The 57671-nt window shown below is 71.9% G+C and carries 46 protein-coding genes and 1 pseudogene (2 of these 47 cut by a window edge); 10 read left to right on the top strand and 37 right to left on the bottom strand.

Features of this window, described 5'->3' with window-relative positions:
• The 7 genes from ACGFZS_RS19285 to ACGFZS_RS19255 form a co-directional block, all read right to left on the bottom strand.
• Positions 1-1093 carry the 5' end (the start) of an ATP-binding protein gene (locus ACGFZS_RS19285; protein ID WP_393796115.1) on the bottom strand. It extends 1562 nt beyond the left edge of the window, so the window shows 1093 of its 2655 coding nt (coding positions 1-1093); it begins with the start codon at positions 1091-1093; the stop codon falls past the left edge of the window.
• Between the two features lie 131 nt (positions 1094-1224).
• Positions 1225-2127 (bottom strand): universal stress protein, encoded by a 903-nt coding sequence (locus tag ACGFZS_RS19280; RefSeq protein ID WP_393796114.1) that lies wholly within the window; start codon positions 2125-2127, stop codon positions 1225-1227.
• 168 nt (positions 2128-2295) lie between these two features.
• The gene (locus ACGFZS_RS19275; protein WP_355723738.1) at positions 2296-2538 is read right to left on the bottom strand and encodes a DUF397 domain-containing protein; all 243 of its coding nucleotides are present in this window, start codon (positions 2536-2538) and stop codon (positions 2296-2298) included.
• Between the two features lie 83 nt (positions 2539-2621).
• The gene (locus ACGFZS_RS19270; RefSeq protein WP_359213430.1) at positions 2622-3788 is read right to left on the bottom strand and encodes a thiolase domain-containing protein; all 1167 of its coding nucleotides are present in this window, start codon (positions 3786-3788) and stop codon (positions 2622-2624) included.
• Complete coding sequence (locus ACGFZS_RS19265; RefSeq protein ID WP_365690702.1) at positions 3785-4831, bottom strand: thiolase domain-containing protein; 1047 nt, start codon at positions 4829-4831, stop codon at positions 3785-3787. Before ACGFZS_RS19265 ends, ACGFZS_RS19270 begins: the two co-directional genes overlap by 4 nt.
• Positions 4831-5772 (bottom strand): Zn-ribbon domain-containing OB-fold protein, encoded by a 942-nt coding sequence (locus ACGFZS_RS19260; RefSeq protein WP_393796113.1) that lies wholly within the window; start codon positions 5770-5772, stop codon positions 4831-4833. The genes ACGFZS_RS19265 and ACGFZS_RS19260 overlap by 1 nt, the downstream gene beginning before the upstream one ends.
• A 130-nt stretch (positions 5773-5902) precedes the next feature.
• Positions 5903-6703, bottom strand: coding sequence for a crotonase/enoyl-CoA hydratase family protein (locus ACGFZS_RS19255; protein ID WP_393796112.1), 801 nt, complete (start codon positions 6701-6703; stop codon positions 5903-5905).
• 186 nt (positions 6704-6889) lie between these two features.
• Here ACGFZS_RS19255 and ACGFZS_RS19250 point away from each other — a divergent pair, with 186 nt between their 5' ends.
• From ACGFZS_RS19250 to ACGFZS_RS19240, 3 genes are all read left to right on the top strand, one after another.
• A complete protein-coding gene (locus tag ACGFZS_RS19250; protein ID WP_393796111.1) occupies positions 6890-8500 on the top strand; it encodes an acyl-CoA synthetase in 1611 nt (536 codons plus the stop codon).
• 431 nt (positions 8501-8931) lie between these two features.
• Positions 8932-10563: a sulfatase gene (locus ACGFZS_RS19245; protein ID WP_393796566.1), complete on the top strand. Its 1632-nt coding sequence runs from the start codon at positions 8932-8934 to the stop codon at positions 10561-10563.
• Between the two features lie 123 nt (positions 10564-10686).
• Positions 10687-12438 (top strand): sulfatase, encoded by a 1752-nt coding sequence (locus ACGFZS_RS19240; RefSeq protein WP_393796110.1) that lies wholly within the window; start codon positions 10687-10689, stop codon positions 12436-12438.
• A 7-nt stretch (positions 12439-12445) separates the two neighbouring features.
• On the opposite strand, the gene ACGFZS_RS19235 is transcribed toward ACGFZS_RS19240, so the two are convergent.
• The 19 genes from ACGFZS_RS19235 to ACGFZS_RS19145 form a co-directional block, all read right to left on the bottom strand.
• Positions 12446-13282 (bottom strand): alpha/beta fold hydrolase, encoded by an 837-nt coding sequence (locus ACGFZS_RS19235; RefSeq protein WP_393796109.1) that lies wholly within the window; start codon positions 13280-13282, stop codon positions 12446-12448.
• Positions 13283-13629: 347 nt separating this feature from the next.
• The gene (locus ACGFZS_RS19230; RefSeq protein ID WP_393796108.1) at positions 13630-14349 is read right to left on the bottom strand and encodes a class I SAM-dependent methyltransferase; all 720 of its coding nucleotides are present in this window, start codon (positions 14347-14349) and stop codon (positions 13630-13632) included.
• A gap of 27 nt (positions 14350-14376) precedes the next feature.
• Positions 14377-15900, bottom strand: a complete 1524-nt coding sequence (locus ACGFZS_RS19225; protein ID WP_393796107.1) for a metallophosphoesterase — start codon at positions 15898-15900, stop codon at positions 14377-14379.
• Positions 15901-15982: 82 nt separating this feature from the next.
• Complete coding sequence (locus ACGFZS_RS19220) at positions 15983-17485, bottom strand: acyl-CoA synthetase (RefSeq protein ID WP_393796106.1); 1503 nt, start codon at positions 17483-17485, stop codon at positions 15983-15985.
• 321 nt (positions 17486-17806) lie between these two features.
• Complete coding sequence (locus ACGFZS_RS19215; protein ID WP_393796105.1) at positions 17807-19927, bottom strand: PQQ-dependent sugar dehydrogenase; 2121 nt, start codon at positions 19925-19927, stop codon at positions 17807-17809.
• A 131-nt stretch (positions 19928-20058) separates the two neighbouring features.
• Positions 20059-21222 carry a sugar phosphate isomerase/epimerase family protein gene (locus ACGFZS_RS19210; RefSeq protein WP_393796104.1) on the bottom strand — a complete coding sequence of 388 codons (1164 nt, stop codon included), beginning with the start codon at positions 21220-21222 and terminating at the stop codon, positions 20059-20061.
• 53 nt (positions 21223-21275) lie between these two features.
• Positions 21276-22658, bottom strand: a complete 1383-nt coding sequence (locus ACGFZS_RS19205; protein WP_393796103.1) for an alkaline phosphatase family protein — start codon at positions 22656-22658, stop codon at positions 21276-21278.
• On the bottom strand, positions 22655-23824 hold the full coding sequence (gene eboE, locus ACGFZS_RS19200) for a metabolite traffic protein EboE (RefSeq protein WP_393796102.1): 1170 nt from the start codon (positions 23822-23824) through the stop codon (positions 22655-22657). The genes ACGFZS_RS19205 and eboE overlap by 4 nt, the downstream gene beginning before the upstream one ends.
• A 3-nt stretch (positions 23825-23827) precedes the next feature.
• Positions 23828-24676 carry a TatD family hydrolase gene (locus tag ACGFZS_RS19195; RefSeq protein WP_362602897.1) on the bottom strand — a complete coding sequence of 283 codons (849 nt, stop codon included), beginning with the start codon at positions 24674-24676 and terminating at the stop codon, positions 23828-23830.
• The gene (locus ACGFZS_RS19190) at positions 24676-25314 is read right to left on the bottom strand and encodes an EboA domain-containing protein (protein ID WP_393796101.1); all 639 of its coding nucleotides are present in this window, start codon (positions 25312-25314) and stop codon (positions 24676-24678) included. The genes ACGFZS_RS19195 and ACGFZS_RS19190 overlap by 1 nt, the downstream gene beginning before the upstream one ends.
• Positions 25311-26189 carry a sugar phosphate isomerase/epimerase family protein gene (locus ACGFZS_RS19185; protein ID WP_393796100.1) on the bottom strand — a complete coding sequence of 293 codons (879 nt, stop codon included), beginning with the start codon at positions 26187-26189 and terminating at the stop codon, positions 25311-25313. Before ACGFZS_RS19185 ends, ACGFZS_RS19190 begins: the two co-directional genes overlap by 4 nt.
• Positions 26186-27190, bottom strand: a complete 1005-nt coding sequence (locus ACGFZS_RS19180) for an SCO3242 family prenyltransferase (RefSeq protein WP_393796099.1) — start codon at positions 27188-27190, stop codon at positions 26186-26188. Before ACGFZS_RS19180 ends, ACGFZS_RS19185 begins: the two co-directional genes overlap by 4 nt.
• A complete protein-coding gene (locus ACGFZS_RS19175) occupies positions 27187-28338 on the bottom strand; it encodes an inositol-3-phosphate synthase (RefSeq protein ID WP_393796098.1) in 1152 nt (383 codons plus the stop codon). Before ACGFZS_RS19175 ends, ACGFZS_RS19180 begins: the two co-directional genes overlap by 4 nt.
• 472 nt (positions 28339-28810) lie before the next feature.
• Positions 28811-29818 (bottom strand): sugar phosphate isomerase/epimerase family protein, encoded by a 1008-nt coding sequence (locus tag ACGFZS_RS19170; RefSeq protein ID WP_393796097.1) that lies wholly within the window; start codon positions 29816-29818, stop codon positions 28811-28813.
• Positions 29819-29855: 37 nt separating this feature from the next.
• Positions 29856-31070, bottom strand: a complete 1215-nt coding sequence (locus tag ACGFZS_RS19165; RefSeq protein ID WP_393796096.1) for a Gfo/Idh/MocA family protein — start codon at positions 31068-31070, stop codon at positions 29856-29858.
• 67 nt (positions 31071-31137) lie between these two features.
• Positions 31138-32184 carry a substrate-binding domain-containing protein gene (locus ACGFZS_RS19160; RefSeq protein WP_393796095.1) on the bottom strand — a complete coding sequence of 349 codons (1047 nt, stop codon included), beginning with the start codon at positions 32182-32184 and terminating at the stop codon, positions 31138-31140.
• A 142-nt stretch (positions 32185-32326) separates the two neighbouring features.
• On the bottom strand, positions 32327-33364 hold the full coding sequence (locus ACGFZS_RS19155) for an ABC transporter permease (RefSeq protein WP_393796094.1): 1038 nt from the start codon (positions 33362-33364) through the stop codon (positions 32327-32329).
• Positions 33361-34884, bottom strand: coding sequence for a sugar ABC transporter ATP-binding protein (locus ACGFZS_RS19150; protein WP_393796093.1), 1524 nt, complete (start codon positions 34882-34884; stop codon positions 33361-33363). Before ACGFZS_RS19150 ends, ACGFZS_RS19155 begins: the two co-directional genes overlap by 4 nt.
• 309 nt (positions 34885-35193) lie before the next feature.
• Positions 35194-36375 carry an ROK family protein gene (locus ACGFZS_RS19145; protein WP_393796565.1) on the bottom strand — a complete coding sequence of 394 codons (1182 nt, stop codon included), beginning with the start codon at positions 36373-36375 and terminating at the stop codon, positions 35194-35196.
• A gap of 503 nt (positions 36376-36878) precedes the next feature.
• Between ACGFZS_RS19145 and ACGFZS_RS19140 the strand changes: the two are divergent.
• From ACGFZS_RS19140 to ACGFZS_RS19125, 4 genes and pseudogenes are all read left to right on the top strand, one after another.
• A pseudogene (locus ACGFZS_RS19140) lies at positions 36879-37581 on the top strand (penicillin acylase family protein); the annotation flags it as partial.
• Positions 37554-39302, top strand: a complete 1749-nt coding sequence (locus ACGFZS_RS19135) for a cytochrome P450 (protein ID WP_393796092.1) — start codon at positions 37554-37556, stop codon at positions 39300-39302. The pseudogene ACGFZS_RS19140 and the gene ACGFZS_RS19135, both read left to right, overlap by 28 nt.
• Complete coding sequence (locus ACGFZS_RS19130; protein ID WP_393796091.1) at positions 39277-40317, top strand: (-)-alpha-amorphene synthase; 1041 nt, start codon at positions 39277-39279, stop codon at positions 40315-40317. The genes ACGFZS_RS19135 and ACGFZS_RS19130 overlap by 26 nt, the downstream gene beginning before the upstream one ends.
• Before the next feature lie 121 nt (positions 40318-40438).
• Positions 40439-43348 (top strand): ATP-binding protein, encoded by a 2910-nt coding sequence (locus ACGFZS_RS19125; RefSeq protein WP_393796090.1) that lies wholly within the window; start codon positions 40439-40441, stop codon positions 43346-43348.
• A 1-nt stretch (position 43349) separates the two neighbouring features.
• Here ACGFZS_RS19125 and ACGFZS_RS19120 read toward each other — a convergent pair whose 3' ends face one another.
• The 3 genes from ACGFZS_RS19120 to ACGFZS_RS19110 form a co-directional block, all read right to left on the bottom strand.
• Complete coding sequence (locus ACGFZS_RS19120; protein WP_393796089.1) at positions 43350-44903, bottom strand: acyl-CoA synthetase; 1554 nt, start codon at positions 44901-44903, stop codon at positions 43350-43352.
• Positions 44900-46009 carry a nitronate monooxygenase family protein gene (locus ACGFZS_RS19115; protein ID WP_355723695.1) on the bottom strand — a complete coding sequence of 370 codons (1110 nt, stop codon included), beginning with the start codon at positions 46007-46009 and terminating at the stop codon, positions 44900-44902. Before ACGFZS_RS19115 ends, ACGFZS_RS19120 begins: the two co-directional genes overlap by 4 nt.
• A 116-nt stretch (positions 46010-46125) precedes the next feature.
• Positions 46126-47697, bottom strand: a complete 1572-nt coding sequence (locus ACGFZS_RS19110; protein WP_393796088.1) for a phytoene desaturase family protein — start codon at positions 47695-47697, stop codon at positions 46126-46128.
• A gap of 118 nt (positions 47698-47815) precedes the next feature.
• Here ACGFZS_RS19110 and ACGFZS_RS19105 point away from each other — a divergent pair, with 118 nt between their 5' ends.
• Positions 47816-48958, top strand: a complete 1143-nt coding sequence (locus tag ACGFZS_RS19105) for a hypothetical protein (protein ID WP_393796087.1) — start codon at positions 47816-47818, stop codon at positions 48956-48958.
• Positions 48959-48968: 10 nt separating this feature from the next.
• Here the strand turns inward: ACGFZS_RS19105 and ACGFZS_RS19100 are convergent, their stop codons facing one another.
• From ACGFZS_RS19100 to ACGFZS_RS19080, 5 genes are all read right to left on the bottom strand, one after another.
• Positions 48969-51350, bottom strand: a complete 2382-nt coding sequence (locus ACGFZS_RS19100) for a tetratricopeptide repeat protein (protein ID WP_393796086.1) — start codon at positions 51348-51350, stop codon at positions 48969-48971.
• A 106-nt stretch (positions 51351-51456) separates the two neighbouring features.
• On the bottom strand, positions 51457-52302 hold the full coding sequence (locus ACGFZS_RS19095) for an oxygenase MpaB family protein (protein ID WP_393796085.1): 846 nt from the start codon (positions 52300-52302) through the stop codon (positions 51457-51459).
• 9 nt (positions 52303-52311) lie between these two features.
• Positions 52312-53490: an acyl-CoA dehydrogenase family protein gene (locus tag ACGFZS_RS19090; RefSeq protein ID WP_393796084.1), complete on the bottom strand. Its 1179-nt coding sequence runs from the start codon at positions 53488-53490 to the stop codon at positions 52312-52314.
• A gap of 88 nt (positions 53491-53578) precedes the next feature.
• The gene (locus ACGFZS_RS19085; RefSeq protein WP_393796083.1) at positions 53579-54361 is read right to left on the bottom strand and encodes an SDR family NAD(P)-dependent oxidoreductase; all 783 of its coding nucleotides are present in this window, start codon (positions 54359-54361) and stop codon (positions 53579-53581) included.
• A 40-nt stretch (positions 54362-54401) separates the two neighbouring features.
• On the bottom strand, positions 54402-54926 hold the full coding sequence (locus tag ACGFZS_RS19080; protein WP_393663519.1) for a cupin domain-containing protein: 525 nt from the start codon (positions 54924-54926) through the stop codon (positions 54402-54404).
• A gap of 207 nt (positions 54927-55133) precedes the next feature.
• Between ACGFZS_RS19080 and ACGFZS_RS19075 the strand changes: the two genes are divergently transcribed.
• Complete coding sequence (locus ACGFZS_RS19075; RefSeq protein ID WP_393796082.1) at positions 55134-55940, top strand: thioesterase family protein; 807 nt, start codon at positions 55134-55136, stop codon at positions 55938-55940.
• Positions 55941-55987: 47 nt separating this feature from the next.
• On the opposite strand, the gene ACGFZS_RS19070 is transcribed toward ACGFZS_RS19075, so the two are convergent.
• A complete protein-coding gene (locus ACGFZS_RS19070; RefSeq protein ID WP_393796081.1) occupies positions 55988-56359 on the bottom strand; it encodes a ferredoxin in 372 nt (123 codons plus the stop codon).
• 152 nt (positions 56360-56511) lie between these two features.
• Here ACGFZS_RS19070 and ACGFZS_RS19065 point away from each other — a divergent pair, with 152 nt between their 5' ends.
• Positions 56512-56877 (top strand): DUF6479 family protein, encoded by a 366-nt coding sequence (locus tag ACGFZS_RS19065; protein WP_393663564.1) that lies wholly within the window; start codon positions 56512-56514, stop codon positions 56875-56877.
• Positions 56878-56879: 2 nt separating this feature from the next.
• On the opposite strand, the gene ACGFZS_RS19060 is transcribed toward ACGFZS_RS19065, so the two are convergent.
• Both ACGFZS_RS19060 and ACGFZS_RS19055 read right to left on the bottom strand, forming a co-directional pair.
• Positions 56880-57335, bottom strand: coding sequence for an RpiB/LacA/LacB family sugar-phosphate isomerase (locus ACGFZS_RS19060; protein WP_393796080.1), 456 nt, complete (start codon positions 57333-57335; stop codon positions 56880-56882).
• Positions 57336-57341: 6 nt separating this feature from the next.
• Positions 57342-57671, bottom strand: the 3' end of a protein-coding gene (locus ACGFZS_RS19055) for an MDR family MFS transporter (protein ID WP_393796079.1). 1113 nt of this gene lie beyond the right edge of the window; only the last 330 of its 1443 coding nucleotides appear in the window; the start codon falls outside the window, past its right edge; it ends in the stop codon at positions 57342-57344.

Raw genomic sequence — 57671 nt, 5'->3', positions numbered from 1 at the left:
AGACGGCGGTGGCGATCAGCGGGTGGACGAACTCCAGGGTCTCGGCGCCGGTGAGGATACGGGCGCCGCGCAGGGCGTCGGCGGCGTCGGCGGCCTCCTCGTGGCCGAGGCCGGCGACGGCGGCGGCGAGCGCGGGATGGATCTCGGTGCCGAGGACGGCGCAGGCCCAGGCGAACCGGACGGCGGAGGGGCCGAGGCGTTCGAGCCGGGTGATCAGTCCGCTGCCCTTGACGGCGGCGGCGAGGTCGCGCAGCAGGGGTGCGCCCGCCTCGGTGGGGTCCAGGCCCCGGTCGTGGACCTTGGCGGTGAGTTCGACGATCTCGAAGGGGTTGCCGGAGGTGACGGCCCAGGACTCGTGGCAGAAGGCGTCGTCGGCGTGGTCGCCGAGGCTCTCGCGGACCAGTCCGGCGACGGCGTCGGCGCTGAGCGGTTCGAGGTCGTGCGGGCGGCCGCCCGCCCGGCCGGGCAGGCCGCGGAACGCGTCGGCGTGTTCGGGGAGTTCGTCGGGCCGGTACGCGACGACGACGAGCAGCGGGAGTTGCTCGGCGCGGGGTGCGAACGCGGCGAGCCAGCCCAGGGATTCGGGGTCGGCCCAGTGCGCGTCGTCGAGGACGAGGACCATCGGGGCGCGCCGCACGGCGAGGTGGGTGAGCACCCAGTCGAGGCCGTCGCGCAGGCCCTGCTGGTCGGGCGGGGCGCCCTCGGTGGGGGCGCACAGGCCGAGGGCGGGGCCGACGATGTCGTACCAACTGCCCAGTGAGGCGCGGAGTTCGGCCTCGGGTGCGCCGGCGAGGCGGGGTTGCAGGAGCTGGCGGGCGACGTGGAAGGCGACGCGCTGTTCCTGGTCGCCGCCGCGTGCGGAGAGCACGGTGCAGCCCTGGGCGGCGGCGCGCCGGCGGACCTCGGCGAGCAGGGTGGTCTTGCCGATTCCGGCGCGGCCGGCGAAGGCGAGCAGGGCGCCGCGCTGCCGGTCGGCCGGGGCCGCGCCGTCCGTGCCCAGCCCGGTGAGTTCGGCCAACGCCTCGTCGACGGCGACGAGTTCGCTCTCGCGCTCGTAGAGCGTGCGCCGGTTCCGCAGGACCCGCTGTCCCATGACCACCCCCCGCCACGGTGGTACGCGTGCGCGGGGAGCGGGCGCGCACCGTGGCTTGCAGGCAGCTCAGCGTACGCCTGACGAGAGTGATCCGCTCCCTACTGGGGGTAACTGACGCGGGGGCCTTGACATCACTCCTCGGCCGGCGTCGGCGGCACCACCGCGACGGGTGCGGCCGCGTGCAGCAGCACGGCCTGGGTGACGGAGCCCATCATGCGGGCCGGGGCGAGCGGGCGCCGGCGGTGGCGGCCGACGACGACCAGGTCGGCGTCCTTGGAGGCGGAGACCAGCAGGCCGGCGGCGTCGCCGGGCGGTGCGAGGATCTGGGTTCGCACGTCCGGGTGGTTCTTGAGGTGCGGGGCGAGGAAGCCCTCGGCGAGGGTACGGGTCTCGTGTTCGACCTCGTCCTGGTCGACGGCCGGCGGGACCATTCCTCCGGCCGCGGCCCAGCTCCGCACCGGCCAGGGGTAGGCGGCGATCACCTGGAGCAGGGCGTCGCGCCCCGCGGCCTCCGCGAAGGCGAACGCGAGGGTGGCGTCGTCGGGACTGTCCACGTCCAGGCCGACGACCACCCGGGGCCCGGGCGCCGCGGGCAGCTCCTCGTGAACCTCGCGCCCCGGCCGGGGTACGACGACCACCGGGCATCCGGCGTCGCGGGCGGCGGCCAGGCCGTTGGAACCGAGCAGCAGGCTGGCGAAGCCGCCGCGGCCCCGGGAGCCGAGCACCAGCAGCTGGGCGTCGGCGCCGAGTTGCGGCAGCAGAGCGGTGGGCGCGCCCTCCAGGGCGACGTACTCGGCGGCCGGTTCCCCGGTACCGGTGCGCAGCCGGTCGCGGACCTCGTCGAGCACCGGATCGCCGGGGCCGTCCGGCTCCCCGGCGACCAGGACGTCCGGCTGCCCCCAGGCGGCGTACTGCCGTACATGCACCACCCGCAGCGACGTGCCCCGCCGCCGGGCCGCGTCCACGGCCCAGTCCAGGGCGCGCAGACTGTCGTCCGAACCGTCCACCGCGGCGATGACCGGCGCTGTGCTCATCGTTCCTCACCTCCGGAATACGACCTTCCCTTTGTCCGGGGCCAGCCTGTCGCAGGCGGCGGCCCCGGAAGGGCGCTGCTGGTCACGTGTCCGGAAATCCTTGCGGAACACCCCCCGGTTCGGCGCTCGGCCACGGGACCGGGGGGAAGCACGCGGGCGCGCGGTCCGTCAGGTCAGGTCGAACTCGCCCTCCCGGGCCCCCGACACGAAGGCTCCCCACTCGGCGGGGGTGAAGATCAGGGAAGGGCTCTGCGGGCTGCCGCTGTTGCGCATCGCGATGAATCCCTCGACAAAGGCGATCTGGACATCCCCCAGGCCACGGCTGCTGGACTGCCACTCGGCCCCGCTGAGGTCCAGCTCCGGCTTGTCCCAGCCCCGTACCGGCTGCTGCTGGATGGTGCTCTCGGCCACGTCCGTGCTCCTCCCGAATTCGTCGTCCGCGGCCAGCCTAGCTTTCGGTTCCGGCACTCAACAGGCCACGTGAAGGGGTCCTTTCAGGAGTCGGGGGCCGCGGCGCCGACGAGCCACATGGAGAAGAACTGGGAGCCGCCGCCGTAGGCGTGCCCGAGCACCTTGCGGGCGCCGTCCACCTGGTGTTCTCCGGCCTGGCCGCGCACCTGGAGGGCGGCCTCGGCGAACCGGATCATCCCGGAGGCACCGATCGGATTGGTGGAGAGCACTCCGCCCGACATGTTGACGGGGAGGTCCCCGTCGAGCTCCGTGACACCCGATTCGGTGAGTTTCCAGCCCTCGCCCTCCTCGGCGAAGCCCAGGTTCTCCAGCCACATGGGCTCGTACCAGGAGAACGGCACGTACATCTCGACGGCGTCGATGTCCCGCCGCGGGTCGGCGATGCCGGCCTGCCGGTAGACGTCCGCCGCGCAGTCCTTCCCGGCCTGCGGCGAGACGGCGTCCTTGCCGGCGAACAGGGTGGGCTCGCTGCGCATGGCCCCGCCGAGCATCCAGGCCGGCGGCTTCGTCGAGCGGGCGGCGCCCGCCCGGTCGGTGAGGACCATGGCGCAGGCGCCGTCGGAGGAGGGGCAGGTCTCCGAGTAGCGGATGGGGTCCCACAACATGGGGGACGCCTGGACCTTCTCCAGGGTGATGTCGTGCTCGTGGAGGTGCGCGTAGGGGTTCTTCAGCGCGTTGCGGCGGTCCTTGTAGGCGACCAGCGAGCCGACCGTGTCGGGGGCGCCGCTGCGCCGCATGTAGGCCCGCACGTGGGGGGCGAAGAAGCCGCCCGCGCCCGCAAGGAGCGGCTGCTGGAAGGGGATCGGCAGGGACAGCCCCCACATGGCGTTGGACTCGGACTGCTTTTCGAAGGCGAGGGTCAGCACGGTGGAGTGGACCCGGGCGGCGACGAGGTTCGCCGCGACCAGTGCGGTCGAGCCGCCCACCGAGCCCGCCGTGTGGACCCGCAACATGGGTTTGCCCACCGCGCCCAGCGCGTCCGCCAGGTACAGCTCCGGCATCATCACGCCCTCGAAGAAGTCGGGCGCCTTGCCGATGACGACGGCGTCGATGTCGGCCCACGTCAACTCGGCGTCGTCCAGCGCCCGTCGCGCGGCCTCGCGCACGAGCCCCGCGATCGAGACGTCCCGCCGGGCCGCCACATGCTTGGTCTGGCCGATCCCTACGACGGCCACGGGCTCCTTGCTCATCGCGGATCCCCTTCGAGTACGGCGACCAGGTTCTGCTGCAGACAGGGCCCGGAGGTGGCGTGGGCGAGGGCGCGGTCGGACTCGCCCCGGTGGATACGGGCGGCGGCCTCACCGATGCGGATCAGCCCGGCGGCCATGATCGGGTTGGCGGCGAGGGCCCCGCCCGACGGGTTCACCCGCACGTCGTCGCCGAGCCGCAGCGCCTTGCGCAGCACGACCTCCTGCGCGCTGAACGGCGCGTGCAGCTCCGCGGTGTCGACGGGCCGTTCGAAAGCCCCGGCCTGCTCCGCCGCGAGCCGCGCGGACGGCGAGTCGGTCAGGTCACGCACCCCGAGGCTGTGTGCCTCGATGCGGTGGTCGATGCCCCGGATCCAGGCGGGCCTGGCACACAGTTCCCTGGCCCGCTCCCCCGCCGCGAGGATCACGGCGGCGGCGCCGTCACCGATGGGCGGGCAGTCGCCGGTCCGCAGCGGCCGTACGACGTACTCCCCCTGCGCCACCGGTCCCCTCAGCTGGGCGTGCGCGTTGGCGGTGGCGTCGGCCCGGCTTCTGGCGCCCACGGCGGCCAGCGCGGGCTCGTCGGTCTCCCCCGCATCGATGAGGGCCTGGGCCTGGAGGGCGGCCAGGGCGACGGAGTCCGGCCAGAGGGGGGCCACGTAGTAGGGGTCGAGCTGCCGGGTCAGCACGTCCCGCACCGAGCCGGGCGAGGACTTGCCGTAGGAGTAGACGAGCGCGGTGTCCGCGTCCCCGGTGAGCAGCTTGGTCCACGCCTCGTACAGCGCCCAGGCGCCGTCCATCTCGACGTGGGACTCGGAGATCGGCGGCCAGGCGCCGACGCCGTCCAGGGCCAGGGTGAAGGAGAAGGCGCGGCCGGCCAGGTAGTCGCTGGAGCCGGAGCAGGTGAAGCCGATGTCGGCGGTCTTCAGTCCGGTCTGGCCGAGGACGTCGTGCAGCACCGGCATGAGCATCTCCACCTCGGAGAGGTCCTCGCTGGTGCGGCGGTGGTCGGTCTGCGCGAAGGCGACCAGTGCTATGTCACGCATCACAGCAGCTCCTTGTACAGGTCGTAGTCCGCGTCGGGTTCCCCGGTGGGCCGGTAGTGGTCGGGATAACGGGCCCCCTCCGTCCACACCGGCTCCACCCGCAGCCCCATCCGCACCTGGTCGTAGGGGATGCCGCCGATCCGGCCGTGCAGGGCGAGCCCGGCGCCGTCGAGGGCGATGTGGGCATAGACGTACGGCACCTCGATGTCGAGGTTCTTCGCCTTGATGTTGACGATGCAGAAGGTGGTGACCGTGCCCGCGGGCCCCACCTCGACCTGTTCCGATGTGGCCACCCCACATGTGGGGCACGCACCCCTCGGCGGGACGTACACCTTCCGGCAGGAGGGACACCGCTCGCCGAACGTCCGCCGGGACGACAGGGCGTTGATGTACGCGGTCTGGGCGCGGCCCGGTGAGTAGGTGTAGTCGAGGCGGGCATGGGCGACGATGCCGTGCACGGCGTCCTCGAACTCCCCGTCGTGCCCGCCGGGTTCGACCGCCTCGCCGCCGTACGGCTCGAAGCAGACGATGTCGGTGACGGCACCGGAGCGCTCCTCGGCCCAGCGGACGCGGACCCGCATGCCGGTGCGCACGGCCTCCGGTCCGGGCGCGTCGAGGGCGTGCAGCAGGGCGGTGTCGGCACCGTCGAGCCGGACCAGCACCCAGGCGAAGGGGGTGCCGAGGGGCTGGCCGCGGCGGGGTTCGTGGTTCCAGGCCCAGGTGGTGACCGTGCCCGTGGGCGCGACCTCGACGAGGTCGCGGATCTCCTCGGCGGTCACGGGGTCGTACTCGACGGGTGGGACGAGCGTGCGGCCGTCGGTGGTTTTCACGCCGAGGACCACACGCTCACGCAGGCCCGTGAGGAAAGCGCTCTGGACGGGCCCGAGCGACCGGGTGAAGGGGAACTCGACGACGAGGGGAGCTTTGAGGACTTCGGGCATCGGGCTGCCTCCTTGAGAAGGTCAGTGAGTAGCGCCCCTTCAGGGGCGCGGGGCTGTGACATGTGCGGCTCCGCCGCGCGGGCGCGACCAGCCACAACCGGCCCGCAGCCTCAAACGCACCTCGAAACACTCACGCACGCTTGTAATCAGGCACCCGCTTCTCCGCGAACGCACGCGCCCCCTCCTTCGCGTCCGCCGTGTCGAAGATCGGCCACCCCCGCTTCAGCTCAGCGGCCAGCCCATCCGTCTCCGTCAGCTCCGCGGTCTCGTACACCGACGCCTTCACCGCCTCGACCGCCAGCGGCCCGCACGCGTTGATCTGCTCGGCGATCTCCAGCGCCTTGTCGAGCGCGCCACCATCAGGGACGACGTGCCCGACCAGCCCGATGTCGGCGGCCTCGCGCGCGCTGTACGGCCGGCCGGTCAGCAGCATCTCCAGCGCATGCGTGCGCGGAATCTGCCGCTGAAGCCGCACCGTCGAGCCGCCGATCGGGAAGAGCCCGCGCTTGACCTCGAAGAGCCCGAACGTCGCGGACTCGCCCGCGACCCGGATGTCGGTGCCCTGGAGGATCTCGGTACCGCCCGCCACGCAGTAGCCCTCGACGGCGGCGATCACCGGTTTGCGCGGGCGATGGTGGCGGAGCATCGCCTTCCAGTGCAGGTCCGGGTCGGCCTTGAGGCGGTCCCGGAGGTGTTCCCCCGCCATGCCCTGTCCGGCCAGTGCCTTGAGGTCCATTCCGGCGCAGAAGGCGCCGCCGGCCCCGGTGAGCACGATCGAGCGGATGCCGTCGTCCTCGTCGGCCTCGATCCAGCCGTCGTACAGCCCGACGAGCATGGAGATCGAGAGCGCGTTCTTCGCCTCGGGCCTGTTCAGCGTGAGCACGAGTGTGGCGCCCTCGCGCCGCACGGTGAGGTGTTCCGTCCCACCCATGACCGTCTCCCCTCTCAAAGAACGAGAACAGGTTGCAGTAGCCGGGGAGCCACTTCAAGGGTTTTCTGACAGTCAGTCAGATTTCTTCGCGCGAACCCTTCCCACTTGCCGCGCCCTTTGCTCTGATGACCGGCGAACCGACAGGTGCGCCTTTCTTCGTCACGGTTGCCGGGGTCAGGAGGAGCGGTGGAGTACAACCTTGCCGATCTGTTCGAGTCGGTCGTCGACGTGGCCGCGGACCGCGAGGCACTCGTCTACATCGACCACCCCGGCACCGGCGCGGAACGCCGGCTGACCTACGCGGAGCTGGACGCCGCCGCCAACCGCGTCGGCCACCATCTGATCGACAGCGGCATCCGCCCCGGCGAGCACCTCGGGCTGCACCTCTACAACGGGGTGGAGTACCTCCAGACGGTACTCGGCTGCCTCAAGGCGAGAGTGGTGCCGGTCAACGTCAACTACCGCTATGTCGAAGAGGAGTTGGTGTACCTCTACCGGGACGCGGACCTGGTCGCGCTGGTCTTCGACACGGAGTTCGACGACCGGGTGGCGGCGGCGCTGCCCCGGGCGCCGAAGCTGCGGCATCTGGTGCGCGTGGGCGGGCCGGGGTCGGGGGTCGACGCCGTGCCCTTCGAGGCGGCCGAGGCCGGCGGGTCGCCCGAGCGGGGCTTCCCGGCGCGTTCGGCGGACGACCAGTTCATCATCTACACCGGCGGCACCACCGGGATGCCCAAGGGTGTGATGTGGCGTCAGGAGGACCTGTTCTTCGCCGGGTTGGGCGGTGGGGCGCCGACCGGGGAGCCGGTGAAGCGGCCGGAGGAGCTGGCCGAGCGGGTCGCGGCGGGCGGGACCGGGATCACCTTCTTCCCCACGCCCCCGCTGATGCACGGCACCTCGACCCTCACCTCCTTCATCGGCTTCAACTTCGGGCAACGCGTGGTGATCCACCGCAAGTTCGTGCCCGAGGAGGTGCTGCGGACCGTCGAGAAGGAGAAGGTCACCAGCATGTCGCTGGTCGGCGACGCGATGCTGCGTCCGCTGATCGACGCCCTCAACGGACCGATGAAGGGCACCGACTGCTCCTCCATGTTCAGCGTCTCCTCCTCGGGCGCGATCCTCTCCGAGACCGTGCGCCGGCAGTTCAGCGAACTCGTCCCGACCGCCATGCTGCTGAACAACTTCGGGTCCTCCGAGTCCGGATTCAACGGCACCGCGACGAACGACTCCGGCGCCGGCAGCAAGTTCCGCGTCCGCGTCAACTCCCGTACGCAGGTGGTCGATCCGGCCACCCACGAGCCCGTCGCGGTGGGTGAGATCGGCCGGGTCGCGCAGAGCGGCCATGTACCGCTCGGCTACTACAACGACGCGGGGAAGACCGCCGAGACCTTCTTCGAGAAGGACGGCCGCAGGTGGGTGCTGCTCGGCGACATGGGGACGGTCGACGCGGACGGTGTGGTGACCGTGCTGGGCCGGGGCTCGCAGTGCATCAACACCGGGGGCGAGAAGGTGTACCCGGAGGAGGTCGAGCAGGCGCTGAAGTCGCATCCGGACGTGTACGACGCCCTGGTCGCCGGGGTGCCGGACACCACCTGGGGCAACCACGTGGCGGCCGTGGTGCAGCTGCGCGAGGGCGCCGAACGGCCCTCCCTCTCCGACATCCAGACCCACTGCCGTACCCAGCTGGCCGGGTACAAGATCCCCCGCCAGCTGGTGATCACCGAGTCCATCCAGCGGTCGCCGAGCGGCAAGGCCGACTACCGGTGGGCGCGGGAGGTGGCGGTGGCCGCCGCGCGGTAGGACGCGCGGGCGGCGGGCGCTGAACCCGCCGGGTCCGCTCTTTGCCCGCGATTGACCCGACTGTTTGAACACCGGGTTACGTCAGGCCGTACGCGAGGTTGGCGGTTCCTGACCTGCGGGCCCGGTCCGCCGTGCCATCGTCGGGCTTTGCACGGAAGGACCTGCGGGTGTCGCACCTCACGCCCCCTCGCCAACTGCCGGACGCGGACGCGTCGGCACCGGACCGGGCGGCGGGGACATCGCCCGCGCCGACGGAGACCGAGACCGAGTCGGCGGCGACCGAGACCGAGTCGAACGCCTCGTCGCGCGAACACCCCACGGACGAGGGGGCCGAGGGGGAGAGCGAACCCGCTTCCCAGGCGACCGGGTCCGGCCGGTTCGGCAGGTTCAGCAGATTCGGCAGGATCGGCAGGATCGGATGGACCGGCTGGATGGACCGCCACCCCCGGACCGCCGTCGGCGTGCGGGTGGGGACGAGTGTCCTGGCGGGTGCCTTCGTGCTCTGCGCGATCCTCGTGCCGGACCGCCTCGACCGGTTCTCCTTCCAGAACTTCCTGCGCCTGCCCGTGGAGGTGTTGTACCTCGCGATCGTCCTGCTCGCGCTGCCGTCGAGGGCACGACGGATCACGGCCGCCGTCGCGGGCACGTTCCTCGGCCTGTCCACCGTCCTGAAGTGCCTGGACATGGGCTTCTACCAGACCCTCGCCCGACCGTTCGACCTGGTCTTCGACTGGGTTCTGCTGACCGACGCGGCGGACTGGGTGAAGGACTCGTTCGGTCACACGGGCGAGGTGCTCGCGGTGATCGGGGTGATCGTCCTGCTCATCGCCGTGCTCGTGCTCAGCGCGCTCGCGATGGTGCGGCTGGCGAACGTCCTGGACCGGCACCGCTCCACGGCCGTGACCACGACGCTCGTCCTCGGCACCGTGTGGATCACCTGCTTCTCGCTGAGCGTGCAGTTCGCCGGTGTCCCGTTCGCCACCAAGGGCTACAGCCAGTTCCTCGCCAACCGTGTGCAGTACGTCCGCGACGGGCTGGGGGACGCCGACGTCTTCAAGAAGCAACTCGCCGTCGACGCCTACGCCGACACGCCGTCCGACCAGCTGCTGACCGGGCTGCGCGGCAAGGACGTGCTCTTCACCTTCATCGAGAGCTACGGCCGGGTGGCGATCGACGATCCGGCGATGGCTCCGGAGATCGACGCGACGCTGAACGAGGGGAACGCCCGGCTCAAGTCGGCTGGTTTCGCGGCGCGGAGCGGCTGGCTCAGGTCACCCGTCACCGGCGCCGGCAGCTGGCTGGCCCACTCGACGTTCCTGTCCGGCCTGTGGATCAAGAACCAGCAGCGGTACCGGACCCTGACCACCGGCGACCACGCGACCCTCACCAGCTACTTCCAGAAGACCGGGGCCTGGCGCACGGTCGGCATCGTCCCGGGCGTGCGCAAGTCCTGGCCCGAGGGCAAGTACTTCGGCCTCGACCACATCTACGACTCCACGCACCTCGGGTACGAGGGGCCGTACTTCAGCTGGACCCCGGTGCCGGACCAGTTCAGCCTGGAGGCCTTCCAGAAGCTGGAGCACGGGAAGAAGAACCGCGACCCGATCATGGCGGAGATCATCCTGGCCTCCAGCCACAACCCCTGGTCCCCCATCGCCCACATCATCGACTGGAAGGACCTCGGGAACGGCAGGATCTTCTACAAGATCAAGAAGGAGGGCACGAACCCCACGGAGGTCTGGAAGAGCGCGAAGAGCGTGCGGACCGAGTACCGCAAGGCGATCCAGTACTCCCTGGACAGCCTGACCCAGTGGATGCAGCGCTACGGCGACGACAACACCGTCCTCGTCTTCCTCGGCGACCACCAGCCCGTCCCGACGGTCACGGGCGGCAGCACCAGCCGGGACGTACCGATCACCATCGTCGCCCGCGACCCGAAGGTTCTGGACCGGGTCGCCGGCTGGGGCTGGACGGACGGGCTCAAGCCCGCGGACAACGCACCGGAGTGGGCCATGAACCAGTTCCGTGACCGCTTCCTGAAGGCGTTCGGGCCGCAGAGCTGAGGCGGACGAGCCGCCCCGCCCCGCCACGAGGCACGGGTGTGCCGTCGCCGTGGGGCGGTGCGGGGGTCGTACTCTGTGCGCACGATGTGACGCTGATCATGCACACAGTGTCACGACGGCCGCATGGAAGGACCCACGGTGTCGCACCTCCCGCCTCCCCAGCCGCCGGACACCGAAGGTCTGCCGGACGCGGACGGACCGTCGGCGGCGGCGGAAGCCGCCTCGGAGGGCGGCCGGTGGTCGAGGGCGAAGTGGCCCCGTGTCGCCCGGGGTGTCGCGGTGGCGACGACGGTCGTGGCGGCCGTTCTGCTGCTGGCCGCGCTGTCGCTGCCCAACCGGCTGGACCTGCTCACGCCGAAGGCGTTCCTGCGACTGCCGGCCGAGGGGATCGTGCTCGCGGCGGTCCTGCTGGTGCTGCCGGGACGGGCGCGACGGGTCGCGGCGGCGGTGGCGGGCACCGGGCTCGGGGTGCTGACGCTGGTGAAGTGCCTGGACATGGGCTCCTACTCGGTGCTGGAGCGCCCGTTCGACCTGGTGCTCGACTGGATCCTGCTGGACGACGCGGCGGACTACCTGCGCGAGTCGTTCGGCCGGGCCAGTGAGGTCCTCGCCGTCGCGGGGGCGCTGCTCCTGGTCGCGGCCGTCCTGGCCGTGACCACGTTCGCCACGGTGCGGCTCGCCGACCGGATGGCCCGCCGGCGCCCGCCCGCGGGCCGCACCACCCTGGTCCTGGCCGCCGCCTGGGTCACCTGCGCCACCTTCGGCCTCCAGCTGGGCGGCGCCCCCGTCGCCTCGACCCTCGACGCGCAGCTGGTCGACGAGCGGGTCCGGGCGGTCCGCGCCGGTCTGGCGGACGCGCGTGTCTTCCGGGCGGAGTCCGCCGTCGACGCCTTCGCGAAGACCCCGCCGGACCGGCTGCTCGCGGGCCTGCGCGGCAAGGACGTGCTGGTCACGTTCGTCGAGAGCTACGGCCGTACGGCGATCGAGGACCCGGCGATGGCCCGGCAGGTCGGCGCGGTCCTCAAGGAGGGTTCCGCCTCGCTCAGGGCGGCCGGGTTCGGCGCGCGGAGCGGCTGGCTGCGGTCACCGGTGCTGGGGGCGGGCAGCTGGATGTGCCATGCCACGCTGCTGTCCGGGCTGTGGATCGACAACCAGCAGCGTTATCGCAATCTCGTCTCGGGCGACCGCATGACCCTCAACAAGTACTTCCGCAAGACCGGCGCGTGGCGCACGGTCGGTGTCGTCCCGGGTGTGCGGCGCGCCTGGCCGGAGGCCGGGTTCTTCGGTCTCGACCGCGGCTACGACTCCACGCATCTCGGCTACCACGGCCCGTACTTCAGCTGGACGCCCGTCCCCGACCAGTTCACGCTGGAGGCCTTCGACCGCCTGGAGTTCGGGAGGAGGAACCGGCGCCCGTTGATGGCGGAGATCGTCCTGGCCTCCAGCCACCAGCCCTGGGCGCCCCTCCCCCGCATGATCGGCTGGAACGGCCTGGGCGACGGCTCGGTCTTCGGGCCGATCCAGAGGGCGGGGAAGGATCCGGCGGAGGTCTGGAAGGACACCGAGCGCATCCGCGCCGAGTACCGGGCCTCGATCGAGTACTCGCTGCGCAGCCTCTTCGGGTTCATGCGGCGCTACGCCGACGCGAACACGGTCCTGGTCTTCCTCGGCGACCACCAGCCCCGTCCGGAGGTCGTCGCGGGCAGCCCGCGCCGGGACGTCCCGGTCACGATCGTCGCCCATGACCCCAAGGTCCTCGACCGGGTCGCCGGCTGGGGCTGGACGCCGGGCCTGAAGCCGGCCGGGGACGCCCCGATCTGGGCGATGAACCAGTTCCGCGACCGGTTCCTGACGGCGTTCGGACCGCGCGGGTGACCTCGGCTCAGGCGTCCAGGAAGCCGAGGGTACGGCGGACGAACCACTCGGGGTTGTCGAGCCAGGGGTAGTGGGCGGTGCCGGGCTGGACGGCGACCTCTGCGTTCGGGAAGGCCTCGGCTGCGCGGCGGGCCAGCGCGGGGCTGGGGCTGCCGTCGAGTTCCCCGGTGTACACCAGTACGGGGGCGGTCAGCAGACGCAGTGCGGCGCGGGTGGCGTCCGGGGTGAAGGCACCGTCGGCGAAGTAGCGGTCGCCGGCCTCGAAATTGGTCTGTTTCTCGGTGGCCGCGACATGGGCCTGGGCGGTGGCGTCCCAACGGCCGTGGAAGAAGGGCATGAACGTCACGTCGAAGTCTCCGGTGCCCGTCAGCCACGCCTCCAGCAGGGGGAACGCCTCGTCGAACCAGGGCTCGGCCGACCGCAGTCGGGCCGCCGCCAGCCGCTCCTCGGGGGTCGGCCGCAGGCCCAGCGCCGAGGGGTTGCCGGTGATCAGGGCGAGCCGCCGCACCCGGTGCGGATGGGCCGCCGCGTACAGGATCGCCAGGCTCGCGCCCGCCGAGTGCGCCAGTACGTCCATGTGGTCGAGCCCCATGTGGGCGCGCAACATCTCCACGTCGTCGACCTGTCGGTCGCAGCGGTACGACGCCGGGTCGGCCGGTGCCGCGGAGTCGCCGGTCCCCCGCAGGTCCAGCAGGACCAGCCGGCGGTGGGCGGCCAGTCCGCCGAGGTCGCCGAGGTAGGCGGAGGCCCGCATGGGCCCGCCCGGGAGCACGACGAGGGGTTCGCCCTCGCCTGTGACGTGGTAGGCGAGACGGGTTCCGTCGGCTGCGGTGAAGGAGGGCACGGAACCGATCATCGGGCCCGGCGGGGTCGTACCGCAACGGAGTTCGACAGGCCGTGCCCGGAGGGGGCCTGCGGAGACCGCACGCCCCCTCGTACGGACTACTGAATGAGGTTCCAGGCGCTGCCGTTGGGGGTGATGGTGTGAGCGGATGCGCCGGGCGGGGGGGGGCGCCCAGGCATGTACCAGTCCTGGTACTTGTTGCCCGGAACCTGGCACGGATTGACGTAGGCCTGCTTGTTCGCGTTGCTGTCCATGCAGAAGTCGACGGACAGTCCGGCACCGAATCCGAACCCGTGACCCGGTTGTTCGCTTCCACGTCGGTTGCACTGCCCGTGGGGAGCGCCGTGTCAGCCCCGTGGGGCCGGCTTGCTCACCCGGAACGCGAACTGTCCGCAGAACGTGAGCTTGCGCAGGTTCACCAGGGCCGTGTTGCGCTTGCTCTTGCGGGCCCAGGTGTCGATCTCGGTGTTGAGGGGTGACTCCTTCTGCCAGAACTTGCCGTACTCCTGTTTCCGTGAGGCGTGGTAGGTGCGCATGATCAGGGTCACGCCGTCGAGGGAGGGCCGGATCTCGTCCAGGGCGAGCCCGGCCTCCTCTACGAGGACCCGGAATCCGTACGGGGTGTAGTTCCACAGGCTGAAGGAGTGGTAGGGCTCGAACTGGGAGGTGCTGCCGATGAACAGGCCGCCCGGGCGCAGCACTCGGCCCACTTCGGCGAGCAGTTCCCTGGGGCGGGCGACGTGTTCGAAGACCTGGTGCGAGTAGACGAGGGGCACGGCGTCGGAGCGGAACGGCAGGTTGACGCCGTCGTAGTACACGACGCTGTCGCCGCCGGGCCGGCGCTGTGCGGCCTCGGGTGAATCGCGGATGTCGACGCCGACCCAGCGGACGCCGGAGTCGTGCTTGCGGAAGAGGTCGGCCGACGTGCCCCGCCCGCACCCGAGGTCGACCACCCGGTCCGGTGCCTGCGGCGAGCTCATGGCCTCGTCGAGGTAGTAGCGGGAGGTGACCTGGCGGGCGTGGTCGTCGGGGATGCAGTCGTGCATGAGGTCCCACAGGGTCGCCATGGCCCCACGCTACGGAGGTGGCCTTCCCTAGGCCACATCCAGGCCGGGGTTCGGAACGGCCGTCATCCCTTGGGGCGAACGGGACAGCGCGGACGGGGGCACCGGACGGCTGATGCCGGAGAGGTCGTGGGCGGCCACGCTGTTGCGGTCGGCGACCGTGCGGCCGAGGGCGTGGTACGGCCACAGTCCCCCGGCCTGCCGGCGGCTGCGCTCGGTCCACTCCAGGGCCTCGGCGGCGCGGGCCCGGAAGAAGTTGAGCGCGTAGCCGCCGGAGTGGATGCGCAGCAGGAGGAATCCGCCGGGGTACTCCTTGGCGGCACCGACCTCCTGCAGGGTCACGTGCGGGGCGAGGGGCAGCCGGGTGCGTTTGTTGCGGTGGGTGTGGCCGGCGTGGTGGAGGAACACTCCGGGGGCGGTGGCGTAGGCCCGCAGGATCGCGCGGGCCTGACGGCGGCTCAGGCGTTGGCCGGGGCTCACCGGGAAGAGCGCGTCCCGGACGGTGAGCGGATGGTGTCCGAAGACCACGGTGGGCTGTTCCCGGTGCGCGCGCAGCCGGCGCCGGAACCAGGAGAGCTGCTCGGGTCCGAGGCCGCCGGTGTCGGCGCCGTTGCCCCGCTTGTCGTAGGTGTCGAGGCCGATGATCCGCAGGCCGCCCACGTCGTGTTCGAAGTAGCCGGGCCGGTCCTGGCCGCCGAAGACACGGTGGAAGGGGTCGTCCGCACGGGCACCGCGGTCGTGGTTGCCGCGGACGACGAGGTAGTCCCGGCCGTGGGTGCCGAAGCCGTCCAGGATCCGTCTGGCCTGTGCCAGGTCGCGCGGCCCGCCGCCCGCGGAGATGTCGCCGGCGGCCAGCAGCAGCTGGGCGCCGCGGTCGCGGGCCTCGTCCACCACGGCCCGGCTCATGAGCTCCGGGTAGGGGGCGAGCCCCGTCCGCTGGCTCACTCCGCGCAGGAAGGGCACCCCGGCCACCAGGCCTGCGGTCGTCTCGCCGATGTGCAGGTCGTTGCAGAGGGCGACGGAGAGGAGGTGGCGGCCGGGCGGGGGCTGCGGGGTGGTGAAGGAGTAGGGGCCGCCGGGCGAGCCGAGGCCGTGCCGGGAGGTGCCGGCCGCGTTGCCGCGGACCAGGTGCAGGGCGGTGGGTGTGGCGGGTACGCCGTGGGAGCGGGCCTGGTAGTAGTAGGTCTGCCCCGGCTCCAGACCGGTGAGTTCGACGTGGTGGTTCGCTGTGGGCCGGTCCTCGCCCGCGGTGCGGTTGAGGCGGGCGGGGTGGGTGCCGTAGACGACCTCGCCCTCGGTGACGGCGGGCAGCATCCGGCCGGTGCCGTCGTCGGTGCCGGGCTGGGCGGTGTGCCAGGTGAGGACGGCGCGGTCCTCGGTGAGGGTGACCAGTTCGAGGTGGACGGCGGCGAGGGAGCGGGGTGGGCGGGGGCGGGCCGTGGGGACGGCGGCCCGAAGCAGGGCGGGCGCGAGCAGGAAACCGGAGCGCAGTATCTCGCACGGGCCGGGTATGCCCGCGAGCGCGCCGAGGGGGACGGGGAAGCAGCAGCGCATGTCTGCTATGTGCCTGGCCCCGGTGAACGGCGGACGTGGTGGCGGAAGCCGCGCACGGTATGGAACCAGACTTCTTGGCTCCTCACGAGGCGTCTCCGAACCGCTCCCGCAGCTCCCGCTTCAGGATCTTGCCGCTGGCGTTGCGGGGCAGCTCGTCCACGAACAGGACCCGCTTGGGTGCCTTGAAGGCGGGCAGTGTCTCCTTCACATGGGCGATCAGCCCGGCCTCGTCGACCTCGCCGCGCACCACCACGACCGCGGTGACCGCCTCGATCCACCGCGCGTCGGACAGGCCGATCACGGCGGCCTCGGCGACCGACTCGTGGGTGTAGAGGGCGTCCTCCACCTGTCGCGAGGCGACCAGTACGCCACCGGAGTTGATGACGTCCTTCACCCGGTCGACGATCGTGTAGTAGCCGTCGGCGTCGCGTACCGCGAGGTCCCCGGAGTGGAACCAGCCGTCGCGGAAGGCCGCCTCGGTCTCCTCGGGCTTGTCCCAGTACCCTTCGCACAGTTGCGGTGAGCGGTAGACGATCTCACCGGGGGTGCCGTCGGGGACGTCCGCGCCGTCCTCGCCGACCACCCGTGCCTCCACGAACAGCACGGTGCGGCCGCAGGAGTCCAGCCGCCCCTTGTGCTCCTCGGGTGCCAGCACGGTGGCGAGCGGACCGATCTCGCTCTGCCCGAAGCAGTTGAACAGGGCGAGTTTCGGGAGCCGTTCCCGCAGTCGTTCGAGGACGGGCACCGGCATGATCGACGCCCCGTAGTAGGCCTTGCGCAGTCCGCTCAGGTCGCGGGTCGCGAAGTCGGGCCGGTTGGACAGGCCGATCCATACCGTGGGCGGTGCGAACAGGCTGTCCACGCGCCCGGTTTCGACCAGGTCGAAGAGGGTGTCGCCGTCCGGCCCGTCGAGGATGACGTTGGTCGCGCCCACCGCCAGGTACGGCAGCAGGAACACGTGCATCTGGGCCGAGTGGTAGAGCGGCAGCGCGTGCGCGGGCCGGTCCCCGGCGCTCAGGTCGAGGGCGGCGATGGCGCTCAAGTACTCGTGCACCAGCGCCCGGTGGGTCATCATCGCGCCCTTGGGCAGCGCTGTGGTGCCGGAGGTGTACAGCAGCTGCACCAGGTCCTCGGTGCGCGGTTCGGGCCCGTCGTACGGCGCCGCGTCCGCGAGCCGGTCCAGGAGCGAGTCGTCGGCGTCCCGCAGCGGCAACACCGGTACGCCGTCCGGGAGTCGCCCGGCGAGGCCGGGGTCGGCGAGGACCAGCGCGCTGCCCGACTGGCCGACGATGTAGGCGAGATCGCCGCCGGTCAGGTTCTGGTTGACGGGGACGTGCACCAGGCCGGCCCGGGCGCAGGCGAGGAACGCGATCAGGTAGGCGTCGGAGTTGTGTCCGTAGGCGCCGACCCGGTCGCCGCGGTCCAGGCCCTGGTCGAGCAGGACGGTCGCCGCGCGTGAGACGGCGTCGTCGAGCTCCTCGTACGTCCAGCGCCGTCCGCCGTACTCCACCGCCACCCGCGCGGGGGTACGCCGGGCGCTGCGCCGCAGCACCCCGTCAACCGTGCTGCCCTGTCCGTGCGTCATGACTCATGATCCTCGGCCCGTCGCCGGGACAGGTCAAGCACCGTCGCGGCAGATCATCCGGACCGGAGGTCAACTGCCCTTTCCCTCAACGAAGTCGGGGGGTATAGGTGGCGCTGTCGCGGCCCTCCTCGGTGTGGCCGGCCTCGTCCGTGAGAGTCCAGTGATCCAGGTTCACCGCCCGGCGAGTCGGGCCGGGTGCCGGCCGGCGGTTGCGGCCACAGAAGCCCCCTGCCGTAGGCCCCCGGGACGAGAAGTCGCCGGACCGGCTACGGGGCGCCCCCCCGCTTTGGGTTGGCGCCCCGTATCTGTGTCTCGGCCAGGTCAGTCGGCCGGCGTCAGCGCGACCTCGGCACTGCCCGAGAGGGCCGGCAGGCCGGCCGGCGGGGAGTCCGTGTAGGTGGCGTTGAAGACCGCCTTCAGGTTGTCCGCACCGGCATGTCCGCCGTCCACGAACGTTTCGAACGATCCGGAGCAGCCACTGCTCGAAGACAGCGGGTGGCCGTGCGAGTCGTGGCCGAGGATGAACGAGACGGTGACCTTCGAGCAGTCCACCGGCTGGTCGTCGGAGACGGTGACCTGCCAGGTGACCGTGTCGCCCCAGTGGAACGCCGTGCCGCCGTGCGGAGCCGGGTCGGTGGTGAGCGAGACGACCGGCGCCTTGTTCCCGACCACGACGGGAACGGATGCGGAGGCCGAACGTCCGGTGCTGTCGGTGACCTTCAGCGTGGCGTCGTAGACGCCGTTCTTGTCGAAGGTGTGCTTCGGGTCGGCCGCCCTGGAGTCCACGGTGCCGTCGGCGTCGAAGTCCCACGCGTAGCGCAGGGCGTCCCCGTCGGCGTCTTTCGTGCCGGCGCTGGAGAACTGGACCGTCAGCGGGCTGGTGCCGTTGACCGCGTCCGCGGCGACCTTGGGCTCCGGGGTGCGGTTCCCGCGGGTGAAGTCGATGCGGGAGAGCTGGGCCTCGGGTAGTTCCGCGAAATACCCGGTGCCGTACTCCAGGACGTACAGCGCGCCGTCCGGGCCGAACTCGGCGTCGATCGGGCCGTCCGTCGTGATCGTGGGGATCGCGTCCTCGATCTTCTGGACCTCGTTCTTCTTCCCGAGGGTGATGGCCTTCATCTGGTCGCGGGTCCACTCGTAGAAGAGCGGCTTTCCGTCGAAGTACTGGGGCCAGCGGTTCTGGGCCGTGTTCCGCTTGTCGTAGCGGTACGCCGGGCCGCCCATGGGGCCGATGCCGCCCGTGCCGAGCTCGGGGAACGTGTCGGAGGCTCCGTAGCCGTAGACGATCTCCGCGTCCGTGACCGGTGGCAGCTCGCTGCGGCCGGTGTTGTGGCGCGAGTCGTTGACCGGCTTGGCGCAGTCGAACGCGCCGCCCGAGGTCTGGGTCGCGAAGTCGTAGTCCTGGTAGGGCTGGTCCCGGGTGACGCAGAAGGGCCATCCGTAGTTGGCGGGGCGGTCGATGACCATCCAGCGCCCCTGGCCGGCGGGGCCTCGGCCGGGGTTGGCGTTGTTGGCGTCGGGCGAGTAGTCGCCGAGGTACAGCGCGCCGGTCCTGTCGTCCACGGCGAAGCGGAACGGGTTGCGCAGGCCCATGGCGTAGATCTCGGGACGGGTCTTCGGGGTACCCGGCGCGAAGAGGTTGCCGTCCGGGACGGTGTAACCGCCGTGGCGCTTGGCCTTGATGCGCAGGACTTTGCCCCGCAGGTCGTTCGTGTTGCCCGCGGTGCGCCGCGCGTCGTAGGCCGGGTTGCGGTCGGGGCGGTCGTCGAGGGGGGCGTAGCCGTCGGAGGAGAACGGGTTGGAGTCGTCACCGGTCGACAGGAACAGGTTGCCCTTGTGGTCGAAGTCGATCTTGCCGCCGACGTGACAGCAGATGCCGCGGTCGGCGGGGACGTCGATGACCTTCTGTTCGGTGGCGAAGTCCAGCTCGTTGCCGACCAGTTTGAACCGCGACAGCCGTGTGACGCCCTTGTACCGGGCGAAGTCCGCGGCCGTCCCGAACTGCGGGGCGTCCCCCTCGTTGACGCCCGGGGTGGCCGGGTCGTCCATGGGGGTGTCGAGGCGCGGCGAGTAGTAGAGGTAGACCCAGTGGTTCTTGGCGAAGCCCGGGTCGACGGCGATGCCCTGCACGCCCTCCTCGTCGTGCTGGTAGAGCCCGGCGGGGCTCTTCTTCATGTCTGCGGCCAGGAAGTTCACGCCGCTGCGGGGGTCGTGGATCCGGACCTCTCCGGTGCGGGCCGTGTGCAGGACCCGCCGGTCGGGCAGGACGGCCAGGGCCATGGGCTCACCCGGGCGGTCGTTGAGGGTGACCTTCTGGAAGTCCGACGAGGCCGGCGGTGCGGGGTCCGATGTGGTGGCCTGGGCCGGGGAGAGCGGCAGGAGCCCGACGGCTCCGGCCAACGCAGCCGCCCCCACGAGGGTGACGATCCGTCTGTTGCGCACTCAGAACTCCTTCGGTCTGGTGATGGCTGATCAAAAACCGCGGAAGGTAGCTGCGTTGGACGCCAGGGCACCCACCGCTCGGGGCCCGCCCGGCGTCGATACGCCGGGCGGGACTCCTGGGTGGTTCTCCCTCACTTACATGCGCGCAGGGCCGCGAGGTTGTCGTAGCCGATCCGGGCGAACTCCAGGGACTGGCCGGGGACGCTCGTGCTCGGCGCGTTGTCCTGCTCGACCATCGGGTTGTGGTAGTTCTTCGCGCCCACCCGGGTGAAGAACCTGCGGTAGTCGATGTCGCCCGTGCCGAACGGCACCATGTCGTAGCCCAGGCCGCTCTGGGTGTTCACGACGCCGTCCTTGGCGTGGAAGAGCGGGAAGCGGTTGGTGTTGCGGACCACGAGTGCGGCCGGGTCGAAGACGTCCTCCTGCTGCGAGCCGTCGTGGGCGGTGTACGTGTGGAACTTGTACTGGGCCACGTGTGCCCAGAAGACGTCCAGTTCCAGGTAGACGTTCTTGCGGTCGGTCGTCTTCAGGAAGTACTCCAGCTTCCGTGTGCCGGAGCTGCGGGTCGGACGGCCCTGGGAGTCGAGCGGGCCGCCGTCGAGCAGGAAGTCGTAGGCGCTGTCGTGGTTGTGGGTGTAGAGCTTGATGCCCTCCCTGCGGGCGATGGCACCCAGGGTGTTCCACTTCTGCGCGGCGGCGTCCCAGTCGGCCCGGTAGGGGGTGTTGGTGGGGTCGGCGCCGGTGCCCATGTGCTCCATGCCGAGGATGTTGGCGATCTCCAGCCAGCGCTTGAAGGCGTCCACGTCGGAGGGCGTCAGCGGCCAGGACGGCGGGATGAAGCCGTGGCTGCCCTGCGCCCTCAGCCCGTACTCGTCGAGCCAGGAGCGCAGCAGCTTCGCGCCCTGGACGGTGCCCAGGTCGGCGCCGCCGGGCGCGTTGGCGTGCTGGCCGTAGCCGGCGAACTCCACCTGGCGGTAGCCGAAGCGCGACAGCTGCCGGAAGACCTCGCGGAAACCGGAGGGCAGGTCGGAGGCGAGCGGGTCGCGGCCGGTCGCGTCACGGACGGTGTAGAGGATGATGCCGCGCTTGTCCGGCGGGACCAGGGTGGAGCGGCCCCGGTCGTGGCCGGCGGCTTCGGATCTGCCCTGCGCCAGGGCAGGGGCGGCGCCGAGGACGGGGGCGGCGATCGCCCCGGCGGTGACGGCCGTGCAGGTGCTGAGGAAACGGCGGCGGTTGACGCCGAGGGTGCGGCGCAGGGCGTCGCCGGTGACGGCTTCGTCGTTGAACGCGGTCACAGTGGTTCTCTCTTTCGTCGTCGCGGTGCTGCGGGTGCCTGTCGGCCGCCGTCTCAGGAGAGGCCGGCGAGCCTCAGGAGAAGGGACTTCACTTCGGTGGCCGCTACGCGGCCGGATACTGCGCGGGGGGTGGAGACCAGGACGAGCGGACCTTCTTCGTCGCTCGCGGGGCGGCGGCCGTGGCTGCCGCGGATGGGTGAGGGGTCGAGGGGTACGACGGCGAGCCGGTACCGCATGCCGAGCTTCTTGCGGGCCACCGCCTTGGCGGCTTTGAGCCGCACGTAGGGATCACCGGGGTCCATGAACAGCTCGACGGGGTCGTAGCCGGGTTTGCGGTGGATCTCGACGAGCTGGGCGAAGTCGGGGGCGCGGGCGTCGTCGAGCCAGTAGTAGTACGTGAACCAGGCGTCCGGGGCGGCGACCGCCACCAGTTCGCCGGAGCGCGGGTGGTCGAGTCCGTTCGTCTTCTTGCCGTCGTCGTCGAGGATCTCCTCGATGCCGGGGAGGTCCTGGAGCGCCTCGCGGGTGGCTGCCAGGTCCTCGGGCCGGCGGACGTAGACGTGGGCCAGCTGGTGGTCGGCGACGGCGAAGGCGCGGGAGGCCATCGGGTCGAGGTACTCCATGCCGTGCTGGGTGTGGACCTCCAGCAGCCCGGCGCGCCGCAGGGCGCGGTTGATGTCGACGGGACGGCTGACCGGCGTGATGCCGTACTCGGACAGGGCGACGACCGTGCGGCCCTCGGCGCGGGCGTCGTCGAGCAAGGGGCCGATGACGGCGTCGAGTTCGGTGGCGGCGCGGTGGGAGCGGGGGTCGTCGGGGCCGAACCGCTGGAGGTCGTAGTCGAGATGGGGCAGGTAGCACAGGGTCAGGTCGGGCCGTCGGGTGCGCATGACGTGGCGGGTCGCATCGGCGATCCACCGGCTCGAGACGATGTCCGCGCCCGGTCCCCAGAAGTGGAAGAGCGGGAAGGTGCCGAACTTCTCGGTGAGTTCGTCGTGCAGGGCTGCCGGGCGGGTGTAGCAGTCGGGTTCCTTGCGTCCGTCGGAGTAGTAGACGGGACGGGGGGTGACGGTGATGTCGGTGTCGGCGCCCATGGCGTACCACCAGCAGATGTTGGCGACCGTGTAGCCGGGGTGGGCGCGGCGCGCCGCGTCCCAGAGTTTGTCGCCGGCGACCAGTCCGTTGTGCTGGCGCCACAGGAGTACGTCGCCGAGCTCACGGAAGTACCAACCATTGCCCACGATGCCGTGCTCGGCGGGAAGCTCGCCGGTGAGGAAGGTGGACTGTGCGGTGCACGTGACGGCCGGGAGCACGGTGGACAGGTTCGCCCGCGAGCCGGAGCCGGCCAGCGCCTTGAGGCGGGGCATGTGGTCGAGGAGACGTGGGGTGAGGCCGACCACGTCGAGGACCAGGAGCGGAGTCGGGTGGATGCTCATGGCAGCTCCTTCAGGCCGAGGCCGGTGAGCAGGTCGCGGGCGAGGGCCAGTTCGGCCGCGATGCCGTCCACGAGCTGGGTTCTGGTGCGGGGGCGCAGCTTCGGCGGGAGGGCCTGCCAGGTGTAGGTCTCGACTTCGAGGTGGCGGGTGCGGGGTTCCGTGCCGCCCACCAGCAGGGCCAGGGCGTCCTGGAGCACGTGCAGGGTGGAGGTGAGCGGTGCGGCGGGCGGGGCGTGCAGGGGGACGTGGAAGTGGGCGCGCCAGGGTGTGTCGTCGGGCAGGGCGTCGCCCGCCAGTGCCTCGCCGAGGTCGTCGGTGCCGTGCAGACCGGTCGGCGTGCGGGCGCGGGTCTGGTGCAGGAAGCGCGGTTCGGCGAAGGCCGCGAGGGCGTCGCGGACCTCTGGCAGACGCGGGTCTTCGGCGTGCAGGGCGGCCGACAGCTGCGCCTTGGGGACGCCGATACCCGCTGCGTTGAGCGCGGTCAGTGCGGTGGCCGGGTCCTCGAAGGAGGTGGCGAGATGGCAGGTGTCGACGCATACGCCGATACGGTCGCCGGGCAGGGCGGTGAGCGGTCCGATGGCGTCCGCGGTCGTCTCCACCGTGCAGCCGGGTTCCGGTTCGAGGGCGACGCGGACCGATTTGCCGGTCAGTTCCTCCAGCGCGTCGAGCCGCTCCGCCAAGGTGGTCAGCGCGGCACCGGCGGTGGCGGCGGCGCGTTCGTCGTAGTCGGTCCGCCAGGCGAGCGGCAGGGTGGAGATGGTCCCCTCGGAGACGTCGTCGGGCAGCAGCTCCGTCAGGAGCCGGGCCAGGCCGGTGGTGTACGCGAGGCGTTCGGTGTCGGCCCAGTCGGGCTTGTAGACGCGGTACTTGACCTCGTCCGCGCCGAATCCTTCGTAGGGGAATCCGTTGAGGGTGACGACTTCGAGGCCGCGCCGGTTCAGTTCGGCCCGGAGCCGCCGCAGCGCCGCCGGGTCGGCGATCAGCGCGCGTGCGGCGTCGCCTGCGAGCCACAGGCCGATGCCGAGGCGGTCGCGTCCCAGGGCTCTGCGGACGGGCTCGCAGTGGTCGCGGAGTTGGGCGAGGACTCCGTCGAGGGTCTCGGCGGGGTGGACGTTGGTGCAGTAGGCGAGGTGCACCGTCGAGCCGTCGGCATGGCGGAACCGCATGGCTCACTCCCCGCCGCGCAGGACGGAGTTGCCTTCGTGCAGGCCCTCCGGCTTCGGGACGTCGAGCCGGAGACGGCCGCTGAGTCCGTAGAAGGCCGCCGGGTTGCGCCACAGCACCTGGTCGACGTCGTCCTCGCCGAAGCCGGCCGCGAGCATGGCGTCGGCGACCTTGCGGGTCTTCAGCGGGTCGCTCTTTCCCCAGTCGGCTGCCGAGTTGACGAGGACCTTCTCCGTCCCGTACGTCTTCAGGATCGTGACCATGCGGTCCTCGTCCATCTTGGTGTCCGGGTAGACGGAGAACCCGAGCCAGCAGCCGCTGTCCTTCGCGTGCTCGACGGTCGTCTCGTTGAGGTGGTCGAGCAGCACCCGCTCCACCGGCAGGCTCGACTCGCGCACGACGTCGAGGGTGCGGTGCAGACCGGCGAGCTTGTCCCGGTGGGGCGTGTGGACCAGGGCGGGCAGGCCGTGGGCGGCGGCGAGCTGAAGCTGGGCGGCCACCGCGGTGTCCTCGGCCGGTGTCATGGAGTCGTAGCCGATCTCGCCGACGGCGACGACGCCGTCCTTGGCCAGGTAGCGGGGCAGGGCGTCCAGGACCGGCGTGCAGCGTGGGTCGTTGGCCTCCTTGGGGTTGAGCGCGAGGGTGCAGTGGTGGGCTATGCCGTACTGGGCCGCGCGGAAGGGTTCCCAGCCGAGGAGGGCGTCGAAGTAGTCGTAGAAGCTGGCCGGATCGGTGCGGGGCTGCCCGAGCCAGAAGGACGGTTCGACGACGGCGCGTACCCCGGCGGCATACATGGCCTCGTAGTCGTCGGTGGTGCGGGATGTCATGTGGATGTGCGGGTCGAAGATACGCATCAAAGCTCCTTGGGCTCTTCGCCCGTCAGGGTCAGCACGCGGCCGAGGTCGTCGGGGACCTCGCGGCCGGCGGCCGTCCGCTCGGCGGCGTAGTCGGTGAGCATGCGGGCCAGTTCGCCGTCGCCGGACGCGCGTTGCGCCAGGCTCGCGACCGCGTCGAGGGGGACGCCGGTGAACAGGCACTTCAGGACGGCGTGACGCCAGGCGTGCGGATCGAGGTGCGCGGCGGTGTACGGGCCGACGGCGGCAGCGACGAGCCGGGTGTCGTTGCTGCGCAGGGCGTCCTCGACGAGGTGCAGGGCGTGCGGTCCGTCGACCAGCACCGGGAGCACCCGGAGCACGGCGCGGCGTTCGGCGGCACTGCCGTGCCGGTAGAGCCGGGTCAGGGCGGCCAGTCCCGCCCGGGCCTCGATCAGCAGCAGCGTGCGGACGGCGTCCGCGTTGTCATGGCCGCAGTGCCGTCCCGCGGCGGCGAACCGCAGCTCCCAGGTATCGGCCGCGTAAGGGGCGGGCACTGTCGGGGGTGTTGTCGGTCCGCGCGCGGCGTCGGCCAGCGCCTCGGCCAGCCAGGCGCGCGCCGCGTCGTCGGGCAGCCGGGCCTCGACATCGGCTCGGGTCCAGGGAAGTGGGTGCGTCATACTGCGGGCACTCCCTTCGCGGTCGTGGCCGTCGCGGTCCGCAGGAACTCCACGGAGGACCGGGCCAGCTCCGGCCCCGCGTGGGAGTGCCGGGGCAGCTCTACGACGGTGAGGCCCCGGTAGCCGGTGTCGGCGAGTGCGTCCAGCACGGACGGAAAGTCGATCTCGCCGTCGCCCAGGGGCAGATGCTCGTGCACCCCGCGGCGCATGTCCTCGATCTGCACGTGCCGCAGCCAGGGCGCCGCCTCCCGCACGCACTCGGCGGGCGTGGCCGGCTCCAGGCACTGGCAGTGGCCGATGTCGAGGGTCAGGCCGAGCGGAGAAGGGCTGCCGAGCACGGTGCGCAGGTGATGGAAGTCGGCGAGCGTGGCGAGGAGGTGTCCCGGTTCGGGTTCGATCGCGATCGGCACGCCGGTGGCGGCCGCCGCGTCGAGGACGGGAAGCAGCGCCTCCCGAAGGCGCCGCCACGCGGTGTCGTCGTCGGTGCCGGGCGGGGTGATGCCGCTGAAGCAGTGCACGGCGTGGGCCCCGAGGTCCGCCGCGACCCGGACCGCCCTGAGCAGCAGCCGGGTGCGGGCGGCACGGCCCTCGGTGTCCGGGTCGAGCAGCGACGGACCGTGCTTGCGGCGCGGGTCGAGCACGTAACGCGCGCCGGTCTCGACGGTCGCGGTGAGGCCGAGTTCGCCGAGCCGGCGGGCGACCCGGGCGGTACGAGCGGCGAGATCGTCCGCGAGCGGGTCGAGATGCATGTGGTCGAGCGTGAGTCCGACGCCGTCGTAGCCCAGGTCCGCGAGCAGGCCGAGGGCGTCGTCGAGACGGAGGTCGGTGAGGCCGTTGGTGCCGTAGCCGAGGCGCAGTCGCTGCCGGCCGCTCATGTGGGGCTCACCTTCCGGGCGAGGGCACGGGCCGCGGGGGCGAGCCCGAGCACGGCGAGTGCGGTGCCGTTCGCCCCGGTCCTGGCGGCGAGCGCGGCCTGGAGCGGGATCATGGCGCGGATGCCACCGCCGACGGCGCGCTGCGTGAGGGGTGGGGACGGGTTGAGGGCGGCGTGCAGGAAAGGACCGGCGGCGGTGCGGACGTACGCGGCGGCCGACAGCGCCGGGACGGGTCCTGCCGTCACGCGGGTCCGGGACAGCAGCAGGCCGAGCGTGGTCGTCAGGCCGAGCGCGGCGAGGGGGGTGAGCGTCGAACCGCCGTGCGCCTCGTGCCGCGAGACGGCGGTGACGGCGTACGTGTGGGCGGCCAGCGCGGCGGCCGGAGCCGCGGCACGGAAGGCGATACCGGGCGTGGCAGGAGGTCCCCCGCTCCGCCCCCCTGTTTTGTGCCCTCTCCCCCGGCCGGGCATCGCGGACGGTGGTGGGTCGGCGGCTCTGCGGGCGGTCGGCGTCATGGTGGGCGCGGACATGGTTGCCGTGGCGCCGAGCAGGAGGTCCAGGGCGCGGGCCGCCGCCATCGCCGCCGGGGCGGCGGGGGTGTGCTTCAACCAGAGGTCGTACGCCCAGACCGTGGCGGTCAGGCTCGTCGCCACCGCGAGTGCGGGCCGGCCGGCGCGGGCGGCGGACGTCAGGCCTGCCGCGGTCAGGAGTCCGGCCGCTGCCAGCGCCGCAGTCGGGGAGATACGGCCGGAGGGAACGGGGCGGTGGGGGCGGTCGAGAGCGTCCTCGTCGCGGTCGGCCCAGTCGTTGAGTGCCATGCCCGCCTCGTAGAGGAAGAGCGAGGCGCACGCGGCGTACGCCGTGCCCCGGTTGGGTCGCAGCCCGGTGGCCGCAGCGCCGGCGAGGGCGTCGCCCGGCACGGTCAACAGCGCGGAGACGCGGAGCAGTTCGGCCCAGTCCCGCAGCCGCGCCCGGGACCCGCGCCGCGGTGCGGCGATCACTTCGTCCCCCGCAGTCGGTCGGCGAACGACAGCAGGGCGGTGAACTGCTCCGAGAGGCCCGACGGGCCGCCGTCGGGATCCTTGAAGTAGAAGCCGAGTTCCGGGAGCGGGCCGGACAGGCCCACCTCGTGGGAGCGGGCGACCAGGCGCGCCAGGTCCAGGACGAGCGGTGCCGCCAGGGCCGAGTCGCAGCCCTGCCAGATGGTCTGGAGGATCATGCGCGAGCCGAGGAAGCCTTCGAAGGCGATGTGGTCCCAGGCGGTCTTCCAGTCGCCGAGCACCGGTACGTCGTCGATGTGCACCTCGCCCTGCGGGGTGTGCCCGAGGATGTCGGTCAGGACGCGTTCCTTGCCGGCGTTCTTCGCCGCAGCCGCGCCGGGGTCGGCCAGCGCCGCCCCGTCGCCGCCGCCCAGCAGGTTGGTGCCGGACCAGGCCCGTACCTTCAGGACGCGCTGGACGAACATCGGGGCGAGCACGGCCCGCAGCAGCGTCTGGCCGGTCTTGCCGTCACGGCCCGCGTACGGAAGTCCGGCGGCCGCGGCGGCTGTGGTGAGCGCCGGGGTGTGCAGCCCGGTGGACGGCGTGAAGTTGACGTAGGGGCACCCGGTTCGCAGAGCGGCGGCCGCGTAGAGGGAACTGGGCGGGAGCCGCGGGTCTTCGGGTGCGGGCGGCGGTTCCGTGGAGGAGACGTTGACGACGACCACCCGTGCCAGGGCGTTGCGCACGCGGAACGAGGTGAGGTCGGCGGCGAAGTCCGCGATGAGTTCCTCGTCGCCGCGCGTGTCGCCCGGGAGCGGGCCACCGGGTCGTATCTCCTCGTCCGCGGCCCGGAGTTCGGCGTGCACGGCCGCGGCGAGTCCGTGCGGCAGGACGCCGGCGTCGGTGAGCTGGTCGGCCCGTTTGGGCAGCGGGCAGTGGGCGGTGTCGTGGCCGCCGAAGACGAGCGAGGACAGGGACGGCAGGCCGGTGCCGTCGAACGGTGGTGTCTCGGTGACCATGCCGGTCGGTCGGTGCAGTCCGGCGGTGACCGCCGCGCATCCGGCGACGGCGGTGGTGGCCACCGATCCGCGGGCTCCGACGAACCAGACGCCGGTGCGTGCGGTCTGCCCACCGGTCCGGGGCTTCGATGCGTTCCCGTCGTTGTTCACGGGTGCCTCCCTGCCATGTCGATGTTCCGTTGCGGTTGGAGGACGGTGGGCGGGTGCGGGGCTGGTTTCCCCGCCCACCGTCGGCACAGGAGCGGGCCTTGGCTGCGGCCCGGGAGAGCGACTCCGTGGCGCGCGTGGTTACGGCGAAGGAGTCGGCGGTGAGTTGTGCGGGATTCGTGGCGGCGGCCGGCCGTGTGCTGTGCACGGATGGCGTCCGGCAGACGGAGCGGTGAGCAGTGCCACCGGTGGGGTGTGCGCCGTCGCTGTCGGACCACTGTGTGGCGCCTGTGTCTGAGACGGGACCGTAACCCGGTTCGTCCTCCGCAGAAAGACCTTGCGCAGAAAGAAGTCGAACTTTCTCCAGATGCAGGACAAAGAGGGGTCCGGGCAGCCGGGATCCGCCCGGCGGCGGTCCCACCGCCGGGCCCTCGTCCGGCTGGATCCAGGGAGCGATCGTCCCGAGTGGAGGTCCCTAGTTGTCGCGGCCTCCGAACGCGGCGTCGAAGGAAGCGGAGGGCGGGTCGAAGTCGAACCGCTTCAGATGGGCGAGCGCTTCCGGCGCGCCGGTGAGGCGGTCCATGCCGGCGTCCTCCCACTCCACGGAGACCGGTCCGTCGTAACCGATCGAACGCAGCATCCGGAAGACGTCCTCCCAGGGGACGTCTCCGTGTCCGGCGGAGACGAAGTCCCAGCCACGCCGCGGATCGCCCCACGGCAGGTGGGAGCCGAGCCGCCCGTTGCGCCCGTCCAGACGCTTGCGGGCCTCCTTGCAGTCGACGTGGTAGACGCGGTCCCGGAAGTCGTAGAGGAAGCCGACCGGGTCCAGGTCCTGCCAGACGAAGTGGCTGGGGTCGAAGTTGAGCCCGAAGGCCGGCCGGTCGTCCACGGCCTCCAGGGCGCGTCGGGTGGTCCAGTAGTCGTAGGCGATCTCGCTCGGGTGGACCTCGTGGGCGAAGCGGACCCCTTCGGTGTCGAACACGTCCAGGACCGGATTCCAGCGTTCCGCGAAGTCCTCGTAGCCGCGTTCGATCATCCGTTCCGGCACCGGCGGGAACATGGCCACCAGATGCCAGATCGACGACCCGGTGAATCCGACGACCGTGTCGACGCCGAAGGCCGCCGCGGCACGGGCCGTGTCCTTGATCTCGGCCGCGGCCCGCTGCCGTACGCCCTCCGGCTCGCCGTCGCCCCAGATGCGGGCGGGCAGGATGCCCTGGTGCCGCTCGTCTATGGGGTTGTCACAGACGGCCTGGCCGACGAGATGGTGGGAGATCGCCCAGCATTTCAGACCGTACTTGTCGAGCAGGGCGTGCCGCGCGGCCAGGTAGGACGGGTCGGTCAGGGCCTTGTCGACCTCGAAATGGTCTCCCCAGCAGGCGAGTTCGAGGCCGTCGTAGCCGAAGTCGCGGGCCAGCCGGCAGACCTCCTCCAAGGGCAGGTCGGCCCACTGACCGGTGAACAGGGTGAACGGGCGGGGCATGGCGGCTCCAAGAGAGGCGGAGGTTCGTGCCGGATCGCTACCGGACTGCGGCCACGACGGCCTGGACAGGGGTGTACACGGAGTTCTTCCGCGCGCTCTCCTCCACCCCGGCGAGCACCCGCTGCACCTGCAGACCGTCGGCGAACGACGGGATCGGATCGGCGCCGGAGGCGATGGCCTCGACCAGATCACGGGCTTGGTGGGCGAAGGTGTGCTCGTAGCCGAGCGCGTGGCCCGGCGGCCACCAGCCCTCCAGGTACGGGTGCTCGGGCTCGGTGACGACGATCCTGCGGAACCCCGCGGTGGCGGCGGGCTCCCGGTGGTCGTGGAAGGACAGCTCGTTGAGGCGCTCGAGGTCGAAGGCGAGCGAACCGAACTCGCCGTTCACCTCCAGGCTCAGGGCGTTCTTGCGCCCCGATGCCATCCGGGTCGCCTCGAACGAGGCGAGGGCCCCCGAGGCGAGTCGGCCGGTGAACACGGCCGCGTCATCGACCGTGACCGGCCCGCGCCGGGGGCCGCCGGAAGCCGTGAGACCGGAGGAGACACCGTCGAGGCGGGGGCGTTCCTTGACGAAGGTCTCCATCTGGGCGGAGACCCCGACCAGCGGCTCACCCGCCAGGTACTGGGCGAGGTCGACGATGTGCGCGCCGAGGTCGCCCAGCGCCCCCGACCCCGCGTGTTCCCGCTGCAGCCGCCACGTCAGGGGGAAGTCGGGGTCGACGAGCCAGTCCTGGAGGTAGCAGACCCGAACGTGGCGCAGCGTGCCCAGCCTGCCGTCCGCGATGAGTCGGCGGGCGTAGGCGAGGGCGGGCACGCGCCGGTAGTTGAAGCCCACCATCGCCAGCTGACCGCGCGAGCGGGCCGCTTCTGCGGCCGTCACCATGGCCTCGGCCTCGGCGACCGAATTGGCCAGCGGCTTCTCGCACAGCACGTGCTTGCCCGCCTCCAGCGCCGCGATCGCGATCTCCGCATGGCTGTCGCCCGGTGTGCAGATGTCGACGAGTTGTACGTCGTCGCGGGCCACGAGGGCGCGCCAGTCGGTCTCCGCCGCGGCCCAGCCGTGCTTGTCCGCCGCCGCCCGCACGGCGTGCGCGTCGCGGCCGGCGATCGCGGCCAGCACTGGCCGCAGCGGCAGGTCGAACACGTGCCCCACGGTGCGCCACCCCTGTGAGTGCGCGGCGCCCATGAACGCGTAGCCGACCATCCCCACGCCGAGTGCCGGCGGGGCCGTCCGACTGTCCCTCTGTTCCATACGGATCTCCTCGTCGGAGTGTCACTGACTCATCGCTGTGTTCGCGGGGCTCCCCGGCCCGGACCGGTCAGATGAAGCCGGTCGGCAGGTACTGGTCGACGTTGTCCTTGGTGACCACGGCCGAGTAGAGCGTCACCGAGGACGGGATCTCGAACTCGGCGAGGCCGCCGACACCCTTGCCCTGGGCGAGCGCCCGGGCCAGGTCGATGGCGGAGGCGGCCATCGTCGGCGGGTACAGGACGGTCGCCTTGAGCACGCCCTTTCCGGCCTTGATGGCGTCCATCGCGGACTTGGCCCCCGCGCCGCCGACCATCAGGAAGTCGTCGCGGCCGGCCTGGTCGATGGCCCGCAGCGCGCCCACGCCCTGGTCGTCGTCGTGGTTCCACAGCGCGTCGAACTGCGGCTGGGCCTGCAGCAGTTGCGCCATCTTGGCCTGGCCGGACTCGACCGTGAAGTCGGCCGCCTGGCGGGCCACCTTGCGGATGTTGGGGTAGTTCTTCAGCGCGTCGTCGAAGCCCTTGGTGCGCTGCTGGGTGAGTTCGAGGTTGTCGAGGCCGGCGAGTTCGACGACCTTGGCGTTCTTCCTGCCCTTGAGCTGTTCGCCGATGTAGTGGCCGGCGTTGAGCCCCATGCCGTAGTTGTCGCCGCCGATCCAGCAGCGGTACGCCTGCGGGGAGGCGAAGACGCGGTCCAGGTTGACGACGGGGATGCCGGCCTTCATGGCCTGGAGACCGACCTGGGTCAGTGCCTTGCCGTCGGCCGGCAGGATCACCAGGACGTCGACCTTCTTGTTGATCAGCGTCTGGATCTGGCCGATCTGCTGGGCGATGTCGTTGGAACCCTCGGTGATCTCCAGCGTGACGTCGGAGTACTTCTCGGCACGGGACTTGGCGTTGTCGTTGATGGCGTTGAGCCAGCCGTGGTCGGCCTGCGGGCCGGCGAAGCCGATGGTGACGGCCTTGCCCGGCTTGTCGTCCGCGACCGGGGCGTTGTCCGCGGCCGTTTCCTTGTTCTTGGGGTCGTTGCTGGTACAGGCCGTCAGCAGCGCACCGGCGGACACGGCCGCGGTGCCGAACAGCAGCGCTCTGCGGCTGGTGGCGGGGGTTCTGGGCATGGCGGATCGACCCTTCGACTGGGCGGTGTGTGTCGGATGGAGGCTGTGGAGGTGCCGGATGGTGGCTGTGGGGGGGCCGGACGGCGGTGTCAGGGGCCGCCGTCCGGCGGTGTGGGGCCGAGCGTCGGGTGGCGCCGACGTCTCAGGCGTCGCCGTGCGGCGAGCGGCGCTGGACCAGGACGGCGGCGACGATGATGGCGCCCTTGGCGATCTGCTGGACAGCGGTCTCGAGGTTGTTCAGGGCGAAGATGTTGGTGATGGTGGTGAAGACCAGCACCCCGAGGACGGAGCCGACGATGGTGCCGCGGCCGCCGCTGAGCAGGGTGCCGCCGATGATCGCGGCGGCGATGGCGTCCAGCTCGTAGAGGTTGCCGTTGGTGTTCTGGCCCGACCCGGCCAGCACGATCAGCATGAACGCGGCGATTCCGCAGCACAGTCCGGACAGCAGATACAGGTACAGACGCTGGCGGCGGACGTCGATCCCGGCCAGGCGTGCCGCTTCCGCGTTGCCGCCGACCGCGACGGTGCGGCGGCCGAAGGTGGTGCGGTTGAGCAGCAGCCAGCCGATGACGGTGACCACGGCGAATATCAGAACCAGGGGAGGGATGCCGAGGACGTAGGAGTCCCTGGCACCGAGATCGAGCACGGATTGGACGCTCACGATCTGGGTGGTGCCGCCCGTGATCTGCAGCGCCAGACCCCGGGCGGACGCGAGCATGGCCAGCGTCGCGATGAACGGCACCATCCTGCCGTAGGCGATGAGCAGGCCGTTCACGAGACCGCAGCCCACGCCGACGATCACAGCGGTGAAGAGGATGCCTGCGAAGCCGAAGTCCTGTGTGGCCACCGTCGTCGCCCACACCGAGGCGAGCGCCACCATCGCGCCGACCGACAGGTCGATCCCGCCGCTGGTGATGACGAACGTCATGCCGACGGTGACGACGCCGATCACGGACGACTGGGTGAGGATGAGCTGAAGATTGCTCGTCTTCAGGAACTCGTCCGGTGCGGTGATCCCACCGACCGCGACGAGCACGGCGAGGACACCGAGCAGGGACAGGGTACGCACGTCCCCCCACCCGCCCAGTGGTCGGCGCGCTCCCGAACCCTCCTTGTCCGCCGCGGCCTTGGCGGTGGACGTCGGCGCGTCCTTGTGTGCCGATGCGGCCGGCTGCGTCATGACGTCGGGCTCCCTTCCATCACAAGATCGAGTACACGGTGCTCGTCGAGCTCCCGGGCGTCCGCCGTGTGTACGACGGTGCCTTCACGGAGCACCAGCACCCGGTCGGCGAGCCCCAGGACCTCAGGCACCTCGCTGGACACGAGCAGTACGGCCAGACCCTCGTCGGCCAGGCGGCGGATCACCGTGTAGAGCTCCGCCCGGGCACCGATGTCGACACCCCGGGTGGGCTCGTCCAGCAGCAGCACCTTGCAGCCGCGCAACAGCCAGCGTGCGAGCACCGCCTTCTGCTGGTTGCCGCCGGACAGCGTCCTGATCGCGGCATCGGGATTGTCGGGCCGCAAGGACAGCTCCCGGACCGCCCGGTGCGCCGCGGCTCGCTCGGTTCGCCGGTCGAGCCAGCCCGCGCGGGCGAACCGGGACAGGGTGGAGATCGAGACGTTGCTGGTGACGGACTCCAGCATCAGCAGGCCCTGGGCCTTGCGTTCCTCGGGCGCGAGGCCGATGCCGGCGCGCACGGCGGCCCGGACGCTGCCGGGGCGCAGCGGCGTGCCGTCGACGAGGACACGACCGCCGTCGGGCTTGCGCGCCCCGTAGACCGTCTCCAGGATCTCGCTGCGCCCGGAGCCGACGAGTCCGGCGAGACCGACGATCTCGCCGGGCCGCAGTTCCAGATCGACGGGCGCGAACTCCCTTCGCCTGGTGAGTCCTTCCACCCGCAGTACCGGCTCCCTCCCCGCGGCGAACCCGGCCTCGGGCCGCTCGGGAAAGACGTACTCCACATTCCGCCCGGTCATCAGGGCCACGACCTCATGGGTCGGAGTCGACTTGGCGGGCAGGCCGTCGGCGACCGACCGGCCCTCCTTCAGAACCGTGACCCGGTCTCCGATGCGCCGGATCTCCTCCAGGCGGTGGGAGATGTAGATGACGGCGACACCCTCGGCCGTCAGATCGCCCACGATCCTGAACAGGTTGTCCACCTCTTCGGGGTCGAGCGCCGCCGACGGCTCGTCCATCACGATCAGCCGCACCTCGTGGGAGAGTGCGCGGGCCATCGAGACGATCTGCTGCTGTGCCGCGGACAGCTCACCGACGAGCCGTGCGGGATCGATCTCCGAGTGCCCGAGACGCTTGAGCAGTTCCGCGGTCGCCGTGCGGGCGGCCGAGCCGCGCACGACGAACCCGGCAGAGGTCGGTTCGTGTCCGAGGAAGACGTTCTCCGCGACGGACAGCCCCTCGATCAGGTCGAGTTCCTGGTAGATGGTGGCGATGCCGAGACGCATGGCGGCGATCGGCGATCCCAGGGTCACGGGCTCGCCCTGCCAGGTGATCTCACCGCCGTCGGGCTGGTGGGCTCCGGCGAGCACCTTGATCAGGGTGGACTTGCCGGCGCCGTTCTGGCCGAGGAGGCAGTGGACTTCGCCGGCCTGGACGTCGAGGTCCACACCGTCCAGGGCGCGGACGCCCGGGAAGGACTTGGTGATGCCGGACATGGTGAGCAGGGGTGGTAGTGGTGCCATGAAGAATCCCCTCGGCGGATGCGGGCCGTGAGTGGGCAGGCTGAACAGGGAGTTCGGGTGTGCGGGCAGCTCCGGGGAGCCCCAGGCGTCGTGCGTGCCGGGGCGTACGGGTGGTGCCGGAGAGGGCCTGACGGCCATGCGATCAGCGCGGTGGCCGGACCAGGTCACCGAGCGTCATGGAGTGGTACAGCGCTCTAGGGGTTGAGGTAGCGGCCCGGGATTGCGGCCATGCCATGGGAATGTGGCGATGCCATGGGATTGCGGCTATGCCATCGGATCGCGGTGGCATTCGGGATGATCTGTATCCGGTCAGGCAGGCGAGAAGACGTGATCGCTGATGAGCCGGGCCGCGCCGATGACTCCGGCGTTCGGCCCCAACTCACCCAGCACGATCGGCAGGTTGCGGGTGGCGAGCGGCAAGGACTGCTGGTACACCTGGGTCCGGACGCTGGCGAGCAGTGTGTGGCCGAGTCCGGTCACACCACCGCCGATCACCACCAGGCCGGGGTTGAAGAAACTGACCAGTCCGGCGATGACCTGGCCCAGACGCTTCCCGCCCTCCCTGATCAGTTCGAGAGCCACCGTGTCGCCCGCCGCGGCGGCGGCCGACACGTCCGCGGCGGTCAGACGCCCGGCAGCCTCCAGCCGGGCGGCAAGCTCCGGCGACCGGCCCGCTCGCGCGGCCTCCTCCGCGTCGCCGGCCAGCGCGGCACCGCTGAAATGCGCCTCCAGGCAGCCTCGGTTGCCGCACGCACAAGCACGGCCTCCCGGTTCCACCGGAATGTGCCCGATGTCTCCGGCGCTGCCCGTCGTCCCCCGGTAGACCTCGCCACCGACCACGATCCCGCAGCCGATGCCGGTGCCGATCTTGATGCACAGGAAGTCACGCGCGGAACGCGCCACGCCCGCGTGCTGCTCTCCCACGGCCATCAGGTTCACGTCGTTGTCGACCATGACCGGACAGCCGAGTTCCTGGCTGAGCGCCTCCCGCACCGGGAAGCCGTCCCACCCCGGCATGATCGGAGGCGCGACCGGCACACCTTCCGGGAAGCGGACCGGCCCCGGGACCCCGATGCCGGCGCCGTCGAAGCCCTCCACGACACCGGATGCCTTGAGCTTGGCAGCCATCGACAGCACTTGCTCGAAGACCGCCACCGGCCCTTCACGGACATCCATCGGATGGTTCAGGTGCCCCAGGACCTCCAACTCCGCGTTCGTCACGGCCACATCGATCGACGTGGCACCGATGTCGACACCGAGGAAACGCAGGGTCGGCGCGAGCCTGATGTTGTGCGAGCGTCGCCCGCCGCGTGAGGGGGCGAACCCGTCCGCGACAACCAGCCCCGTCTCCAGCAGCCGGTCCACCTCGACAGCCAGCTTCGAACGCGACAGATCCACCAGGTCACCCAGTTGGGCACGGGAGTTGGAGCCGCCATCACGCAGCAGGCGAAGCAGCCGCGCCTGATGCGAGTTCTCAGGTCGAGCGGTCATGCGCCTCACGAACCCCTCCCCTCGTCCCAGGCCAGGGCCCAGGCCTCTGTCCGCGTCGGCAAAGTCCTCTGGCTTCGGGAAGGAACGTAGCAGCGATTTGCCAAACCGTGAAGAACTTAGGAGCGAAACGGATCCAACTTTTTCCACCCTGAGGACAAAGTCTGCGCGGACCTCCATCCGGACCCGCAGCGCCACCGGCGCCGGCCGAGCCGATCGACGTGACGTCCTTGAGGCACGACTACACGGTCGGGACGGCCGAGGACGGAGTGCATCCGCCGCAGGCCAGGACATGCGCCAACGCCAAGGGCGTCGAACGACCGTGACCGGCCGGTCGCCCGGTACGCCTGACTTGGCGACGGCCGGCAGCCGCTACACCGCCGCGGCTTTCCCCGCCCGAAGCGTGGGTGGGACGGTTCCGGCCCAGCGCCCTCGAAGCACACGGCCACCCCATCAGCACGTCTACCGCCCGCCTCCGCACACCAGCAGACGTCGCGACGTTCACCGCTCCCAACCCCGCCAACTCCAACGACGGCGCCTGGCCGGCCAGCGCCGACCGGCCCCTCACCGGGTACGGGCGGATCTTCGGCACGGTCGGGTCGCAGCGCGGGCCGCGGACCCGGGGCGCGATCGAAGACGTGGCGGCGATGGCCGCGCGGGGCGGGCTGACGGTCCGGGACCTCCAGGACCGGGAGTTCGCGAACCGGGCGCCCGCGGGTGCGCTGGCGGCGGCCGACGCGGCGACGGCGTGCGCCGCTCTGCCGGGCGGTACGGCGACGGGCAGTGACGGCGAGGCCGTCGACGTCGCCGGGGCGTGCCCGGTGCCGGCGTCCTGGGACCGGACCATGAACACGGACAGCGGGGGCGCCCTGCTCTTCGACCGTTTCCGGCGGATGCTGAGGTCCTCCGTGCCGGCCGCGCAGTTCTGGAAGGTGCCGTTCTCCGCGACGGACCCGGTGCACACACCGAACACGCTCAACACCGCGACTCCGGGCTTCGCCACGGCCCTGGCGGACACCGTCGACGAACCGCGCGGGGCGGGTGTCCCGCTCGGCTCCGCGCTCGGGGGGCACCAGTTCGTCGTACGGAGCGGCGGCCCGCACCCTGCTGGCGTACTCCCGGTCCTCGAACCCGAACTCGCCCCACCACAGCGACCGGACCCTGTTGTTCTCGGATGAGAAATGGGTGACCGCGCGGTTCTGCGAGTAGGACATCCGGTCGTCACCCGCGCTGAAATCCGTCCGGGTGAAGGAAATCCGAGCCCACGTGGTCCCGTCCCGCGCCTGGGGCGGGACCGCACTCATGGGGCGGGAGGAATGCACTGTCGATGCACAAGGCATCAACAGCCGTTCACGCCCTGTGCAATTTGCTTCAGCGTGCCCCCGTGCGCCCCTTTGGAGAAAGGTTTCGGGAAACCTGAAGACCGTTCAACTGGGCAGAACACGTCTCGCACCGGACAGGAGGCTTTCATGAACCGTGCCGTGCCCGAACAAAAACGAACGTGGACGACAGGTACTGCTCCCGGCATATTCCCTCTCCTCGGTCACGGTATCGCCTTGTACCGTCGCCCGCTGGCGTTTCTGAATTCTTTGCCCGCGCACGGGGATCTGGTCGAGATACGACTGGGCCCCCAGCGTGCCTGGATGGTGTGTCACCCGGAGCTGGCCCACGAGGTGCTCATGGATCCGCACACCTTCGACAAGGGGGGCCCGCTCTACGACAGGCTCGGGAAACTGATGGGCGACGGACTGGTCACCTGCCGTCAGTCCACGCACCGCGACAAACGCAGGCTGCTGCAGCCGGCGTTCCGCCCGTCCCATGTCGCCGCGTACACGGACCTCGTCACCGAGGAGGCCGAAGCGGTGTGCGAGGGGTGGCGGACGGGCCGGACCGTTCCGGTCACCGACGCCATGATGACCTTCACGACCCGCACGATCAGCCGGGTCCTGCTCTCCGACTCGCTGGACGACCCGACGACCGCCCGGGTCCGGGACTGTCTCGCCGACGTCGTGCGCGGCCTCTTCGTCCGTACGGTCGTCCCGATCGACGCCCTGTTCCGCCTGCCCACCCCCGCCAACCGCCGCTACCGGAACGCCCTGTCACGCCTGCACGCCATCATCGACACGGTGATCGCGCGGCGCCGCCGGGGCCCGGACCGGGACGACGTGCTGGGAACGCTCCTGACGGCGGCGCACGGCGCCGAGGACGCGGACGGGGACGGCCCGCCGATCACGGACCAGGAGATCCACGACCACCTGATCACCCTGCTGCTCACGGGCGCCGAGACCACGGCCCTGTGCCTGGCCGCGGCCTTCGATCTGCTGGCCCGCCATCCGGCGGCCGAGCGGCGCCTGCACGCCGAACTGGACACCGTCCTCGCCGACGGCCGCCGGCCCGGCCCCGACGATCTCCCGCACCTCGTCCGGACCCGGTGCGTGGTCTCCGAGACGCTGCGCCACTCGTCACCGGGCTGGCTCTTCACCCGGGTCGCCACCCGGGAGACGGAACTCGCCGGGCGCCGGCTGCCCGCGGGGGCCACCGTGCTCTACAGCCCCTACCTCCTGCACCACGACCCGGCGTCCTTCCCCGACCCCGAGCGGTTCGACCCCGACCGCTGGCTGCCGGGGCGGCCCACCGCCGAACAGCGCCGCGCGGCGATGCCGTTCTCCGTCGGCAACCGCAAATGCCTCGGGGACGAGTTCGCCATGGTGGAGGCCACCTTGGCGCTCGCGACCATCGCCGCCCACCGGCGCCTGCGCCATCTCCCCGGTCACACCCCGAAGCCGCCCCGGCCCGCCATCACGCTGGGACCACGGTCGCTGCTCATGACCTGCGAGGCACGCCCGCGAACCCCCTCGCCCCGGACCGCGGGCGCCCCGCGCACCTCCCATTCCCGAACGGCAGGTGATCACGTTGTCGACGACGCATGAGGACTGCACGGTCGGTGTACTGGACGGAACCCGGGTCCCCAATCTCAGGGACCTGATCGACCACCATCTGCGCATGCCCTTTCCCTTCGCCCGCAACCCGCATGAGTCCGAGGCGGCCGCCGGCGTCGACGCGTGGCTGGGCGCGCGGGGGCTGACCGGCGCCCCGGGCGTGGCGGAGATGATCGCCCGCACGCGCCCCGCCCAGCTCGCCTCCTGCACCAGCCCGGGCGTGGATCCCGGCCTTCTCCAGATCGTCGCCAACCAGATCGCCTACCAGTTCGTCTTCGACGACCGCGCGGAGGACGTCGGCAGGCGCTCCCCGGGCCTGCTGCTGCCCATGCTGTGCGAGAGCGTCGCGATCCTGCGGGACGGGCAGGCGCCCACCACTCCTCTCGGAGCGGCCCTCGCCGACCTCCAGCGGCAGGTCCGGGACCGGTGCACACCCGCACAGGCCGCACGGTGGGCGTGGAAGAGCCGTGAATACGTGCACGGCCTGCTGTACGAGGCGGTGGCCCAGGACCAGCCCTTCCCCCTGCGGTCCGGGGAGTGCACCTCCATACGGTCGCTGACCGCGGGCGTCGAGCCGTTCTACCCGCTGTACGAGGCCGCCCAGTCCCACGAGGTGCCCCTGGCCGAACTGCACCACCCCGGCGTACTGCGGCTCGGCAGGCTGTCGGCCGACGCGGCGGTGTGGACGGCCGACCTGTTCTCCGCGGTGAAGGAGCAGCGCGCGGGCGAAATGATCAACCTGGCCCTGGCGTACCAGCGCGAGCGCGGTGGCTCACTGCAGGCCGCCGTCCACCTGGCCGTCCAGCGGATCAACGACACGATCGAGGAGTTCCAGAGGATCCACCGGGCGATCGAGGCGGAGCTGACCCCGGCCGGCATCGGCTATGTGGAGGGCATGATCGGATGGATCCGCGGGTGCTACCAGTGGTCCCGAAGCGTACCCCGGTACGCGGACGCGGCCTCGGTCCCCGCCACCGGCCTCCATCCGGGGCCCCGTACCCGGTGAGAGGGCATTCTCCCATCCCCGGTCGATGATTCACCCTATAGTGCTCAATCCGTCCTATCGCACCTGCTCGGGGCGTACGCTCGGCTGTCCCGCAGGCCGAACGAAGAGGGCGGTACGGCACATGGCGACGGAGCTGCGGCAACCGGTCATGGACCCGGAGACGTTGATCGAGCGCCAACGGGAACTCCATGCCCTGGACGCCGCGTTCAAGGAGCTGCGGCGTACGACGGAGGGCGTGCCGCGGGCACGGCGCACCGGACTGCTGGCCTTCACGGGGCCGGCCGGACTGGGCAAGACGGCGCTCGTCACGGAGGCACGCGCCCAGGCCTCGGCACAGGGGTTCACCGTGCTGTCGGGCCGCGGCGGCGAGGCGGAACAGAGTTCGGCGTTCCGCGTCGTGCGCCAGTTGCTGCAGCCCTCCCTGGCGAGGATGGACGAGGCGGAACTCCACGCCTTCCTGGGGAGTTGGTACGACACCGTCGCCGCCGTGCTCGGTCTCGAGGCGAAGGGGCCCGCCCCCGCGCCGGACGCGACCGGCGTCCGCGAGGGGCTCGACTGGGTCATGACGCGCCTCACGGTGAAGAAGGCACCCGTCGTCCTGCTCCTGGACGATCTGCACTGGACGGACCCCGAGTCGCTGAGCTGGCTCACCTCCTTCGCGCCGCGGGTCGACGACCTGCCGCTGCTGATCGTGGTCGCCTACCGGCCCGACGAACTCCCCTCCGAGGCGGTGCCGCTCCGCGCGCTCGCGGGGGATCACGGGAGCCGCCCGCACGACCTGGCCCTGCTCACCCCCGAGGGCGTGGCGCGGATCGTCAGGAGCGAGATCGGGGAGACAGCCGAGGACCGGTTCTGCAAGGAGTGCTGGTCGGCCACGAACGGCAGTCCGTTCGAGGCGGTGGAGCTGGCCATCGGCCTCGGTGAGCGGAGGCTGGGCGGCACCGACGGCGACCTGACCGCGATGCGTGAACTCGCCGCGATGATCAAGGGCCCGGGACTGATCGAGCGTCTGGAACGGCTCGGCACGGCGACCGTCCGGTTCGCGCACACCGCGGCCGTGCTGGGCTCGCCCTTCTCGCCGCAGCTCGCCGCGACCATCGCGGTGCTCGGCGAGGAGGCGGTCGCCGAGGCGATCGAGAAGCTGCGCGGGGCCCGGATCCTGGCCGAGGGCCACGGACCCGAGGGCGAGCTGGAGTTCGTCCACCCCCTGATCACCACGACGATCTACCGGTCCATCCGCACGGCCTTCCGGACCGGTCTGCACAACACCGCCGCACAGGCCCTGCTGGCCGCGGGGTACGGCCCCACCACCGCCGCCCGGCATCTGATGGAGGTCCCCTGCGAGGACCGCCCCGAGACGGTCGCCTGTCTGCGCGAGGCCGCCCGCGTGTACCTGCGCGCCGGTGCCACCGAGGCGGCCGGGCGGCTGCTGACCCGTGCGCTGCAGGAGCCTCCGCTGCCCGAGGACCGTGCCGCGCTGCTCCACGAACTGGCCTGTGCCACGTTCCTGATCGAGCCCACGGCCACGGTCAGACATCTGCGGCAGGCGCTGGCGCAGCCCCACGTCGACCCCGATCTGCGCGCTTCCATCGTCTACCGGCTGACGACGGCCATGGCCCACACCGACCAGCTGGCCGACGCCGTGGCCGTGGCCGCCGAGGAGGCGCGCAAGGCCACGAACCCCCGCGTCAAACTGCGGATGCAGGCCGACCAGTTCGTCTGGAGCATGGTGCGTTCCGACGACCACGACTCCCCGGCCCGCTCCCGGACGATGGCCCGCCTGGCCGAACAGCTGCCCGGCCGCAGCCTGGAGGAGCGCTACATCCTGGGGCTGCGGGCCTGGGACGCGGCCATGCGCGGCGAGCCGAGGCGGATCTCTCTCGGGTATGCCGAGAAGGCCCTGATCGGCGGTATGAGCTGGACCGGCGAGAACCGGGGGTTCGAGGTACCCCTCTCCGTCGCCCTGGTGTTCCTCTACGGCGACCAGCCGCATCGGGCCGAGGCGTTGTTCGACCAGGGGATCGCCGAATGCATCGCCAAGGGCTGGCACGGCTCCCACCTGGCCTTCGGGCAGACCATCGCCGGCTACATCCGCTATCGCCGGGGCAGTCTGGCCGAGGCCGAGGACGTCGTACGGGAGGGTCTGCGCATCGCGGACAGGATGGACGGGGTCGTGGCCGCCCAGTGGTTCGGCATGAGCATCCTCGTCAAGACCCTGCTGGCCCGCGGGCGCGTCGCCGAGGCACGCGCGCTCGCGGACGAGCACACCTTCGACGAGACACCCCTCAACACGGTCATCTACCCCGACCCCCGCACCGTCTACGCCGAACTCCTCCTCGCGGAAGGGCGGCACGCCGAGGCGGCGCGGCTGCTGGTCGCGGTCGGGGAGTGGCTGGACGGGCGGGGCTGGCGCAATCCGGCCTGGTGCCCCTGGAAGCTGCGGCTGGCGTCCGCGCTGGCCCCGACCCGTCCGCAGGAGGCGGTCGGTCATGCCGAGGACGCCGTGCGGCGGGCGCGGGACTTCGGTGCCGCCTCCACGATCGGTCAGGCGCTGCACACGCTCGCCGAGGTGACCGGCGGGCCGGCCGCCGTGGACCTGTACGCGGCGGCGGTCGACCATCTGGAGCAGTCGCCCGCCGCCTACGAACTCGCCCGTGCCCAGATCGGCCACGGTGCCGCGCTGTCCCGCAACGGGCGGCTGCAGGAGGCCGCCGACCGGCTCTACCAGGGGCTGGAGGGAGCCGTGCACTGCGGGGCCGAGGCGCTCGCCGCCCGGGCCAGGGAGGAGCTGTCGGCGGCCGGGATGCGCCCGCTGCCGTTGCGGTACGTGCAGGCGGACACGCTGACCTCGCAGGAGCTGCGCACCGCCGAACTGACCGTCAAGGGACTGCCGGTGGCGGTGGTCGCCAAGGAGCTGCGGCTCACCGAGCAGGGTGTGCGGCAGCTGCTGTCCCGGGTCTACCGCAAGATCGGTACCGACTCGGCCGGGCTCGCCGGGTATCTGGAGGCCCGTTCCCGCCCGCACTCCTGAGTCAGACGGGCCGGGTGCGCCCCTCCCAGTACGGGTCGCGCAGGCGCCGCTTGTAGAGCTTGCCGTTGGGGTCGCGGGGCATCTCGGCGATGAAGTCGACGGTCTTGGGGCGTTTGTAGCCCGCCAGTTGTCCGGCGCAGTGGGCGAGGAGGGCGGCGGCGAGGTCCGGTCCGGGCTCGTGTCCGGGGGCGGGTTCGACGACGGCCTTGACCTCCTCGCCCCAGTCGTCGTGCGGGATGCCGAAGGCGGCGGCGTCGGCGACGGCGGGGTGGGCGAGCAGGGCGGACTCGATCTCGGCGGGATAGATGTTGACCCCGCCGGAGATGATCATGTCGATCTTGCGGTCGCGGAGGAAGAGGTAGCCGTCCTCGTCGAGGTAGCCGAGGTCGCCGACGGTGAAGAAGTCGCCGATGCGGTTCTTCTCCGTCTTGGCCTCGTCCTTGTGGTAGGAGAAGCCGCCGGTGTTCATCTTCATGTAGACGGTGCCGAGTTCACCGGCCGGCAGCCGGTTGCCGTCGTCGTCGAAGACCGCGAGTTCGCTGATGGGCCAGGCCTTGCCGACGGTGCCGGGCTTCTTCAGCCAGTCCTCGGCGGTGGCGAAGGCGCCGCCGCCCTCGCTGGCCGCGTAGTACTCCTCGACACTGGGGCCCCACCAGTCGAGCATCGCCCGCTTGACGTGGTCCGGGCAGGGCGCGGCGCCGTGGATGGCGTGCCGCATGGAGGAGACGTCGTAGCGTGCGCGCACCTCCTCGGGGAGGGCGAGCAGCCGGTGGAACTGGGTGGGGACCATGTGGGTGTGCGTGCACCGGTGGGTGTCGATCAGGCGGAGCATCTCCTCAGGGGTCCACTTGTCCATCATCACCAGGCGGTGCCCGATGTGGAGGGACGCGCCCGCGAACTGCAGGACGGCCGTGTGGTAGAGCGGCGAGCAGACCAGGTGGACGTTGTCGCCGAAGGGCCGGATGCCGAAGATGCCGAGGAAGCCGCCGAGGTAGGCCTCCTCGGGGAGCCTGCCGGGCAGCGGGCGGCGGATACCGCGGGGGCGGCCCGTCGTACCCGAGGTGTAGTTCATGACCCAGCCGAGTTCGCGGTCGGCGGGGGCCGACCCGGGCTGTTGGTCGAGGAGTTCGGCGTACGGGCGGAAGCCCTCGACCTCGCCGACGGCGTACCGGTGGGTGGCCGGGAGGCCTGCCTCGTCGGCGGCCTGGCGGGCGGGGCCGGCGAACCGTTCATGGGCGAGCAGCACCTTGGCGCCGGAGTCCGCGACGATCCAGGCGATCTCCGGGGCGACGAAGTGGTGGTTGACGGGGACGAGATAGAAGCCGGCCTGGGTGGCGGCGAGGTACGCGGTGAAGAACTCGGGCCCGTTGGGCAGGACGACCGCGAAGGCATCGCCGCGGCGCAGACCGGCCGCGCGCAGTCCGTGCACGAGGCGGTTGGCCTCCGTGAGCAGGCGTCCGGCGGTCCATTCCGCGCCGTCGGGTGCGACGAGCACCGTGCGGTCGGGGTCGCTGGTGGCCTGGGCCCAGAATCCGGCGGGGGGCGTACTGGTCACGTGCCGCTCCTTCCGGCGATGCGGTTGATGTGGTCGACGGCCTGTTCGAAGCCCCGGGTGAGGTCGTCGAAGACGGCCTGGACGCTGCGCTCGCTGGTCATACGGCCGACGATCTGGCCGACGGGGGTGCCGAGCAGGGGTTCGACCTCGTACTTCTGGATGCGGGTGAGGGCCTCGGCGACGAGCAGGCCCTGCAGCGGCATGGGGAGGGTGCCGGGCCCGCTCGGGTCGTCCCAGGCGTCGGTCCACTCGGTGCGCAGCTGGCGGGCCGGTTTGCCGGTCAGGGCGCGGGAGCGGACGGTGTCGCCGGAGCCGGCGGCGAGGAGTTTGCGGGTCACGGCGGGCGAGGAGAGGTCGGCCTCGGTGACGGTCAGCCACAGGGAGCCCAGCCACACGCCCTGGGCGCCGAGGCTGAGCGCGGCGGCCACCTGCCGGCCGCTGCCGATCCCGCCCGCCGCCAGGACGGGCAGCGGGGCGACGGCGTCGACCACCTCCGGGGTGAGCACCATGGTGGCGATCTCCCCGGTGTGGCCGCCGGCCTCGTAGCCCTGCGCCACGACGATGTCGATCCCGGCCTCCTTGTGCTTCACCGCGTGCCGGGCGCTGCCCGCGAGCGCGGCGACCAGGACGCCCCGGTCGTGGGCGCGGGCGACGACATCGGCGGGCGGGGAGCCGAGGGCGTTGGCGAGCAGCCGGATCGGGTAGTCGAAGGCGACGTCGAGCTGGGTGCGGGCGACCTGCTCCATCCATCCGGTGATGCGCCAGCCGGACGCCTCGCCGTCGGCGAGTTCGGGCACGCCGTGCTTGGCGAGGGTGTCGCGGACGAACTGCCGGTGCCCTTCGGGGATCATCGCCTCGACGTCGGCCTCGCTGACGCCCTCCACCTTCTTGGCGGGCATCACGACGTCGAGCCCGTACGGCTTCCCGTCGATGTGCGCCTCGATCCAGTCGAGGTCGCGTTTGAGGTCGTCGGGGGCGGTGTAGCGGACCGCACCGAGCACTCCGAAGCCGCCGGCCCGGCTGATGGCCGCGGCCACGGCGGGAAAGGGCGTGAAGCCGAAGACGGCGTGCTCGACTCCCAGGGTCTTGCTCAGCTCCGTCTGCATGGGCGCAGGATGCCGCAGCCGGGCAGCCGACGGAAGACTTTTTCTGATGCTCCGTCAGATTTCTCGTGGCTGCCCCGGCCACCGGCGGGAAGCACCGGGTGCGCCGGTCCCCCGCGTCAGCCGTCCGCACCCTCCAGCACGGCCATCGCCGCGTTGTGCCCCGGCACCCCGCTCACCCCTCCGCCGCGCACCGCGCCCGCCCCGCACAGCAGGACGTTGGCGTGCCGGGTCTCGACGCCCCAGCGGCCGGTGGTGTCCTGGGCGTAGGGCCAGGAGAGGTCGCGGTGGAAGATGTTGCCGCCGGGCAGCCGGAGGTCGTGTTCGAGGTCCAGGGGGGTCTTCGCCTCGATGCAGGGACGGCCGTCCGCGTCCAGGGCGAGGCAGTCGGTGATCGGTTCGGCGAGGTGGGCGTCGAGCTGGGCGAGGGTGGCCTTGAGGAGTTCCGTGCGGACGGCGTCGTTGTCGGCGGCGAAGAGCCGGGCGGGGGTGTGCAGACCGAAGAGGGTGAGGGTCTGGTAGCCGCGTTCGACCAGGTTCCGGCCGAGGATCGTGGGATCGGTCAGGGAGTGGCAGTAGATCTCGGAGGGTGGGGCGCTGGGGAGCAGGCCGGCCGCCGCCTCGGCGTGGGCGGTGGCCAGTTGGCCGTACCCCTCGGCGATGTGGAAGGTGCCGGAGAACGCCTCGCGCGGGTCGACGGCGGTGTCGCGCAGCCTGGGCAACCGCTTGAGCAGCATGTTCACCTTGAGCTGGGCGCCCTCGGCGGGCTCCGGGGCCGGGTCGCCGGTGAGGGCGGCGAGTTCCTGCGGGGAGGCGTTGACGAGGACGTGCCGGGCGGCGGCCACCCCCTCGCCGTCGGCGGTGCGGTAGGCGACCTCGGCGCCGCGGCCGTCCGTCTCGATCCGGACCGCCTCGTGCCCGGTGGCGAGTTCCGCGCCCGCCGAGCGCGCGGCGGCCGCCAGCGCGTCGGTGAGGGCGCCCATGCCGCCGACCGGCACGTCCCAGGCGCCGGTGCCGCCGCCGATGACGTGGTAGAGGAAGCAGCGGTTCTGGCGCAGCGAGGTGTCGTGGGCGTCGGTGAAGGTGCCGATCAGCGCGTCGGTGAGGACGACGCCGCGCACCAGGTCGTCGGTGAAGTTCTCCTCGATCGCGACCCCGATCGGCTCCTCGAACAGCTCCCGCCAGGCCTCCTCGTCGTCGATCCGGCGGCGCAGTTCCTCGCGCGAGGGCAACGGTTCGACGAGCGTCGGGAAGACGCGCTCGGCGACCCGGGCGGTCCGGCCGTAGAACCGCTGCCAGGCCTGGTACTCGGTCTTGCCGCCGGTCAGTCGTTCGAAGGCCTCGCGGATCCGCCGCTCGCCGCCGCCGACCAGCAGACCGGTCGGCCGGCCGTCGCGCTCGACGGGCGTGTACGACGAGACGGTCCTGGCGCGGACCCGGAAGTCCAGGCCGAGATCGCGGACGATCTTCTTCGGCAACAGGCTGACCAGGTAGGAGTAGCGGGACAGCCGGGCGTCGACGCCGGCGAAGGGGCGGGTCGACACGGCGGCGCCGCCGGTGTGGCCCAGCCGCTCCAGCACCAGCACGGACCGGCCGGCCCGGGCCAGATAGGCGGCCGCGACGAGGCCGTTGTGTCCGCCGCCGACGATGACGGCGTCGTAGGTCCGGGATGCTGTGGTGGCAGGAGGCATGGTTCTTCGTAACACGTGATGATCCACCGGGGAAGCCAAACGATTCTGTGGTGACTTGTTCCCTCCAGTTGGACCAGACGCCGTCAAGTCCGCGCGGGCGTCCGTCGAGAAGACGCGCATGGGAAAGGTGAGGGCGTGGGCGGCGAAGACGCGGGACTCGTTCGCCGAGAGGACGCCGGTCTGGGCCTCCCGCGAGGAGCTGGGCCCTTGGGAGCAGCGGGAGATCCTCCGCAGCAGGATCGCCGAACTGGAGGCGGTCCTCGACGCGGTCGCGGCACGTTCGGAGGCGGACAGCGAGACGAGCGGTGTGGCCGCGTGTTATGCCGAGAAGGCGCGCAAGGAGCTGCGGGCCGCCATGGACACGCTCGGGCACCGGTCGCATCCGATGATGCGGCGGGCCTCGCACCTGGGTGTGGCCCAGTCACATGTGGACTCCGCACTCAACCTGATGGTGTGGATGGCCTCGCTCGACGACATCACGGCGCTCCTTCCGGACCTCGTGGCCCGGATCGACGAGCACTTCGCCCCCGGTGACCCCCGGCGGGTGCGCAGTGCGGCGATCGCGCGCAAGCTGGCCGATCCGAGGAACGCGGTGCTGAAGCCCGGCGACCGCGACTTCCTCGCCGAGACGATCAGCCTCGCGCGGCGGCTCAAGCGCCGGGAGACGCTCCGCGTCCGCAGCTTCGTGCGGATCGTCAGTGTGGTGACGGTGTGTCTGACCGTCGCGGCGGTCGGCATCGCCATCGCGGGCTTCCGCTGGAAACACATGGTCCCGCTCTGCTTCACCCCGCAGATGGACGACATGTACTACATCGTGTGTCCGACCCGGACCCAGAACGCCGGGCCGACGCAGCCGACCACGGAGGACATGGCCAAGACCGCACGCGCGGCCGACTATCTCGTGGTGGAACTGGTCGGTGTGGTCTCGGCCTCGATCGCCTCCGCGGCGGCCCTGCGGCGGATCAGGGGCACGGCGCTGCCGTACGACGTTCCGGTCGTCCTCGCGCTGCTGAAGCTGCCGACCGGCGCGATCACGGCGGTCCTCGGGCTGCTGCTGATGCGCGGTGGCTTCGTGCCGGGGCTCAGTGCCCTGGACTCCACGGCGCAGCTCATCGCCTGGGCCGTCGTCTTCGGCTACTCGCAGCAGTTGTTCACCCGGTCCGTCGACAGCCAGGGACAGGCCCTGCTGGACGCCGTGCGCGGTCCGCAGAGTCCCGTAACCCCCGGGGACAAGGGGCCCGGCGAGCCCCCGGGCCCGTGATCCGGGTGCCTCAGCGGTCGCCGGGCGCCCGCTGCTGCCGCAGCACCGCGACCCGCCGGTACAGCTCCACGGCCTCCGCGCCCCGCCCCAGCTGCTCCAGACAGTGCGCCTCGTCGTTGCGGCTGGCCAGGGTGTCGGGATGGTCCGGGCCGAGGACGCGTTCCCGCGCGCCCGCCACCCGCCGGTACTCGCTGAGCGCGTCCGCCCAGCGCCCCAGCCAGCCGAGGCTCACGGCGACCTCGCGGCGGCTGACCAGCGTGTCGGGGTGGTCGGGGCCGAGGACCCGCTCGCGGATGGCGCAGACGTCACGCGATTCGGCGAGGGCCTCCTCCCAGCGGCCGCGGCGGCCGAGGTTGACGCCGAGGCCGTGCCGGGCGCGCAGGGTCTCGGGGTGGGCGGGGCCCTGTACCCGGGTGCGGTCGTCGATCAGGGCGCGGTAGAGGGCGAGCGCGTCCGCGCTGCGGCCGAGGCGGCCGAGGCTGATGCCGACCTCGTAGCGGGCGGCGAGGGTGTCGGGGTGGTCGGGGCCGAGGGCGCGGGCGCGGGCCTCGGCGACGTCGCGGTAGGTCCCCAGGGCCTCCTCCCAGCGGCCCAGCTGGCCGAGCGCGTAGGCGACTTCGTAGCGGGTGACCAGGGTGTCGGGGTGCTCCGGGCCGAGCACCCGGGCGCGGGCGGCGGCCACGTCGTGGGCCATCCGGTAGGAGTCGTCGAGGCGGCCCAGCCTGCTGAGGTTGAAGGCGAGGTTGTGGCGGCAGCGCAGGGTGTCGGGGTGGTCCGGGCCCATCAGCCGCTGCCGGGAGGCGAGTACGGCCGTGTACGCCTGGTGGGCTTCGAAGTGGCGGCCCAACTGGCCCAGGACGTAGGCCATCTCCTGGCGGGCGGCGAGGGTGTCCGGGTGGTCGGCGCCGAGCGCGCGCTCCCGGTCCCGGGCGACCTCGGTGTACGCGCGCAGGGCGTCGGCGGCGCGGCCGGTGCGGCTGAGCGTGAAGGCGATCTCGTAGCGGCTGGCGAGGGTGTCGGGGTGGTCGGCGCCGAGCAGGCGGTCGCGTTCGGCGGCGACACCGCGGTGCACCTCGCCGGCCTCGGCCCAGCGCCCGAGCCGCCCGAGGCTCAGCCCGGCGTTGTGGCGGCCGGCGAGCGCGGCCACGGTCTCGGGGGCGGGACCGGGACCGTAAGCGGGACCGGAAGCCGGACCGGGACCGGGACCGGAAGCGGGAGCGGCAGCAGGACCGGGACCGGAAGCCGGACCGGGACCGGAAGCGGGAGCGGGAGCGGGAGCGGGAGCAGGACCGGAAGCGGGAGCGGGACCGGGACCGGTGAGCGCGGGCGGCGGCTGTGCGGTGCCGGTGGCGGGGCGGGCGGTCCACTCGCCGGTGAGTCCGGCGCTCGGGTCGGGCGGGGTGGTGCGCAGGGGGGCGCCGGTCGCCTTGTGGCCGGTGGTCATGCCCCGGGTCCAGGACGGCAGCCCGGGTGCGCGCGACGCCGGTTCCGGGGACCGGAGTCGTGGCCGTGCGGTGACCACGGTGGGGACGTAGGTGGGGGTCGTCCGTCCGAGGGTGATGCGACGGCCCAACTCCTTGGCGTCGTAGGGGCGTTGGTCCGGCCGTTTGGCCAGCAGGTCGAGGACGATCCGCTCGAACCAGCCGGGCAGTTCGGCGCGTTGGTCTCGGAGTGGGGCGGGCGGGGTGTCGCGGTGGCCGACGAGGATCGCCCAGGCGTCGCCGAGGTCGAACGGCGGTGCCCCGGTGGCGATCTCGTACAGGACGCAGCCCAGCGAGTACAGGTCGCTGCGCTGGTCGACCTCGACGCCGCCGATCTGTTCCGGGGACATGTAGTGCGGGGTGCCCATGGCGATGCCGGTGCCGGTCAGCCGGGAGGTGAAGCCGATGTCGGCGCCGAGGCGGGCGATGCCGAAGTCGCAGATCTTCACGGTGCCGTCGGTCAGCCGCATGATGTTGGCGGGTTTCAGGTCGCGGTGCACGATGCCCTGCTGGTGGGTGTAGGCGAGGGCGGCGGCGACCTGTTCGGCGATGTCGACGACGTCGCCCACGGGCAGCGGATGGTGCTTGTTGTCCTCCAGCAGCTGGCTCAGGTTGCGGCCGTCGAGCAGTTCCATCACCAGGTAGAGGACACCGTCGGACTCGCCGAAGTCGTGGACGACGGTGACCCCGCGGTGCGAGAGCGCGGCGGCCACTCTGGCCTCGCGGCGGAACCGCTCGCGCAGCACACGGGTGAACGCCTGGTCGTGGTGCGGGCCGAGCGGTTTGAGGCACTTCACGGCGACCTGCCGGCCCAGGGACTCGTCGCGGGCCCGCCACACCTCCCCCATCCCGCCCCGCCCGATCAGGTCCAGCAGCCGGTAGCGCCCCTGGACCAGCCTGGTGTCAGCCATCGCGCGCCGTCGCCCCCCGTCGCCTCCAGCCCGCCCTCCCCTGGGGGTCACGGGCGCCGCGTGGCCGCGCGGTGCCGTACACCCCCAACTCGTCCAGTATGGCGCCCTATCGCCCGGCTTTGTACGGTGCGGGGCGCGCGTCAGGACCGAGCCTCGCCATGGCGCGCAGGATGTGTTTGGGCGGGAGTTGCCAGCGCAGACGTGCGGGAACACAGCGCAGCAGGGTGCCGGTGGCGCGCAGCCGGCGGGTGACGACGGCGGCTCGGGGGGCCGGTCTGCCGTACAGCTCGTGGGCGTACGGCGGCAGAGCGGCGTACGCCAGCTGGGCCACGCGCTGCCAGAGCACTTCGCGCGCCGGTATCAGGAGCGGGTGCGTCGGCGGGCGGAGCAGGAAGTCGTCCACCGCGCGTGCGTCCGCTCCCGCGCCGAGTTGCGGTCGTACCTTCTCGAAGTAGGCGGCCAGCTCCTCCTGGTCGCCCGGCACGGTGGCGGGGTCGAGGCCGACCAGGCGGGCGCTGGTCCGGTGTTCGGCGAGGTAGCGGTCGGCCTGCGCGTCGGTGAGCGGGAAGCCGGAGCGGCGGACGACGTGCAGGTAGGAGTCGATCTCGGCGCAGTGCACCCACCGCAGCAGTTCGGGTTCGTCCACGCCGTACCGTTCGCCGGTGTCCGGGTCCGTGGCGGTCAGCATGCTGTGGATCTTCCGGATGCGGGCCCCGGCCCGCTCGGCGGACTCGGTGGTGCCGTAGGTGGTCGTGCCGACGAAGTTCGCGGTCCGCATCAGCCGGCCCCAGGCGTCCCGCCGGAAGTCGGAGTTCTCCATGACTCCGCGCACCGCGCGCGGGTGCAGGGCCTGCAGATAGAGCGCGCGGACTCCGGCGACCCACATCATCGGGTCACCGTGCAGCTGCCAGGTCACGGAGGCCGGGGTGAAGAGCCCGGGGTCGGCGCCCATGACCGAAGATTAACGCCGTACCCGAGGCATCCCCAGTCCGATCCAGGAGATGATCTCCCGCTGGATCTCGTTGTTGCCGCCGCCGAAGGTGAAGATGACCGCCGAGCGGTAGCCGCGTTCCAGGTCGCCGTGGAGGACCGCGCCCGCCGAGCCCTCCTTCAGCGGGCCCGCGGCGGCGGCGATCTCCATCAGCCAGGCGTACGCGTCGCGGCGGGTCTCGGAGCCGTAGACCTTGACGGCGGAGGCGTCCTGCGGGGTGAGGGTGCCCTCCTGGACGGCGGTCACCATCTGCCAGTTGAGGAGTTTCATGGCGTCCAGGCGGGTGTGGACCTGGGCGAGGCGGCGGCGCACCCAGGGCAGGTCGACGACCCGGCGGCCGTCGGCGAGCTTGGTCTCCATCGCCCAGCGCTGGACGTCGTGCAGGGCGCGGATGGCCATGGTGCCGTGGGCCGCGAGGGTGACCCGCTCGTGGTTGAGCTGGTTGGTGATCAGCCGCCAGCCCCGGTTCTCCTCGCCGACCCGGCGGGAGACGGGGACGCGGATGTTCTCGTAGTAGCTGGCGGTGGTGTCGTGCGAGGCGAGGGTGTTGATCACCGTGCAGGAGTAGCCGGGGTCGGTGGTCGGCACCAGGAGCATGGTGATGCCCTTGTGGGGCGGGGCCTCGGGGTCGGTGCGGGTGGCGAGCCAGACCCAGTCGGCGGTGTCGCCGTTGGTGGTCCAGATCTTCTGCCCGTTGACGACATACTCGTCGCCGTCCCGTACGGCCCGGGTCTTCAGAGCGGCCAGGTCGGTGCCCGCGTCGGGCTCGCTGTAGCCGATGGCGAAGTCGATCTCGCCGGAGAGGATGCGGGGCAGGAAGTGCGCCTTCTGCTCGTCGGTGCCGTACTGCATGATCGTCGGGCCGACGGTGTTCAGGGCCATGAGCGGCAGGGGTACGCCGGCCTGGGCGGCCTCGTCGAAGAAGATGAACTGTTCCATGGCGGTCAGGCCGCGCCCGCCGTACTCCTTGGGCCAGCCCACGCCGAGCCAGCCGTCGGTGCCGAGGCGCCGGACCGTCTCCCGGTAGAAGCGTTTCTGCGCGGCGGGGTCGGCGTAGCGGGCGTAGGCGTTGTCCGGCACCAGGCCGGCGAAGTAGGCGCGCAGTTCGGTGCGCAGCCGCTGCTGCTCGGGCGTGTGGTCGAGGTGCACGGCGCCTCCAGGCTCCCCAAGGGCGGTCCTGACGGCGCACACCGTAGAACGTGTTCCAGAAATTGGGAATGGCGGCGCCGGGGGCGTTTCAGCCGGGGAGCACGGTCGACCAGCCGCCGTCGACGACCAGGTTCGCGCCGGTGATGTACGACGCCTCGGCGGAGGCGAGGAAGACCGCGGCGTTGACGACCTCGTCGGGGCGGCCGACGCGGCCGAGGGGGATGTGCCCGGCGATCGTCCGCATGGGGTGGTCCTCGGCCAGCAGGTCGCCCCGCGAGCCCTCGGTGTCGATCATTCCGGGGCTGACGCAGTTGGCCCGGACGCCGTGCGGGGCGCCCTCGGCGGCGAGCTGCCGGGTCAGGGCGATGACGGCGCCCTTGGAGGCGGAGTGCGCGGTCCGCCGGTTGGTGAGCGAGCCGGTCAGGCCCGCCGTCGATCCGACGGTGAGGACGCAGCCGCGGCTGCGGACCAGGTGCGGCCAGGCGACATGCGCGGCGAGCCACACGGAGTCCAGCTCCGCGCGCAGGGTGAAGGCGAAGTCCTCGTACGGCTGGGTGTCGACCGCTCCGAAGCGGACGGCGCCCGCGTTGGCGTAGAGGATGTCGACCCCGCCGAAGGCGCTGACTGCCTCCGCCACCCAGGCCCGGACGGAGTCCTCGTCGGTGACGTCCAGCGGGGCGGGGGTGCGGGCGGTGCCACCGGCCTCCGTGACGAGCCGCTGGGTCTCCAGCGCGCCCTCGTGCCGCAGGTCGCCGCCGACGACCAGGGCCCCCTCGGCCGCGAAGCGCAGCGCGGCGGCGCGGCCCTGGCCCCGGGCCGTTCCCGAGATCAGGGCCACCTTGCCGGCCAGACGTTGTCCTTCGGACGTCACGGACGCGTTCTCCTCACGGCTACGACGGTCGGCGGTGGGTTCAGGACTCGCCGGGTGCCAGCGGGCTGCCGTGCAGGGAGCCGAGCACCTCGGGGCCCAGCACCTTCAGCAGCGGCTCGGTGAAGACGCCGTCGACGAGGATGAACGCCATCCGGGCCACCGTGCCGGTGCGGTTCTCCCAGCGGTGGTCGGTGCCGCGCTGGATCACCACGTCCCCGGCCCTCAGTACTCGCTCGGAGTCGTCGAGGACGAGGACGACCTCGCCGTCCAGGACGATGCCGTAGTCCACGGTCTGGGTGCGGTGCGTCGGGGAGACACAGCCCGGCGGGAACTCGTTGACCCGGATCTTGGTGCCGCCGGGGGCGGGCGGCACGGTCAGGTCGCGCTCGGTGGGCTCGGCCTCGTCGGCGGCGAGGGGCGCCGGCACGGCGTCGGTGTTCCACATCTCGTAGAAGACGGCGCCGTCGGGAGCGGTACGGACGACGGGCGGTTCGCCGTCGGAGAGGAACACGGAGGTACCCGACCCGTCGTGACCGGTGACGATCCGGCGCGGCGGCTGGCTCATGGAGGCGCTCCTCTGGGGACGGACGGTGCGGAACTCCTGTCACGCTAGGCAGCCGGGCGGTGCGGCGGAAATGCGCGTTCCGGATGCCAGGCATCGGGTCGGCCGCTCCACCGCGCCGGCGCGAGATACCTGTACTGTGCACTTTCTCATGTGGCGGGACGCGCGGATCCCGGTAACGTCCTGAGCAGAGGAAAGGGGAGACGGACCTTGCCCAACTCCACCGGGCCCCGGAGTGGTTACTTCGAGGCCATCGACGAGCGGCGCTACAAGCCGACCGTGCACGCGGGCGGCGCCTGGGACGTGAACGAGCAGCATTTCAGCCCGCTGGGCGGGCTTGTCGTGCACGCCCTCGACCGGTATCGGGCCGCGGGACCGGACAACGGTCTGCTGCTCTCCCGGATCAGTTACGACATCCTGGGCCGGCTCGCCCTGGACGAGTGCGAGATCGAGGTCGAGACCGTCCGTCCGGGGCGGACCATCGAGCTTCTCGAAGCGGTCGTGCGGATCGCCGGCCGCCCGGTCGTCCGGGCCCGCGCCTGGTACCTGGCCGCCCTGGACACCACCGCCGTGTCGGGCGGCGCCGGGGAGCGCCTCCCCGCGCCCGAGTCGCTGGCCCCGTGGCGGATGTCCGATCTCTGGCCCGGCGGCTACATCGCCTCCGTGGACGTCCGCCCGGTCGCACCGCCCGGCCCGGGCCGGACGACGGCATGGGTCTCCACCCCGCTCGACCTGGTCGCCGGCGTCGAGGCCGGCCCGCTCGCCTCGTATCTCGCCCTCGTCGACACCGCCAACGGCATCGCCGTCCGGCAGCCGCCCACGGCGTGGATGTTCCCGAACGTCGACCTGACCGTGCACCTGCACCGCCAGCCGCGCGGCACCTGGACGGGACTGGACACCACGGTCACCTTCGGCCCCTCCGGCCAGGGCCTCACCAGCACCGTCCTGCACGACGTCGACGGCCCGGTCGGGCGCGCCGAGCAGATCCTCACGGTCCGCCCGCTGCCGGGGACATGACGAGCCGAGGGTGAAGAAGGGGGCGCCCGATCCGGCGCCCCGGGCCGTCAGCCGAGGGCCGCGAGGAAGTCCGCACAGGCCTCGGCGCACTCCCGGCAGGCCGCCGCGCTCGTCCCGGCGCCGCGGTGGGTCTCGAAGGCGACCGCGCATTCGAGGCAGACCGTCCGGCACCAGGCGAGCTGGATGCGCAGATCGGCCTCGCCCCGGCCGTTCTCCTCGGTCAGCGCCCGGCAGGTGGCCTCGCACACCTCGGCGCACATGATGCCCTTGCGGCGCGCCTTCTCGGACTCGGCGCCGCCGGGGTCGAGCACCCCGGCGCGCAGCGCGCACACCCGGGCACACTCCGCGCAGGCCTGGGCGCAGGCGAAGCGGTCCTCCAGGAACCGGTACAGCTCCTGCTGGGAAGTCTGCTGTGTCACCCGCTCCGGGTAGCCGGGAGCGGGGACGGCAAACGCCGCGTCGCACCCGGGTTCCGGCCGTCCGGCGGCACCGCCGCGAGGTCGCCCACGGTGTACGACCGGTCACCAAGAGCGTCCGGTTCGTACCGTTCTGGGCGGGGTATCCCCTTGCTATGAGTACGTCATCGATGCAGCTGGCCGCTCCCAGCGGCCTGTTGAGTCTCGCGCTCTTCCTGGTGGCCGTGGCCGTGCTGGCGATGCTGGCCGGAGGCTTCTGGCTGGGCAACCGGGTCAAGTACCACGAGTCCCTCCGGCCACGCCCCGAGGAGCAGCCGAAGCTGCCGCCGGAGGGCGCGGTGCGCGAGGTCCGGGAGAACCGCGAGTCGGAGGAGATCCCGCTGATTCCCAAGGGTGGCCATGCGCTCACCCCGTACGAACTCAGCAACCAGCAGACCAGGCCGAGCGCGTCGAAGGACCGGCCGCGCTGGAGTCCGGGCTCCAGCGGCTCGTTCGGCGGCGGCGGGCTCGGCGCCCACTGACCCTAGGCAGTCCCCCGGTCCGCGTCGAGACGTCCGATGTGGGCCACGTTCCCGAGATCCTCGGCGTCCTGGCTCGGCACGGCCGTGAACCAGGCGTCGAGGATCTCCTTGAGCACCGGCGGCGAGGTCAGGCGCAGGCTCAGGGCGAGGACGTTGGCGTCGTTCCAGCGGCGGGCGCCGTCGGCGGTGTAGGCGTCCGTGCACAGGGCCGCGCGCACGCCCGGCACCTTGTTCGCGGCGATCGAGGCGCCGGTGCCGGTCCAGCAGCACACCACGGCCTGGTCCGCGGCCCCGGCGGCCACTTCCCGGGCGGCGGCCTGCGAACAGACGGCCCACCGCGGGTCCGCCCCGGGCTCCAGCGCGCCGAACGCGCGTACGTCGTGGCCGCGCCGGACCAGCTCCTCGACGAGGAGCCGGGCGACGGGTTCGTCCATGTCGGAGGAGACGGTGATTCTCATGCCGGTTCACGTTACGCGCCGGCCGGGGAGCTTCCGACGACGGGCGGGTGCCTCGACGGCGTCGGCGCGATACCCGTCACGGACCTGACGGTCGCTGACACGCAGGGCGAGCAGTGCGGCGCAGCCGCCCAGGCCCGCCATCGCGAGGAGTCCGCTGCGGAAACCGGCGGCGGCCAGGGTCGCGGCCAGGGCCACCCCGCAGGCGGCCGCGAGCTGGCGTTGCATGGTGAGGAGGGTCGTGGCGTCGGCGGTGCGGGCGGCCGGGACGGTGACGAACGCGGCGTTCTGGCCATTGGCGAAGAGGAGGCCCACGGAGCAGCCGAGCAGGTACAGGGA

Origin of the sequence: Streptomyces sp. NPDC048288, assembly GCF_043201555.1 — a bacterium.
Taxonomy (GTDB): Bacteria; Actinomycetota; Actinomycetes; order Streptomycetales; family Streptomycetaceae; genus Streptomyces.
This window is presented reverse-complemented; position numbering and strand designations above follow the sequence as displayed.

Excerpts from the sequence above, each read along its gene's own strand:
- ACGFZS_RS19280 (WP_393796114.1), bottom strand. The coding sequence starts at position 2,127 with ATGAGCACAGCGCCGGTCATCGCCGCGGTGGACGGTTCGGACGACAGT.
- ACGFZS_RS19270 (WP_359213430.1), bottom strand. The coding sequence starts at position 3,788 with ATGAGCAAGGAGCCCGTGGCCGTCGTAGGGATCGGCCAGACCAAGCAT.
- ACGFZS_RS19265 (WP_365690702.1), bottom strand. The coding sequence starts at position 4,831 with ATGCGTGACATAGCACTGGTCGCCTTCGCGCAGACCGACCACCGCCGC.
- ACGFZS_RS19260 (WP_393796113.1), bottom strand. The coding sequence starts at position 5,772 with ATGCCCGAAGTCCTCAAAGCTCCCCTCGTCGTCGAGTTCCCCTTCACC.
- ACGFZS_RS19255 (WP_393796112.1), bottom strand. The coding sequence starts at position 6,703 with ATGGGTGGGACGGAACACCTCACCGTGCGGCGCGAGGGCGCCACACTC.
- ACGFZS_RS19245 (WP_393796566.1), top strand. The coding sequence starts at position 8,932 with ATGGACCGCCACCCCCGGACCGCCGTCGGCGTGCGGGTGGGGACGAGT.
- ACGFZS_RS19240 (WP_393796110.1), top strand. The coding sequence starts at position 10,687 with ATGGAAGGACCCACGGTGTCGCACCTCCCGCCTCCCCAGCCGCCGGAC.
- ACGFZS_RS19230 (WP_393796108.1), bottom strand. The coding sequence starts at position 14,349 with ATGGCGACCCTGTGGGACCTCATGCACGACTGCATCCCCGACGACCAC.
- ACGFZS_RS19225 (WP_393796107.1), bottom strand. The coding sequence starts at position 15,900 with ATGCGCTGCTGCTTCCCCGTCCCCCTCGGCGCGCTCGCGGGCATACCC.
- ACGFZS_RS19220 (WP_393796106.1), bottom strand. The coding sequence starts at position 17,485 with ATGACGCACGGACAGGGCAGCACGGTTGACGGGGTGCTGCGGCGCAGC.
- ACGFZS_RS19205 (WP_393796103.1), bottom strand. The coding sequence starts at position 22,658 with ATGAGCATCCACCCGACTCCGCTCCTGGTCCTCGACGTGGTCGGCCTC.
- eboE (WP_393796102.1), bottom strand. The coding sequence starts at position 23,824 with ATGCGGTTCCGCCATGCCGACGGCTCGACGGTGCACCTCGCCTACTGC.
- ACGFZS_RS19195 (WP_362602897.1), bottom strand. The coding sequence starts at position 24,676 with ATGCGTATCTTCGACCCGCACATCCACATGACATCCCGCACCACCGAC.
- ACGFZS_RS19190 (WP_393796101.1), bottom strand. The coding sequence starts at position 25,314 with ATGACGCACCCACTTCCCTGGACCCGAGCCGATGTCGAGGCCCGGCTG.
- ACGFZS_RS19185 (WP_393796100.1), bottom strand. The coding sequence starts at position 26,189 with ATGAGCGGCCGGCAGCGACTGCGCCTCGGCTACGGCACCAACGGCCTC.
- ACGFZS_RS19170 (WP_393796097.1), bottom strand. The coding sequence starts at position 29,818 with ATGCCCCGCCCGTTCACCCTGTTCACCGGTCAGTGGGCCGACCTGCCC.
- ACGFZS_RS19165 (WP_393796096.1), bottom strand. The coding sequence starts at position 31,070 with ATGGAACAGAGGGACAGTCGGACGGCCCCGCCGGCACTCGGCGTGGGG.
- ACGFZS_RS19160 (WP_393796095.1), bottom strand. The coding sequence starts at position 32,184 with ATGCCCAGAACCCCCGCCACCAGCCGCAGAGCGCTGCTGTTCGGCACC.
- ACGFZS_RS19155 (WP_393796094.1), bottom strand. The coding sequence starts at position 33,364 with ATGACGCAGCCGGCCGCATCGGCACACAAGGACGCGCCGACGTCCACC.
- ACGFZS_RS19150 (WP_393796093.1), bottom strand. The coding sequence starts at position 34,884 with ATGGCACCACTACCACCCCTGCTCACCATGTCCGGCATCACCAAGTCC.
- ACGFZS_RS19145 (WP_393796565.1), bottom strand. The coding sequence starts at position 36,375 with ATGACCGCTCGACCTGAGAACTCGCATCAGGCGCGGCTGCTTCGCCTG.
- ACGFZS_RS19135 (WP_393796092.1), top strand. The coding sequence starts at position 37,554 with ATGGGTGACCGCGCGGTTCTGCGAGTAGGACATCCGGTCGTCACCCGC.
- ACGFZS_RS19125 (WP_393796090.1), top strand. The coding sequence starts at position 40,439 with ATGGCGACGGAGCTGCGGCAACCGGTCATGGACCCGGAGACGTTGATC.
- ACGFZS_RS19115 (WP_355723695.1), bottom strand. The coding sequence starts at position 46,009 with ATGCAGACGGAGCTGAGCAAGACCCTGGGAGTCGAGCACGCCGTCTTC.
- ACGFZS_RS19110 (WP_393796088.1), bottom strand. The coding sequence starts at position 47,697 with ATGCCTCCTGCCACCACAGCATCCCGGACCTACGACGCCGTCATCGTC.
- ACGFZS_RS19105 (WP_393796087.1), top strand. The coding sequence starts at position 47,816 with ATGGGAAAGGTGAGGGCGTGGGCGGCGAAGACGCGGGACTCGTTCGCC.
- ACGFZS_RS19100 (WP_393796086.1), bottom strand. The coding sequence starts at position 51,350 with ATGGCTGACACCAGGCTGGTCCAGGGGCGCTACCGGCTGCTGGACCTG.
- ACGFZS_RS19095 (WP_393796085.1), bottom strand. The coding sequence starts at position 52,302 with ATGGGCGCCGACCCCGGGCTCTTCACCCCGGCCTCCGTGACCTGGCAG.
- ACGFZS_RS19080 (WP_393663519.1), bottom strand. The coding sequence starts at position 54,926 with ATGAGCCAGCCGCCGCGCCGGATCGTCACCGGTCACGACGGGTCGGGT.
- ACGFZS_RS19065 (WP_393663564.1), top strand. The coding sequence starts at position 56,512 with ATGAGTACGTCATCGATGCAGCTGGCCGCTCCCAGCGGCCTGTTGAGT.
- ACGFZS_RS19060 (WP_393796080.1), bottom strand. The coding sequence starts at position 57,335 with ATGAGAATCACCGTCTCCTCCGACATGGACGAACCCGTCGCCCGGCTC.